The organism is Halorubrum ejinorense (assembly GCF_039522565.1).
Lineage (GTDB): Archaea > Halobacteriota > Halobacteria > Halobacteriales > Haloferacaceae > Halorubrum > Halorubrum ejinorense.
In genome coordinates this window covers 222,285-277,275 of sequence record NZ_BAAADQ010000016.1, presented here as the reverse complement: position 1 = coordinate 277,275, position 54,991 = coordinate 222,285, and the positions used below count along the sequence as shown (strand labels likewise).

Below are 54,991 nucleotides of genomic sequence, written 5' to 3'. Positions count from 1 at the left end.
GATCGACTGGCTCCACGTCCACCCCGACCACCGGGAGTCCGGCATCGGCTCCGCGCTCTTGGAGCGGGTCGAGTCCGCCCTCCGCTCGGCCGAGGTGGACCGGATCGAGGCGCGCGTCCTCGCGGACAACGAGGCGGGCACGGAGTTCTACGAGCGAGAGGGGTACGAGGTCGTCGGCGAGCGCGACATCAACATCGGCGGCGAGACGTTCGCGGAGCGGGAGTACCGGAAGCAGGTGGGTCGCCTCACGGGCATTTCCGACGCGACCTACGAGACGGACGACGGCGAGACGGTCCACGTCGCCTTCGACGAGAGCGAGCGCGGGTCGCGAGCCCCGTTCTACGTCGCGTACGCCGATCCGGGCCACGAAAGTCGGTACGGCTACCTCTGTGGCAACTGCGAGGGCACCGACATCGCGATCGACACGATGGACCGCGTGGAGTGTCTCGACTGCGGGAACCGCCGGAAGCCGACGCGGTGGGACGCGGCCTACTGACGCCGTCGCTCGCCGGTTTCGCTGCCGCCAGTCGTTCAGTTCTCAGCACCGACCGAGAGCGGCGAGATCTCGACCCCCTTTTCAGAGCGTATCCTTGACGCCGAGGACTCGCTCCTCCGCGTCGCGGCCGGGGTCCCACTCGCTCCCGTCGCGGTCCGACTCGCGGTGTTCGCGCACGGTCCGCTCCATCGCCTCGTCGACGGGCGTCGACTCCCAGCCGAGGTCGGCGAGCGCGCAGGTGTCAAGCAGGTGCGGATACTCCCGGTAGAGGACGAAGTCGTCGGGTTCGAGGCCCCCGGCCGCGAGCGCGTCGTCGCTCGCGGCGACGATTTCGCAGTCGACCTCCGCGGCGTCGGCGACCGTCTCGAGGGTCTCACGCAGCGTGAGCGCGCGTCGGTCCCCGACGTTGTACGCCGCGCCGGGCTCCCCGCGCTCTGCGACGATCCGGAGCGCGCTCGCCACGTCCTCGACGTACGCCCGGTGCCAGAGGTTCTGTCCGTCGCCGGGGATCACCACGCGGTCGTGCGTGAGCACGCGGTCGATCCAGTAGTCGAGCCGCTCAGTGTAGTCGTGCGGCCCGTAGACGATACACGGACGAACCGCGGTCGCGGCGACGCCCTCCTCGGCGGCCGCGAACACCGCGCGGTCTCCCTCGGCCTTGCGGTTGCCGTACGTCTCGTGGTCGTCGTCGGTCGCCTGTTCGGGCGAACACGGCTCCAGCGGGGTCTCGCCCTCTCGTTTCGGAATCTCCTCGGCCGCGTAGCTGGACCCCGACGAGATGTACACGTATCCGTCGACGTCGGCGAATATCTCGGTGGCGGTCTCAACGTCGGCCGGGTGGTAGGCGACGCAGTCGATCACGATGTCCGGCTCGACCGACAGCTTCGCCGCGCGGAGGGCGGTGTCGTCCTTCCGGTCGCCCTCGACGCGGGTCACGCGGTCGTCGTCAGCGAAGGGATCCTCGTGGTTGCCGCGGTTGAATATCGCGACCTCGTAGTCGTGTGCCAGCAGCTCCCCGACCGTGTGTCGGCCGATGAAACGCGTCCCACCGATAACGAGCGCGGTGTCTGTCATACCGTAGCTCGAACGAGTAGGGTGAAAAACGTGCCCGAATCGGCAGCGCGTACTGACGGCGGGAAGGCGAACAGCGTCGCCGTCCGCTCGTCTCGCCGGCGTCTACTCCTCGTCGCCGCCGGGCGGACCGTCGCCGCGCCACCGGCGGTACAGGAGGTACGCGACGCCGAGTCCGATTCCCCAGGTCGCGACGCCGAACACCGCGAACGCGGCCCCGTAGAGGAACTCACCGAGCGGCACACCGAACATACCGGAGTTCGGCGCGTCCGGCACATAAACGCTCCGAGAGAGGGATAGGTTCTCGGGCACCAAGCTCGTACGGGCGGCCATGTCGGACCGCACGCTGCGTCGACCCTGGCTCGCTGCCCTGCTCGCGCTCGTCGTCTCCGGACTCGGCCACGCGTACCTCCGCCGGTGGGCTCGCGCGTTCGGCTGGTACGTGGCCGTCACCGCGGCCGTCTTCCTGTTCGTCCCCGAGTCCGCCATCGACGGCGTCCTCGCCGGCGATCCGCCGCCGGTCCGCGATGTCGCGCCCGCCGCGGCGGTCGTCGCCGCGAGCGTGATCGACGCGTACGTCGTGGCGCACCGGAACAACCGAGAGTACGAGCGAGAACGCGACGCGAGCCGGACGAGCGCCGGCGCGACGGCCGCAGACGGAACGACTGACGACGCCGACGCGCCGTCCGCGGAAACGGTCCGCTGTCCGGAGTGCGGTCGCGAGAGCGACGCGACGGTCGACTTCTGTCAGTGGTGCGCGGAGCCCCTCGAGCGGGACGCTCCCTGACAGCGAAACCGAGAAGGAAAACCGCGGGCCGCGAACCGCCTCAGAAGAGGTAGAACAGCGGGAAGATGAACACCCAGACGATGTCCACGAAGTGCCAGTAGAGGCCGAAGTACTCGATCGGCCGTTCGTCGTCGAGGTAGTGACCCTGGTACACCCTGACGAACAGGAAGATGGCGACCACGAGGCCGAGCAGCACGTGGATGCCGTGGAGTCCGGTCGTGACGTAGTAGATCGACGCCTGGATCGGGTCACCGTGGGCGTTCGCCGAGATGGTGACGCCGCGGTCGAAGATCTCGTGGTTCCACTCCCACAGCTTGATGCTCATGAACGTGAACCCGAGCAGGATCGTCGTCCCCAGCATCGCGAGGAGCCCCTGCCGGCTCTTCCGGCGTGCCGCGACCAGTGCCAAGATCACGGTGAACGAGGACGTGATCAGCACGAAGGTGTTGATGAGCCCCGGTAGCGACTCGGTCAACGGCTCCCACGTCATCCAGCCCGCGTTGTAGCGGACGAAGATCGCCGCGGAGAGGAACGCGCCGAAGACGATCACGTCGGAAGCCAGGAAGAACCACATCCCGAGCTTCACCTTCTCGACGCCCCCGAACGGCCAGCGTTCGGCGAACTCGGTCGGCGGCGCGTAGAAGTCCTCCAAGCCCCACTTCACGCCCGTGTAGAGGAGCCCGAGCATCCCGGCCACGATGGCGGTCGGATACATCGCGTTCGAGATTACGATGTCGCTCTGCATGGCGGTCTCGCCCAGCTGGACGGTGACCGAGTCCGCGAACCCGGAGAAGCCGAAGAGCGTGACGCCGAGCGCGAGCGCGAGCGCGAACGGCCAGATGCTGGCGTGGCTGGCGTGCCGATCCCAGTAGGGGTACTCGGAGATGTGTGCCGAGTGGCTGTCACCGCCGTCCGTGGCGACGTCACCGTTGTCGTCGGTCTTCATCGCGGGACCGCCGTCCGGCACGAAGTCTTTCACGAACTCCAGTTTCCCGGAGGCGTACGACGGCCGGTTCGGCCAGTTCTCCAGCGGCGGGGGCGAGGAGACCGCCCACTCCGCGGTCCGCGAGTAGTCCCACGGGTTGTCGCCGGCCGGTTCGCCGGAGACGTAGGACTTCGCGAAGTTGTAGAACATGATGAAGAAGGACAACCCGAGCACGAACGCTCCGATGGTCCCGAACTGGTGGTAGATCTGGAACTCAGGGTTGTACTCGAACACGCGGCGGGGGGTCTCCCAGCCGAGGAACATCGAGAAGTAGACGGCGTTGAACCCGATGAAGAACGCCACGAAGTGGACCTTCCCGAGGAACTCGTCGTACATCTTCCCCGTTATTTTCGGGAACCAGTAGTAGGCCCCGCCGAACAGCGCCGTCGCCCCGCCGAACATCACGTAGTGGAAGTGCGCGACCACCCAGTAGGTGCCGCGGAACTCGTAGTCGAGCACGATGGCGCCGAGGAACACCCCCGTGATGCCACCGAGGATGAACAGCAGCAGCGCGCCGAACGCGAACAGGAACGGCGTCGTGAACTGGATCCGCCCCTTGATCAGCGTGTAGATCAGCGAGAACACGACCAGGTCGAAGGGGAGTGAGATCCCGATGGTCGTGGCCATCATCAGCGTCTTGATCTCCAGGTTGATCGTCGTCAGGAACATGTGGTGCATCCACACGAGGAACGACTGGACGGAGATCAGACAGATGGAGATGATCACCCACTTCCGTCCGACGAGCCGGCGGCCGGAGAACGTCTGGAACAGCTCCAGCATGACGCCGAGCGCCGGGAAGAAGACGATGTACACCTCGGGGTGGCCGAAGAACCAGAACAGGTGTCCCCACAGCAGGGAGCCGCCTTCGGTCGCCGAGAAGTAGACGCTCCCGAGGACCCGGTCCGCCGCCAGGATGAGTCCGACCGCGAGCAGCGCGGCGAACGCGAACAGCATCATCCACACGGTCGCGAGCATCGACCAGGTGAACATCGGCATGTCCATGATGCCCATCCCTTCCGCGCGGGAGTGATGGATGGACGTGAGGAAGTTCACCGTCGACGTCGTGGTGCCGGTGACGAACATCGCGAGCGCGAGCACCGCGCCGGTCGACCCGATGCTCGGCGTGTACATCGGCACGTTGAGCGGGGCGTATATCGTCCACCCCGCGGAGAGCGTGCCGCCCTGGAAGAAGCTGATCGCGAGCAGGACGCCCGAGAACAGGTACAGCCAGTAGGACACCGCGTTGAGCCGCGGGAACGCGAGGTCGTCAGCGCCGATCTGAAGCGGCACGAAGTAGTTCGCGAAGCCGAACGCGAACGGCGAGAGGAACCAGAACACCATGATCAACCCGTGCGCGGTGACGGCCTCGTTGTACGCGAGTCCGGAGAGGATCTGGCTCGTCGGGTCCCACAGTTGGAGGCGGATGAGAAGCGCCATCACGCCGCCGAACAGCAGGAAGAACAGCGCGGTGATCGTGTAGAGGATACCGATGTCCTTGTGGTTGGTCGTGACGAGCCACCGCTTGACGGAGGTCGTCGGCGGGAGTTCGCTCATGCGCTCACCCCGCTCGGCGTCGCGAGTCCGACCCGAGAGCTATCGATGCTCGCGCTCTCGGAGCTGTTCCCGGTCGACGCGTACCACTCTTCCCACTCGTCTTGCGGCATGACCGTGACCTGTCCCTTCATCGCCGAGTGACCCGGACCACACAGCTCGAAGCACTGGACGTCGAAGGTCGCCTCGCCGCCCTGGGCCTGGACGTCCTCGGAGCTCACTTTGAACCAGATCTCGTTGTAGTCACCGGGGATGGCGTCGGTTTTGATTCGTAAGTCTGGTGACCCGAAATTGTGCCAAACGTCCCTCGAAGTGACGTTGAGATCGATCCGCTGGTCCGCGGGCACAATGAGCTCGTCACGCTCCGTGTGACCGTTGGGATACTCGTACGCCCAGCCGTACTGATAGCCTTCGACCATGATCTCGATGTCGCCCTCGCCGCCGGCGTCCGGTCCCTCCTCCACGTAGAGGAGCAGCCCGTACGCGTACACGACGAGACTGATCACGACGATCGCGCTCAACCCGAACGAGAGGAAGAGCTTCTTCGCTTTCGGACCGCCCTGTCCCGTCGGGAGCTCGCCGACGACCGGTGCGTCGAAGTCCTCGTCCGACCGGTCGCCGTCGTCGCGGTACTTGTACACGTTCCACAGCGTGTACGCGACGACGATGGTGCCGACGAGGGTACCGAGCGCGAGGAAGACGAAGAAGATCTCGTCGAAGACCTCCGCCTGTGCGCGCCAGTCGCTCCCCTGTTGTAGGATAACTGGATCTATCATGTTCGTCTGTCTGCTCTTGTATCACCCTTGGCGATGGTACACTTATCTCTTGTGTAGCAGGGCGGGGGGACGGGGGTTCGAGGCCCGGTTTCCCTCCTCGACTCGCCCGTAACACCTCGACCGTCCTACGGGAACGGCGCTCGCGAAGGTCGAGTGAGCGCCCGGAGCGGACCCGCGCACCGGGGCGGAACGAACGCGTCGAAGGGTATTTGTACGCGCGAACGGAGGCCCTAATAACGGATATCCATGACATCACTCAGCCTCTTGAGCACGGGTCTGATGGGCCTACTCGTCGTCGCCACGTTCGTCGCAATCGCCGAGATCGGCGGAAAGCGGACCGCTCCCGGCCGCGACGAGACGGGCGGTCAGTACGAGGCCATCGTGGCGTCGCTCAGCGAGGTCGTCCGGACGCCCGTCGTGTGGGCGATCTCGTTCGTCGGCATCACCGCCCTCATCGGCGGGAGCATCCTCCTCGGCGTCGGCAGCTTCGGTATCTCCGAGGGGCTGGCCGGTACGCTGGTGACCGTGGCGTACCTCCTCGTCGGACTCCTCCTCGTCGGCTTCGTCTTCCTCGGCGCGTACTTCGCGACCCGGAGCCGCGGACTCGGGAACGCACACGGCGTCGCCGCCGGGACGCTGGCGACGGGCGCCGCGTTCCTCGTCTTGGTCACCGTCCAACTGGTCGTCGGCGTTCTCGGTTGATTCGGTCCGAAGTCGTCGCGTTTCTCGTCTCAGTGTGTGAAAACGCGCTCGTCAGTCGCTACTCCTGACGCCCGAGTCTCTGAGTCCGTCGTCGAGGCCGAGACCGACTCGATCCCCGTACCGCGCCCACACGACGACGAGCGACGGGACGAGTAGGATCGAACAGAGGTACGCGTAGAACACGCCCAGCGCGAGCAGCACGCCGAAGTCGCGCAACAGCGGGATCACCGCGAGCCACAGCACGCCGAGCCCGGAGACGGTCGTGAGCATGCTGCCGGTGAGCGCGCCGCCCGTCCCGGCGATGGTGACGTCGAGGGCCTCGTCGATCGGGAGCCCGGCCTGGTACTCGTCGACGAACCGGTGGACGAAGTGGACGGTGTAGTCGACCCCGAGCCCGATGGAGACGGAGAGGATCGGCGCGTTGATCGGCGTCAGCGGAATCGAAAACAGCCGCATCGACCCGACGAGCAGCCCGACAGTGACGAGGACCGGAACGAGGTTCAACAGGCCGTAGACGGCCTTCCCCTCGAGGTAGGCGTACGAGAGGGCCAGGAACAACGCCGTGAGGCCGAAAGCGGTGAAGAGGCTCCGGATCGCCGACTCCGTCAGCAGGTCGATCACCGCCTCGTTGACGACGAGGTCTCCGGTCGGGACGGCTTCGAGCGGCGTCCGCTCGGCCAGCTGGCGCACGTCCGCGACCGCCTCCGAGTTGTCGACGCCCGGTCGGATCGTGTAGTCGATCCGTGCGCTCCCGCGGTCGGCCGCCACGTAGCCGCGCGCGCGCTGCTCCGCGGGCGAGTCGAGGAGCGCGTCGTACACCTCGTCGACGTTCCGGTCCGGCACGCCGTTGCCGAGGCGGTCGTTCCGCTCGACCAGCGCCGCGAACTGGGGGTCGCGTTCCGCGTGGTCGTCGATCACCGTGACGATGCTCGTCGAGGCGGCCCGCCGCTGGTCGGTCGTCGCGAAGGTGTCCGGCGGGTTCCGGGTGGTCCGGTCGATCAGCTCCAAGGCGTCGTCGTCTCTCACCGACTGGTCGATGTACAGCGTCACCGACCCGACGAAGTCCTGTTCGAACTCCTCTTCGAAGATGTTCAACACGTCGAGGAACGTGTACTCCGTCGGCGCGAACGGCTCCGGAAGCTCCGAGTACGTTTCCAGCCGGTCCTGATCTGGGAAGAAGGCCTCCTCGGAGAACTCCGTGTTCACGCCGGTCCCGTAGGCGCCGCCGGCGGCGCCGCCGACGAGGAGAACGGCGACGACGGCGATCGGTGCGATCCGAGAGAGGTCGACGCCGACGTGGAGGACCCGCGCGAGCCGCGAGCCGCCGGCACCCAGGGCGGACGTCCCGAACGTCGGGATCGGGAGCCGCTCGCGCCACCGGTCGGCGAACACCTTCGCCGCGGGGAGGAAGACGCCGAAGACGATCAGCGTGAACGTGATCCCGGCGCCCGCGACGAGGCCGAAGTCGCGGTTCGGGTCGAACGGGCTCACCAGGTTCGAGGCGAGCCCGAACACCGTCGTGATAGTCACGAGCAGGAATGCGATGAGCAGTTGGTCGGTCGTCGTCCGCATCGACGTCTCGATCCCCGCGCCGGTGGCCCGCTCCTCGCGGTAGCGGTTGACGATGTGTATCCCGAAGTCGATCCCGACCGCGAGCAGGAGCGGGAAGACCGTCACCAGCGAGTCCGAGAAGGGGATTCCGGCGTATCCCATGAAGCCGAACGTCCACAGTAGCGACATCAACAGCGCGGTGATCCCGATCGCCATGTCGATCGGGTCGCGGTATGAGAAGATCAGGAACCCGACGATCAGGATCAGCGCGGCGGGGAACACGATGATCGCGGTGTCGGTCAACAGGGCGGTGATCTCCGACTGGAGGACGCCGTCGCCGAAGAGGATGACGTTCTCGCCGGCCTCGTTGCCCGGGACCGAGTCGACGACCTCGACGCTGCGAGTCTGGAGCTCCGTCACCCGCGCGGTCGTGGCCGCCTCCGGGAGGTCGTAGCTGATGCCCACGATGGCGGTTCCGGCCGCCTGTGCGGTCGGGTTGTAGTCGACGGACACCTGCGGGGCGACGACGCCCGCCGCGTCGGCGTCGGCGATGGCCCGGCGCAGTTCGGCCGGCGTCGCCTCGGCGACCGCGTCGCGTCGCTCGGCCGCGTTCGCCGCGTCGGGGTCCAGCTGTCGGGCGATCGCGTCCGCGTGGCTCGACGTCGAGGCGACCCGGAGCGTCGACCGCGACTCCAACCGGTGTTGGGTCTCTAACGTCCTGACCAGCGCGTCCCGAGAGAGCACGTTGTCGTCGGAGACGATCACCTGCGCCGACGTCGCGGAGCCGCCGATCGAGGTCTCGAACTCCTCGTTGATGTCGTCGAGCGCGCGCTGTGCGGGGATGTCCTGCGTGAACTGGCCGGCGCCCGCGCTGGTCTCGATGCCGGTCACGCCGCCGCCGAAGGCGACGGTGACGAGCAGGAACACCGCGATGACCGCCAGCGGGCGCTCGGTGACGACGCGGTCTATCTCCTCGATCAGCCGGTCGACTGCGGTCACCGGTGCCCCGCTGGCCGCCGGTCGGGATCCAGCGGGGGCGATCCGTCGCGTCGCGGGGGTCCTCTCTCGGGGGATGCGTATCCAGTCATCCGATCACCGCCGACGGTACCAGACGGCGCCGCCGACCGCGGCGACGACGAGCAGGACGCCGACGGCGATCAGGCCGACGGGCGTGCCGCCGTCGTCGGTGGCGGGGGTCACCGTCACCGGGACCTGCGTGATGTCCGAGATGCGGTCGTTGCCCCGCTCGTCGTCGTAGCGGAAGTCGAGTTCGATCGGGTGTTCCTCGACGCTCGCGCTCTGCGCGGCGGAGACCTCGAACCAGATGTTCGCGGACTCGCCCGGTTCGAGCTCCTCGACGAACGCTTCGTCGTTGACCGCCGTCAGCGGGCTGTCAGCGTAGAGGCCGGCGTTGATAGACGACAGGGTCTCCGGCCGCCGGTTGGTGATCTCGACGTCGATCCGCCGGGTCTCGCCGGCGGAGACCGTCGCGTTCTCGACCGCGAGGTCGAACTCGGGCTGCCTGGGCGCCACCTCGACGCGGCGCGTCTTCTCGACGGTGAGCGTCGCCTCGCCGCTGTCGTACTCGGTGGTGAACCTGAACTGTCGCGGCCCGGGGTCCGCGCTCCCGCTCACGTCGGCGTCGAACGAGAAGTCGGCGGACTCGCCGGCCGGGATCGTCGGGAGCGCGTATCGGCTCTCACCGAGGCTCACGCGGTTGCTCCCGGAGTCGGCCACGAGGACCGCGTTCTCCACGTCGACCGGTCCCTCGTTGGTGAGCGTGCCGGAGACCGTTCCGGAGTAACCCACTTCGAGCGTCCCGGAGACGTTACTGAGCGAGAACGACTGTTCCGGGACCGGGACGACGCCGGCGCGAGCGGGCGCCGCGGTCTCTTCGATCCCGTTCGAGTCGCGGTAGTCGACCGTCGAGGAGAGCGCGTACGCGCCGCCGCCGAACGAGGTGCCGACACTCGAGTCGAACGTCACCGTTCGGTTCTCGCCGGGCGCCCAGTCGCCGACGAAGGACTGACCGCCGCCCTCGCCGAGGCGGACGCCGGGCGCCGTCGTGGTTCCGGAGACGACCGCGTCGCGGGCGATCTCCTCGCCGACGTTCGCCAGCGTGACGGTCACGTCGCCGCTGCCGCCGACCTGCGCGTCGGTGTCCGTCTCGAGCACGGCGAACCGCGCGCCGTCGTCGACGACGATCGTGAGATCGAAGTCCTCGATCCCGCGGCGGTCCTTGTGGTCGTTGAACTCGGGGATGATCTCGAAGGTGTACCGGTAGCGGGCGGTCGCCTCCACCTCGTACCTGCCGTCCGGCACGTCGTCGGGCACGGTCACGTCGAGCGGGACGGAGACCGGGCTGGCGGCGGTCCTGACGTCGCCGACCGGGATCGGTCCGTCCTCGACGTCGATCGGCACGTCGCCGTCGTCGATCTCCAGCGTGAGTCCGCGGGCGGTGGTAACATCCGGATCGAGCTGGTTGCCGATCTCCATCTCCCCGGTGTTGACGATGTCGACCGTGACGGTTGACTCGGCGCCGGCCGGCACCGAGGCTTGCGACACGAAGAGGTCGAGCACGGGCGATCCCCGAACCTGTCTCGGAGTCGGGTCCGTCTGGGCGACGGCGCCGTCCGCGGTCGAGAGCGCGGCGTAACCGCTCCCGGACGCCCCTCCGATCGCGGGCGCCGCGGCCCCGCTGAGCGAGACGGCGACGAGCAGCGCGCTCACCGCGACGACGGCGAGCGCGGCCGTCGCGAACCGCGCCGACCGACTCATATGTTCCCTCCGGCGATTCTCTGGGCGAGTCTGGTCGCCCGCGGCGACCGGTCGGACCGCGGCGCGTCGGAACGGGTCATACGGTTCGGTTGGGCGCTTGACGCATAAGCGTGCTGAATGAACGTTCAATCAGGGGCCATATATACCGCATCCGCGTAGCGGTCCCATGGATCACCCGTTCGCGGAGCCGTCAGACACCCGACAGGCTATCTTGGGGGCGGCGTTCCGCGCGCTCTGTGAACACGGGTACGCGAACGTCACGATCAAGCGGATCGGCGACGAGTTCGACAAGAGTCCGTCGCTCGTCTATCACCACTACGACGGGAAAGACGAGCTGTTGATCGACCTTCTCGAGTTCCTCTTAGCGGAGTTCGAGGCGTCGATCGCAGGCGAGCGGCGATCGGAAGCGGGAGAGGCCGGCTCCGCGGTGGACCCGTCCGATGCCTTCAACCGGTCCGCTCGCGAGCAGCTCGACGCCTACCTGACCGCGACGACCGACCCGTCGGCGCTCGACGACGAGTACGCGCCGGGCGCGCGGTTCTTCACGGTGATGACCGAACTCAGGTCACAGGCCGCGAACAACGAGGCCTACCGCGACCACTTCGACCGCAGCGACCGCGTGTTCAGCGAGTACCTCGAAGGGATCGTCCGCGAGGCGGCGGCCGAGGTCGCCGCCGAGGACGCGGCCGACGGATCGACGGGTCCCGACCCGGAGGCCGAGACGGTCGACCCCGCGGAGGTCGCCGCGACGCTCCAGACGTTCGCGACCGGGAGCACGTTCCGGCTGACGACGACCGCGGAGGCGGAGTGGGTCGACGGCGCTCGGGCGGGGATCGACCGGTATCTCGAATCGGTGTTACCGCTCGTCGACCCGGACGCCGGACTGGAGAACGAGACGTGATGCCGGACTGCCGGAACTGCCGTCGCGGCGCGGTCAGCGGTCCGTGACGCCCTCGGAGTCCATCCGAGAGACCTCCTCTTCGAGCCACTCGCGGAGCCACTTCACGCGCTTGATGCGCTGGTGCGCGATGCTCTCCGCGCTGTCGGAGACGACGCGGTCGGTGTGATCGTGGGCCCGCTGGAGCACGCGGTCGACCATCTTCGCGGCGTCCATGTGGGTCCGCGACTCGTAGCCCATCCGTAACAGCATGAGAACGGCGCCGTTGGCGCCGACCTTATCGAGGACGTCGGCCTCGATCAGACAGCGGCTCTCTAAGGGCACGTCCGCCAGATCGCCGGTGTACGAGTGGTCGACGACCGCCCCGCACACCTCCTCGATGAACGACTCTGGGTAGTTGCCGCGGCTCTGGAGGTACTCGCGGGCCACCCGCGCGCCGGCTTCGGCGTGAACGTCCTGTTCGGCCTCCAGCTTGGCGACGTCGTGGAAGACGGCCGCCACCCGAACCACGTCGACGTCCGCGCCCTCCGCGTCGGCGATCTCGGTCGCGAGGTCGACGACGTTGAGGATGTGGTTGAACCGGTACGACGACGAGTGCCACGGGTACCAGCGCATCCGTCCGCCGTCGTCCTCGCTCTCGACGCTGGCCGCGAGGTAATCGCGGACGAACCGCTTCATCTCTTCGAAATCCTCGTCGCTCACCTCCGTTTCCTTAATTTCGACGCCCACCGGGACCACCTCGGGCGAAAAGATCGTGATTCATTACCGTCACCGAGGAGCGTTTCGGTCTTAGGCGTTACGACGGAGTCTTCGGCCGGAGACGGCGGCGACCGAGCGGGTGCCCCGACCCGGATCGAACGGCCGCCGCGACGCGAGACGCTTAACAGGGTCGCGGTCGCATCGGCGTTCATGTTGCGCCCCTGGGGGAACGACGACCGCGCCCGGTTCCAGCGGGCGGCGGCGGTCAACGTCGTCGGCAACGCGGTGAAGATCGCGGTCGTCGGGTCGACGGGGCTCGTGTTCGGCAGTGTCGCGCTCTTAGCCGACGCCGCCCACTCGGTGGCCGACCTCGTCGCCAGTGCGGTGGTGTTCGTCTGGGGGGGTTCGCGGTACGAGAGCGCGGACGAGACGCACCCGCACGGCCACCAACGGATCGAACCCCTGACGGCGCTGTTCGTCGGCGCGACGGTGGCGATCCTCGGACTGCTCCTGTTGCGCGAGTCGGTGCTCGGATTCGTCGGGCCGGTCGAGGTGCGGGCGAGCCCGCTCCTCGTCGGGGCGCTGCTGTTCGCGATGGCGGACATGTACCTGCTGTACCGGTACACGGAGCTGGTGAACGCCGACCTCGGGTCGACGGCGCTCGACGCCCTCGCGGTCGACTGCCTCAACGACATCTACACCACGATCGCCGCCTTGGTGGGCGTCTTCGGCGTGTTTCTGGACTTCCCGATCCTCGATCCGATCGCCGGGGCGTTCGTCAGCGCCCTCGTCGTGTATCAGGGGGTCGAGATCGGCCGCGAGAACGTTACCTACCTCGTCGGCGCGGCGCCACCGGCGGGCGACCGCGAACGCGTCGTCGCCGCGCTCCGCGACCACGGCGCCGTCGAGGGGGTCCACGACCTCACCGTGTTCTACGACGGAACGGACTTGGAGGTCGAGGTCCACGTCGAGGTCGACGGGACGATGACGCTCCGAGAGGCCCACGACGTCGAGACGGAACTCGTCAGGGGCCTCCGCGCGCTGGAGGACGTCGGCGACGTCCACGTCCACCTCGACCCGTCCGGCCTCGGCGAGTGGAAGGAGGCGCCGGAAACGACCGGCCCGTCCGAGGAGTGACCGCGGAACGACGCTAAACCGCCGGCGGCGTGCGGGTTATGTCGACCGAACCCCTACGTCCGATATGCCCGGTCGCCGCTGGTTGGAGATGACGTGGCGCGACGGACTGTTCGCCCACTGGCCCGTCGACCCGGAGACCGTCGCCGCGACGCTGCCCGACGACCTCTCGGTAGCGACTCACGACGGCGACGCCTACCTCGGCGTCGTCCCGTTCGTCATGGACGACATCCGTCCGCGAGGGCTGCCGGTCGGGCTGTCGTTCCCCGAACTCAACCTCCGGACCTACGTCGAGGGGCCGAACGGCCCCGGCGTCTACTTCCACAGCCTCGACGCCGACGACCGCCTCGGCGTCGCGGTCGCCCGCGGGCTGTTCCGACTCCCGTACTACCGCGCCGAGACCGACGTCCGTCGGCGCGGCGGGGACGCGAACAACGCCGGCGGCGACGACCGCTCCGTGCGGTTCAGCAGTCGCCGCGTCCACCGGGGAGTCCCGCACGCCCGCTTCGACGCGACGTACGCGCCGGCGGGCGAGGCGTTCACGCCCGACCCGGGGTCGCTGCCGGCGTTCCTCCTAGAGAACTACCGCTTCTACACCGCCGGCGAGAGCGGGCGACTGTACGTCGGCGAGATAGACCACGAGCCGTGGACGCTGCGTCCGGCGACGGCCGAGATCCGGGCGAACACGCTGTTCGCGGCGAACGGCTTTACGGCGCCGGACGGCGACCCGATACTCCACTACGGCGAGCCGCTCGCGGTCACGGCGGACCGGCTCCGGCGGGTCTAACGGCGACGGATCGGGACGGGGGGCGACCGTCGACTCACGGGAACAGCCCGCGGTACTCGTGGGCCTTCGCGGTGCGTTCCAGCGCGAGCGTGTACGCGGCGGTCCGCAGGTCGGGGAGGTCTTTCGTGTCGTACTGCTCGATGGTCTCGTCGAACGCGCCGCCGATGCGGCGCTCCAGCTCGGCGTTGACCGTCTCCAGCGGCCAGGAGAACTCTTGGGCGTTCTGGACCCATTCCAGGTAGGAGACGATGACGCCGCCGGCGTTCGCGAGGATGTCCGGCACGACCTGAACGTCGCGCTCGGTGAGGACCTCGTCGGCGGCGACCGTCGTCGGCCCGTTGGCGGCCTCGACGATCGCGGACGCGCGGAGGTCGTGGACGTTTTCGGCGGTAATCACGCCCTCGACGGCGGCCGGGATGAGCACGTCGACGTCGAGGGTCAGGAGCTGCTCGTTGGTGATCGCCCCCGGGTCGTCCCAGCGGGAGTCGCCGGACGCGGCGGCCCCGCGGAGGTCGCCCTCGACGTACTCGGAGATCAGCCCGCCGGCGTCGACGTGGGCGCCGAGCGCCGACACGTCGAGCCCGTCGGGGTCGTACGCCGCGCCCGACACGTCCGATGTCGCGACCACGTTGGCGCCGGCCTCGTCGAGGAGTCGGGCCGCGTTCGACCCGACGTTTCCGAATCCCTGGATCGCGACGGAGGCGTCGGAGAGGTCGCGGTCGAGGTACTCGAAGAGCCGCTCGGTCACGAGCGAGACGCCGCGGCCGGTCGCCTCCACGCGGCCCGGCGTCCCGCCGATCTCCAGCGGCTTGCCCGTGACGACCTGCGGTATCGAGTGGCCCTCGTACATCGAGTAGGTGTCCATCATCCACGCCATCGTCTGCGGGTTCGTGTTCATGTCCGGCGCGGGCACGTCGGTCTCGGGGCCGATCATCCGGCGGATCCCCTCGGTGTACCGCCGGGTGAGCCGCTCGAGGTCCTGCTCGGTGAGGTCCTTCGGCTCGCAGATCACGCCGCCCTTCGCGCCGCCGTAGGGGAGGTCAACGAGCGCCGTCTTCCAGGTCATCCACCCGGCGAGCGCCTCGACCTCGCGCTGGGTGACCGAGGGGTGGAACCGGACGCCGCCCTTGAACGGGCCGCGGGCGCTGTCGAACTGGCAGCGGTACCCCTCGAACACCTCGACCTCCCCGGACTCCAGCCTGACCGGGAGCGTCACCTTCAGCGTGCGTTCCGGGTGTTTGAGGCGCTCGAACACCCCGTGGTCTACGTCTGCGTACTCTTCGGCGCGGTCCATCTGGGCGAGCATGTTCTCGAACGGGTCGTCGGCCATGGCCGGCACGACTCGATCGCACGTGATATCGGTTTCGGCAAGTATCTCCTTCGTAAGTGAATCTCTCGCATGTATTTTCGCGGGAGGTCCGGTCGGGCGCTTCCGACCGGACTTATACGTCGGGGCACTCAAGCGGCGACCATGACACACGGACACGCGACGGGGGAACGCCGATGACGACACAGACGCTTCACCCCCGAATCCAGATCGTGTGGGTCCTCCGTGCGGTGCTGCTGTCGGCGCTCGTCACCGCCCCGTTCGTCGGCGGCGTGTACTTCGAGTACCTCCCGCAGTGGGTGCCGGTGGCCGTCGGCGCGGCCGTCCTGACGCTTTCCGTCACACACGCGCTACTGCGCTACCGGCGCTGGAGCTACGAGATCCGCGAGGACGCGCTCTACCTCGACCGCGGCGTGGTCACGCAGGTGCGAACGACGGTCCCGCTGGTGCGGATTCAACACGTCGACTCCCGGCGCGGCCCGGTCGAGCGGACGGTCGGCCTCGCCTCCTGCGTGGTGTACACCGCCGGATCGCGCGGTGCGGACGTTCGGATCCCCGGTCTGACGCCGGACGGCGCGAGCGACCTCCGCGAGGAGCTGAAGCGGCTGGCGATCCGCGCCGACGGGGAGGACGCGGTGTGAAACTGGCGCCGCAGTCGGTCCCGTACCGCGCGCTCCAGAAGGCGCTTGGGACCGTCGTCGCGCTGTTCGTCATCGTGAACGGAGGCGGGTTCGGACTCCCGGCGGCGATCGCCGGCGGCGCCGCGATCCTCGTCGTGGCGTTCGCCTACGAGATCGCGTACTACCGACGCTTCGAGTACGTGCTCACCGGAGACACGCTCGACATCTCTTCCGGCGTCATCTCCCGTCGCGAGCGGGAGATCCCGTACCGGCGGATCCAGAACGTCGACGTGAGCCGCAGCGTGATCCAGCGAGCGATCGGCGTCGCCGCGGTCGACCTGGAGACGGCCGGCGGCTCCAGCACGGAGGGGTCGATCCGGTTCGTCACTCCCGAGGAGGCGACCAGACTCCAGCGGGAGGTCCAGCGTCGGAAATCCCGAACGTCCGATTCCGGCGCCCGTCAGACGGGAGAGGCGACCGAGGCCGACGCGGTCGAGCGCGGGCGCGACGACGCGTTCGCCCCGGACGAAGAGGAGCTGTTCGCCATCTCGCCCGGCGAGCTCGCGCTGGTCGGCGCGCTCTCGTTCGACGGGCGCCTGATCGGCCTGCTGGCGTTCCTGAGCTCCGGGTCGTTCCCGGTGCTGTCGAGTTTCCTGCCGCAAACGTCGGCCGCGGCGGTCACCGCGACCGCGATCGTCGGGATCGCGGCGCTGTTTTTCGCGTCGTGGATCATCGGCGCCGGCCTCGCCTTCTCGAACTACTACGGGTTCCGGCTCTCGCGCGCCGGCGACGAACTGCGCTACGAGCGCGGGCTGTTCCGCCGGTACAGCGGTTCGATCCCCACGGAGAAGATACAGACGCTACGGATCACGGACAACCCGGCCAAGCGCGCGCTCGGCTACGCCAGCCTCTCTATCGAGACCGCGGGCTACGCGCCGGGGCAGGGGTCCGAATCGGGAAACCAGTCCGCCGTCCCGATAGCCACGACCGACCGCGTCTACCGGCTCGCACACGAGATCGAGTCGTTCGGCACGCCCGAGTTCAACCGGCCGCCGAAGCGGATCCGGTGGCGGTACGCCTTCCGGTACGTGGTCGTCGTCGGGGTCCTGACGGGGATCGGGTACGGCGTGAACTGGTACTTCCCGCGGTCGCTCCCGTGGTACGGCGTCGCCGCGCTGCTCGCCGTCGTGCCGCCGGCGGCGCACCTGAAGTGGAAACACCGCGGCTACTGGATGGGCGAGGACCACCTCCTCACGCGCAACGGGTTCTGGAGCCGGACGGTCGCCGTCGTGCCGTACTACCGGATCCAGAACGTGATCGACAGCCGGACCGTGTTCCAGCGCCGGTGGGGTGTCGCGACGATAGTCGCCGACACGGCCGGGAGCGGGTCGCTGACCGGGAGCGACGCGGCCGCGGTCGACTTCGAGACCGACGAGGCGGAGGCGCTGAGGGAGTCGCTCACGGAGCGTCTCGCGACCGCCGTCGCGGAGCGACGGAGCGATTCGGCCCCGTTCGAGTGGGTCGAGGGCGACGACGGTGACGAGAGCCAAACGGGAGCGGAGACCGGCGAGAACGCCGAGACCGCCGACACGGATCGGGACGGCTCGCGACCGAGGACCGCCGCCGAACAGACCGAAGTCGGAGACGAGTCCGACGACGAGACCGGTCGGGACGCGCCGGCTGACGAGGACGATCCCGTCACTGAGATCCCCACGGTCGAGGGGTCGAGCGACGACGCCGCCGGGGACGACGCGACTGCCGAGCAGTCGAGTGACGACGGCTCCGACGACGGCTTCGACATCCCCGACGACGGGGTCGTCCGCCCGGACTTCTCGCCGAGCGACCGGGACTACTCGGAGCCGGCGGAGCGGATCGACACTGGCGGGTACGCGGTCGACCGCAACCCGTCGGACGCGGACGTCGCGCACGGCCCCGGCGTCGAGGGGGAGAGCAACTCGGACGGAACGGACGGAGGAGTCGACGACGGCGAGACGAGCGACGAACCGAGTGGTGACGGGCGAGACAGCGATCAGCTGGATGGCGTCGAAACCGGAGCGGAAAACGGTACGGACAACAGCGGTAGTCCGGGCGAAGACGGCGACGAAACGGACGAAGACGGCGACGAAACGGACGAAGACGCGTCTCGGCCCTGACCGTCGCCGGCGAGTCTACTCGTCGAGCAGCTGCTGTGCGATCGTGTTCCGAAGCACCTCGCTGGTGCCCTCGTAGATCTCCGAGAGCTTCGCGTCGCGGTAGAAGCGCTCCGCGGGGAAGTCCTTCGTGTACCCGTAGCCGCCGTGGATCTGGATCCCCTCGTTGGCGACCTCGCGGGCGATCTCGGAGGCGTACAGCTTCGCCTGCGCGGCCTCCTTGATGTAGTCCTCGTCGCGCATCTTCAGGTCGGCGGCCTCGTGCATCAGCAGCTCGGCCGACCGCGCCTTCGTGTCCATGTCCGCCAGCTTGTGTTGGATCGCCTGGAAGTCCGCGATGGGGCGGTCGAACTGCTCGCGCTGCTGTGCGTACGACAGCGCCTCGTCGAGCGCGGCCCGGGCGATCCCGACCGACCGCGCGGCGATCGTGATGCGCCCGCCGTTCAGCGTCTTCAGCGCGTGGACGAACCCTTCGCCCTCCTCGCCGAGCCGGCGCTCTTCGGGAATCCACATGTCGTCGAAGCGGAGTTCGGCGGTCGGGCAGCCCTTGTCACCGAGTTTGTCCTCCGTGCCCTCGACGATGAACCCGTCGTCCTCCTCCGGGCGAACAACGAACGAGGTGATTCCCTTCCGGCCCGCGTCGGGGTCGGTCTTCGCGAACAGGGTGACCGTGTCCGCGACGGAGCCGTTCGAGATCCAGAGCTTCCCGCCGTTCACCAGGTAGCCGTCGCCGTCGCGCTCCGCGGTGGTCGACATGGCGGGCACGTCGGAGCCGGCCTCGGCCTCCGAGAGCGCGAAGGCGCCGATGTCCTCGCCGGTGTTCAAGGCGGTGAGGTACTCCCGTTTCTGTTCCTCGTCGCCGAACTCGTAGAGCATGTTCCCGGCCAGCGACGTGTGGGCGGCGACCACGGTGCCGAGTCCGCCGGAGCCGCGGGAGATCTCTTCGAGCCCGATCGCGTAGCTGTGGTAGTCGAGCCCGGCGCCCTCGTACTCGACCGGGAAGGGCATTCCCATGAGCCCGAGGTCCGCCATCTCGTCGATCAGGTCGGCGGGGAACTCGTCGGTCTCGTCGATCTCGGCCGCCCGCGGGACGACCTCCTCGTCGACGAACTTCGCGACCGTGTCGCGGATCTGGCGCTGCTCTTCGGTGAGCGTGAACTCCATAGTCGCCTCTTCGGCCGGGCGGACTTAGCCGTTTCCACACGGTTGTACACGGGCGTCCCGTTCGTCGAGTCGAGCGGAGACGCAGTCGTGCGGTTCCGGCGTCCGGACAGACGCAGGAGACCCGGCCGCCGTTCCACGAGACTTTTTATGCGTTGTGCCGTAAACACAGCTAACTGAATGAGCGGACGAGAACACGGCTCCGACGAGGCCGACCTCGCGTGGTGTCACGAGGCGGTCCAAGGGGTCTCGCGGACTTTCGCGCTGACCGTCGACGTGTTAGAGGAGCCGATGGCCTCGCAGATCTGTGTCGGGTACCTCCTCTGTCGCGTCGCCGACACGGTCGAGGACGCCGGCCACATCCCCCCGGACGCCCAGAGCGACGTGCTACGGACGTACCGGCGAGCGATCGACCCCGACGACGAGACCGACATCGCGGCGTTCCGCGAGGCGGTCGACGAGTGGCTGCCCGAGGAGCGCGACGAGGACTGGACCGTCGTCGCCGAGGCGCCGACGATCGCGGCGACGTTCTCGGAGCTCGACCCGGAGGCACAGGACGCCATCGTCCCCCCGGTGTTGGAGATGGTCGACGGGATGGCGATGTTCGTCGACCGCCACGCGACCAGAGGCGGACTCCGAATCGACGACCGCGACGAGTTAGAGCAGTACTGCTACTACGCGGCCGGGACGGTCGGCAACCTCATCACGAACCTCCTCACCCGAGGCGACATCTCCGAGGAGCGCGCGAATCGGCTGCGGGAGACGGCCGAGGAGTTCGGTCTCCTCCTCCAGCTGGTGAACGTCTCGAAGGACGTGTACGACGACTACACAGAGGAGAACAACGTCTACCTTCCCGCGGAGTGGCTCGAAGCGGAGGGCGTCGACCAAGAGCGCGTCGTCGACCCCGAGAACCGCGAGTCGTCCGCGCGGGTCGTCGGCCGCACCGCCGAGTACGCCCGGTCGTTCCTCGACGACGCGCAGGCGTACCTGGAGACGATGCCGCTCTCGAACGGGAACACGATGGAGGCGTGGACCGTTCCGTACCTGCTCGCCGTCGGCACCCTCCGCGAGCTGGGCGCCCGCCCCGAGGACGCGCTCACCGAGACCGGCGTGAAGGTGTCCAGACAAGAGGTGTTCGCGGTGATGTCCGCCGCCAGCGACGTCGGCCGCGACTCGCTCGCCGAGCTCCGGCAGACGATCGCGCGGACCCCCTTCCACCGTGCGGTCGGGTCGGCCGACTGACCGCCGTTTTTCGGAAGCCGATCGTCGACTGCTCTCGGCGCCTCACAGCCGCGACCGCGCCCGCGACACCGCCGGGACGCGCACACCCGTCGTCTCGCCGAGCGCCTCGGCCGCGCTCAACAGCCACTCCGCGCGCTCGACGCGGGAGTCGAGGTCACCGGGGCCGATCCGGTAGCGCTCGACGAGCTCCTCGACGGTCGCGCCGCCGATCCACTCGTTCAGGATGCGCGCCGTCTTCACCGACTCCAGCCACCCCTCGAAGTCGTCCGGCTCGGTCATGTCCGTGGTCAGGTGGGCAGCGTTGTTCCGGGCGAACCGGTAGATGTCGGCGCGTTCGGCGTTCCCGAGGTAGGTGTCTTGCATGTCCGGCGTGTCGCAGATCACCTCGAAGGCGGTGAGCGTCGTCGCGTCCGGCAGGTCGGCCGCGGCCCGGAGTCCGGCGACGATCCGCTCGCCTGTCTCGGGGCGGACGTACTGCTTGGAGGTCGTCGCACCGACGGGCGTCGCGACGAGCCGGTAGGACTCGACGCCGCCCGTCTCCCGCTCGACCATCCCGGCCGCGACCAGGTCGTCGACCGCGACCGCGACCGCGTCGGCGAGTCCGCCGGCGCCCGTCTCTCGCGCGTAGAACGTCCCCTCGAAGACGTCTAAGATCTCGCTTTCGGTCGCCGCAAACCCCGTCGCGACCGCCGCGAGGACGTGCGTCCGGAGCGCGCCGGGATCGGCGAGCTGCGACTCGACGGCCTCGGGCTCGCCCTCGACGTACCGCTCGTGCACCTCGGCTCGCGTGTCGGCGTCGGCCACGAGAACGGCCTCGCCGTGCGGATCGAGTCCGGGGCGACCGGCGCGGCCGCACATCTGGTGGACTTCGAGGGTCGGGATCCACGACATGCCGCCCTCCGAGTACCGGCGCTGATCGCGGACGACGACGCGGCGCGCGGGGACGTTGACGCCGGCCGCCAGCGTGGGCGTGGCGCAGATACAGGCGACGTTCCGCTCGCGGAACGCCGACTCGACGACCGCTCGGTGGCCCGACCGGAGCCCGGCGTGGTGGAACGCGACGCCGGCCCGCAGGCAGTCCGCGAGCTGCTGGCCCGGGAGCGTTCCGTCCACGTCGGTGGCGTCGTCCGCCGCCGCAGCGGCCGCGTCCTCGATGCCGAGCGCGTCGGCGAGCCCGGCGTCCGCGAGCCGTTCGGCGAGGTCGACCGCCTCGCGACGGGAGCGGACGAAGGCGAGACACTGACCGCCGTCCGCGACCGCGTCGGCCACCAGCGCGGCCGTGACGTCCGTCGAGTCGGGACCCGACTCGTCTCCCGCTCCGCCGTCGCCCACCTCGCCGTCGCTCACCTCGCCGTCGCCCACCTCGCCGTCGGAGTCGGTCACGGCGGCGACGTCAACCGCGTGTGTCGTGCCGTCGTCGAAGGAGACCTCGCCGCCGACCGCGACGCCGGTCCGGAGGTCGACCGGTCGCCACTCGGACTCGACGAGGGCGGCGTCGAGCCAGTCCGCGATAGCCTCGGGGTTGTCCACGGTTGCGGACAGCGCCACCGTCTGGAGGTCGGGGTTCCGGCGCCGGAGCGTCGCGAGCGTCACTTCGAGGGTCGGCCCGCGCCGCTTCGCGCCGAGGAGGTGGACCTCGTCGACGACGACGCAGGCGAGTTCGTCGACCCACGAGGCGCCGTTTCGGATCGCCGAGTCGACCTTCTCGCTCGTGGCGACGACGACGTCGTTGCCCGCGAGCGCCTCACCGGTCGCGTCGAAGTCGCCCGTGGAAATGCCAACGTCGACGCCGGGCAGCGCCGCGAACGTCTCGTACTTCTCGCGCGCGAGCGCGCGGAGCGGACAGACGTACAGCCCGGGGCCGTCCGCGGTCAGCAGCGCGAGCTGCGCGACGAGCGTCTTCCCCGACGCGGTCGGCACCGCCGCGACGACGTCGGCCCCGTCGCAGACGCCCGCGTCGACCGCCGCGCGCTGTGGCGGGTACAGCTCGCGCACGCCGCGCTCGGCGAAGTGGTCGACGACGGACTGGGAGAGCGGTAGGTCCCGGACGCGCATGTGACTTCACTTCGGCCGGATCGGGCATAAAGAGTCGGCGGCGATCCCCCGCACCCAGCGGACGACGGTCGTCGGGTTGGTCGTGTGGTCCAGACCGCACGAGCGACGCGGCTACTCCTCGGTGTCGAAGTCCTGAAAGAGCTTCTCGTAGTCTTCCTCGTCGTCTGCGACCGCGTCGCGCGACTCGTCCGCCTGCTCGCGGAGGGTCTCGATCCGGTCGGTGAGTCGCTGATACTCCTCGTTGTCTGCGAGGTCGGTGGCGCTTTTCTCCGACTCCAGCATCGCCTTCTTCGAGGTCAGCGAGAACAGGTCTTGAACCTCCGAGTCGTACTCACTGCGCCGCAACAGCCCCTCCACGGTCTCTCTGAGGGTGTCGCTGGTGACCGGTTTGACGAGATAGTCGTCGAACCCCATCTCGAGGATGTCGAAGTCGGGCTCGACGGCCGTTACCATCGCGACCCGGCAGTCGATCCCGCGGTCGCGTACGGCGGTGAGGACCTCGTCGCCGGAGAGGCCGGGCATCCGTCGGTCAAGCAGGATCGCGTCGACTTCGTCGTCGACCTCGTCGAGCTGATCGAGGGCCTCGTGGCCGCCGTACGCGGTTCGAACGCGGTACTCGTCGCCGAGCCAAGCGGCGTACAGATCGGCCAGGTCGGGTTCGTCCTCGACCACGAGGACCAGCGGCGGTTGCTCACTCATGGATGACGGGAGCGAGGGGGTGTTCGCTCACACGTTTCGTCTCTCCGCTGGCTATATTAAAATACCTCTTCGACGCGCCGCCCGGACGGCCCGTCCGTCGCCGCGTTCGGGCGACACTCGGACGGCCTCACTCGTTCGGGCTGTAGTTGGGCGCCTCGTCCGTGATCATCACGTCGTGCGGGTGGCTCTCGCTCTGGCCCGCGGTGGAGACGCGGACGAACTCCGCGCGCTCGTGGATATCGGGGACCGTCTCCGCGCCCACGTAGCCCATCCCAGAGCGCATCCCGCCCGTGAGCTGGTGGAGCTCGGAGGCGAGGCTCCCCTTGTAGGGGGTCGCAGCCTCGACGCCCTCGGGGACGAACTCCTCGTCTTCGCTCTCCTCTTTGAGGTAGCGGTCGCCGCCGCCGGACTTCATCGCGCCGACCGAGCCCATCCCGCGGTACTGCTTGTACTTTTTCCCCTGCATCGTGATGACGCGGCCCGGCGCCTCGTCGGTCCCGGCGAAGTACGAGCCGAGCATCACGGCGTCGGCGCCCGCCGCGAGCGCCTTGATGGCGTCGCCGGAGTAGCGGATGCCGCCGTCGGCGATGACGGGCACGTCGTGCTCGGCGGCGACGTCCGCGACCTCCGCGACCGCGGTCATCTGAGGCATCCCGGCGCCGCTGACGACGCGCGTGGTACAGATCGAGCCCGGCCCGATGCCGACCTTCAGCCCGTCGGCGAAGTCGACCGCGGCCTCGGCCGCCTCCCGGGTCCCGACGTTGCCGACGACGACGTCGGCGTCGACGGTCGCTTTGATCGCCTCCGCGGAGTCCAAGACGTTGAGATTGTGCGCGTGTGCGCAGTCGATGAAAATGACGTCGACGCCGGCCTCGTCGGCCGCGACCGCGCGTTCCTCCTCGAAGGGGCCGACGGCGACCCCGGCCAGCAGGCGCCCGTCCTCGTCGCGGGCGGCCTCCTCGTGTTCGCGACGCTGCAGGACGCCCTGCATGGTGACGAGCCCGACGAGGCGGTCGTCGTCGACGATGGGGACTCGCTCTATCTTGTGGTCGTACATCAGTTCGAGCGCCTCGCGCGCGTCGACCTCCTCCGGGGCCGTGATGACCTCGTCGGTCATCGCCTCGCGGACCGCGTCGTCCTCGCCGACCTCCAGGTACGGACGGATGTCGGTACCGGAGATGATTCCCAGGACGGTGTCGTCGTCGGCCACGACCGGCGCGCCGGAGACGCCCTCGCGCTCCATCAGCGCGTCGGCCTCACGGACGGTGTCGTCCGGCGAGACGGTGACGACGTTCTCGCGGCGGATGACGAGTTCGTGCGCGCGCTTGACGCGCTCGACCTCTGCGGCCGTCTCCTCGACGGTCATGTTGCGGTGGAGGACGCCGAGGCCGCCCTCGCGGGACATCGCGATGGCGAGGTCGCTCTCGGTGACGGTGTCCATCGCGGCCGACAACACGGGGACGGTGAGTTCGACGTTCTTCGACACGCGGGTGCTCAGGTCGGCGTCGTCGGGCTCGACCCGACTCTCCTTCGGACGGAGCAACACGTCGTCGAACGTCAGCGCTTCCGGAACCTCGAGTTTCTCTGAGAATCGGCCAGAATCTGTCGCCATATAAGTCGTCATGAACGCCCGATAAAAAGCGTTGCGAGACGGCACAGACGTGGAGTTTGATTACAATCGAATCGTCGTTGTGTACACGATAGTGGGCATTTATCGGGGCGAAACGCGATCGGGACGGAAGCGGTCGGTCGGGGACCGGCGGGGGCGGCCGGCCGACCGAGACGAGGGGGGACGCCGAGAGATGATCGAAGAAGAGCGGAGCGAGTTGACGTATCGTCGTTCGAACGTCCGTTTTTCCGTTGATCCTTCGTGTCGTGCGGACACGTCTCACACAACCTTTAACGCGACCGAAACACGTATATCTGGTATGGACTCCGACAGTCCCGTGAACGCGGGTATCGCCGGCCAGTCGAACGCCGACCTCGGCGTCCGCTTTACAGCCGGCAATTCGCGCAAACGCTTTACATGGGCTCGTCGGACCCGCGGCGTGGACTCCGCGTGCTGGTCCCTCAGTCATCGCGAGTCGCACGCGTCCCACCGTCTCCCCGCTGGTCAGGGCTATCGCCCCTAAATGAGCGTTTCACGCCATCCGGTTGCCCTCCGATTAGAAGAGCAGGTCGGGAGCGCGACGAAGCTGCTCGCGACCGTCATGGTGCTGCCGCTCGTCGACGGCATCTTCCCCGCGTTAGTCGTGGCCGGCGTACTCGGATCGGCGTCGGGGGTCGTCGAGACCGGGATCCTGATCTTCGGCGGGTCGGCGACCGCCGCGGTGATCCTCGCGGAGATGGACGGCTCGCGCCGGGAGATGGTCGCCTCCGTGTTGATCATCGGCGCGGTCATCATCCCCCTCGCCGCCGTCGAGGCCGCGCTCGCGCCCACGCTGGAAAGCGTCCTCGATCTGCCCGTCTTCGAGCGGTTCGCCGGACTGGTCATCCTGACTATCGCCGCCAAGACCGCCAGCTCGGAGATCGGCGAGCACCTGCCGAGTCCGGGCGTGATCATCGGGCTCGGGTTCGTCGCGAGCTTCAAGCCGTCCGGTTTCATGCTGGAGACGTCGACGGAGTACGTGGTCAACGGCACCGCGGCCGCCGCGGTCGGCGTGGCGTTCGCGCTGTCGATCGCGCTGCTCTCGCCGCACCTCCGCGGCCGCGTCGACATCGATCGGTTCCGGTTCGGCTCGGCGGTCGCCCTGGGCGTGCTGGCGCTGCCGATCCTGCTCGGCCCGTTCAACCTCATGCAGACCGAGGCGCCGATCGCGCTCGCGGTCCTCGCGGTGACGACCCTGTTCGCGTACGACCCGAACGCGGGCGGGACGGAGTCGGCAGGCGAAGACGACGCGCCGGACGACGGCGACGACGACGAGCCGGCGGCCGAATCTGGCGATTCGGCCGGCGGAGCGTCGGACGGCAGCGACGACGGTTCCGTCGAGGAGTCGCCGAGCGATCCCCCGCTCGACGCTCCGCCCGAGGGACCGACTCCCATCGTCGACGACGACGTGGCCGTCTTGGCCAACGGCGGCGAGGAACGCGGGACCGACGACGAGGGGTCGGATCCCTTCACGGACGACGACTCCCGGGCGCCGTGGCTGTGAGCTGGGGCCGTGAGCGGTAGGTCGGTCCTCGTGTACAGTTCCGACCCCTCGTCGGTCGCGGTGCGTCTCGTCCGTCTCGTTTCGCCGGCCGCGCGTGTCGCCGGGGTTTAGGTACTCGACGCCGAACGACGTGTATGTCGAACCGCGTCGTTCAGGGGCGGATGGTGACGCCCGAGAAGCTCGCAGAGCTGGTCGAGGGCGACTCCGTGCTCGAGGCCGAATCGATCGCCGACGCCGACCGCGACTGCCCGGAGTGCGGCGGCGACGTCATCTCCGTCGGCTACATGCCGAGCGTGACGGAGTTCGTCACCGGTTACAAGTGTCAAGAGTGCGATTGGAGCGCCGACGACCGGGAGTGATCACGTCGTCGGCGTCTCGATGAGGGGCAGAGGCGCTCGCTTTCGGCGTCACGGGGAGCGTGCCGCCGTCTCCCGATCGCGTTCGATCGAAACCCCTTTATCCGCGTTTCGGCAACCGTTGAATGCGAGATCACGCGGGGCTGTGGCCAAGCCAGGCATGGCGACTGACTCCAGAGGCCACGCCCGGGACGACACTCCAGACTGATATACCGAGCGGCCGACTGATCATCGGTCGTGTTGACGACCCTCTGGAGTTCCGAGGCGTACCGGAGATATCAGTCGATCGGGGGTTCAAATCCCTCCGGCCCCATTTTCTGCCACGGCGAACGACACCTAGAGCGGCGGCGTCGCGTCGAGAATTGACTCGGATCAGAGCGCGTTATCGACGCGAGACGATCCGTGCGGCCAGAACGCCGACGGCGGCGATCATCCCCGCCATGGCGAGGTACAGCGCGAGTCCGATCGTCTCGCCGTTGGCGGCGTTAAGCCCTGCTAAGTACAGGAACACCACGGCGACGGCGGTGTGGAGCGCGAACACGGCGGACGGGGCGTTCGCCCCGAGGTCGAATCCGATGTTCATGTAGGTGGCTTCGGCCACGATCGGAAAAAGTGGTCCGGTCGGACCGCAAGAGGGCGCCAGCGGTCGACCCGGTCGCCACACTAAAGCGACCGGCCGCGAGGCGAGTGGAAAAGCGTCCGGGCTGCTCGCACGCTTACGGAGAATCGAGGAGAAAGCCTCGCGCTTTAGCGCGGGGATGAATCCGACACTACCCTTCACAGTCCACCGTTCGATGGCACGGCTGGATATTCCACGCTGAGCAAATACACAGCTTCAAGTAAGTTAGTCTACATAGATTACGTATGGCGAAACAGGTCGTTACCCGCACCTATACTGCTTCCATACGGGACCAGTCTCGGGTGCAAGACGACCTTGATTCGCTCGGGTTCGCAGCCAGTAAGCTCTGGAACGTCGGACGGTGGACGTGTAGTCGGATCTGGGATAAAATCGATCACATCCCGAACCACAACGAACTCACCACGTACCTCAAAACCCACGAACGCTATGATGACCTGCATTCGCAGTCAAGTCAGCGAGTCCTTCAAGAACTCGCTGAGGCGTTCAACGGCTGGTACGGCAAACGACGTAACGGAGACACGAGAGCGAACCCGCCCGGCTACCGTAAACGCGGCGACGAACACCCGCGTTCCACAGTCACGTTCAAAGCCGCTGGCTTCAAACTCGACACCCAGTACAACCGCGTCCGACTCTCAAAAGGATCGAACTTGAAAGAGTACTGGTCGGATTTTGTCCTGTGTAAGTACCGGACTCGCCCCGACGTTGACCTCTCCGCCGTGGAGAACGTCCAACAAGCCAAGATTGTCTGGACAGGCAACGAGTGGGAACTACATTTCGTCTGTAAGGTCAAGATCGACGTGGGTGATGGCCCCGGTGAGAAGACGGTGGGTGTTGATCTCGGTATTAACAACTTTGCCGCGCTCGCGTATGAAGACGGTCACAGCGAGCTGTACCCGCTGAACTGCTTGAAACAGGACGACTACTACTTCAGCAAGCGAATCGCTCGGTGCGACGACTCGAATTCCGAGCAGGCCACCCGGCTGAACCAGAAGAAGTCGGCTCGCCGTACCCACTACTTCCACACACTCTCGAAACATATCGTCCAGCGGTGTGTTGACGAGGAGGTTGGAACTATCGTGGTGGGAGATCTCTCCGGCATCCGTGAGGATGAGGAGAACGACAGGTCGAAGGACTGGGGCAAGCACGGAAATCTTGATCTACACTCGTGGGCGTTCGACCGTTTCACAGACCTTCTCGAATACAAAGCCGAAATGGAAGGTATCACGGTTGAACAAGTGTCTGAGCAGGATACCTCGAAGTCGTGTTCGTGCTGTGGTCGGAAGCGTGAAGCCAACCGTGTTGAACGCGGACTGTATGTCTGCGATGAGTGCGGGACAGTAGCGAACGCAGATGTGAACGGGGCTGAGAACATTCGGCAGAAAGTATCTCCAAGTCCCGCCACGGATGGCGGTGATAGGAGTAACGGCTGGTTGGCACAGCCATCGACGTTCTTGTTTGACAAGGAAACTGGTGCGTTCGCACCTCAAGAACAGATCACGTCGTAAACCACAATATCCCAACCCAGCGGTGCGGTGCCGTGGGAATCCTCGCGCTTCAGCGCGGGGAGGGTGTCAAAGCACGTCGCCGATCCGGACCGGCTCGCCGTCCAACTCCGGGTCCTCGGCGACGATGGTCAGGACTTCGTGGTCGGTGACGTCGCGGTACGACTTCCCGGTCGCCTCCTCTATCAGCGTCTTCTCTAGTTCGAACTCGGTTCCCCGATAAACGACGTCGACGCCGCGGTCGGTGAACGTCAGGTCGGTGCTCATGGTTCCGAGTAGTTTACACGAGGTGATAAGGAACACGCACTGTCGGGGGCGGCCGCCGGGTGTCGGACTCCGGTGCCGGCCCTGTCCCGCGCGCCGAGGGCCTCAGGTCGCGTCGCAGGCGGCGTCGTAGCCGGACTCGCAGAGTCGTTCGAGCATCTCGCAGGCCTGTCCGTTCCCGCTCGCGCAGAGCCGGCGCGCGAGCGCGACCGTCGCGGCGGAGGCGTCCTCGCCGCGGTCGTCTGCCGCGGCGTCATCGGTTCTGTCGAATCGACCACCGGGGCGTCCGCGGCTCCGACGACGGGAGCGCGTTCGACGGCCGGATCGAGGGGTTCGGTTGCGTTTCCGTGCCATACAGTATCAAAGCGGGTGGCGGAAAATAAATCCGAACCGAGTGTGCGACCGATACGCACACCCACGGTCAGTTAGCGTTGTCCGTGTTCCGGCTTTTTGAGCGCGTTAGCGGCCGCAAGCGGACGTTTCAGTCGTCGTCGCCGTCGCGCATCTCGGAGAGGCGGCCGACGAGGTCGTCGGTGTCGGCGTCGCCCTCGATCGACACCTCGCCGTCGTGGTCGTTCTCGTGGACGTTCACCGCGTCGTCCTCGTCGGTGTCGACGTCTTGGTCTTTCTGTTCGCTCTCGTCGTACGATCCAAATCCCATACGCGTCTCTTCGGGGGCGCACTGAAAAGCGCAGCGGCATCCGGGGCGTGCGGGAGTCGTTGACGACCGAACCCGGACGCGTCCGACGCTCGTCCGACGCCCCGTACCGTTTATACCCGCGGGGCGACTGCTCCCCGGTGTGTCGCTGCGAGGAGACGGACCGATAGACGAGCTCGCGATCCCTTCGGGGACGACCGTCGAGGAGCACGACCTCGTCGTCGACGGCGACGTGCTCGTGGGCGGGCAGTCGACGGTCGAGCTCGGCGTTCGCGGCCGCAACGTCGCGATCGGCGAGCGCGTGAGCGTCGCCAACGACATCGAGGCCGAGGGCGACTGCCGGCTCGACACTTGGTGTTCCGTCGACGGGAACGTGTTGGTCGGCGAGGACGCCTACCTCGGCGAACGCGTCACCGTCACCGGTCGTCTGATGGTCTCTGGCGACTTGGACATCGGCGACGACGTGACGATCGAGGAGGGGTTCGAGGCCAACGGCTGGATCGTCATCCGGAACCCCGTACCGACCATCGTCTTCTACTTCATCGTCCTCTCGCAGCTGCTGCGCGTCGGCGAGACCGACGCCGCCGGCGAACTGGCGGAGGCGCTCGCGGACGGCGACGACGTCCGCGACCCACTGTTGGTCCCGCGGAGCGCCGAGATATCCGACGACGCCTGGCGCGTGTCGACCCCGGCGACGGTCGGCGACGACTGCCGGCTCCACGGCAACCTCCGCGCGGAGTCGATCCGCGTCGGCGAGCGCAACGAGGTGTTCGGTTCGCTGCGCGCCCGTGACGACGTTACCGTCGGCGCGGGCACCGTGATCCACGGCGACGTGACCACCCGCGGCGGGACCGTGACCGTCGAGGCCGGCGCGCGCGTACTCGGCGACGTGTCCGCCGGCGACCTCGTGGTGTACGACGGCGCGGAGATTCAGGGTACCCTCCGGGCGCGCGGGGAAATGAAACTAGTCCAGGAGACGGCCGACGAGGACGACCAGTCGGGCGACGCCGAGGCCGAGGACGCGGACGACACCGAGAGTGCCGAGTCAGGGAGCTCCGAGGCCAACGAGGCGGCCGATACCGAGGCAGACGACGTCGAATCCGTAGATTCCGACGACGGTGAGGCGGGCGACGAGACCGCGGACGCGTCGGCGGACGAGACCGCGACGGTGAAGCCCGACGCCGGAGCGGACGCGGCCGGGACCGCCGCGGACGAGTCCTGACCCGGACGGACGGCGAGGCCGGGTACGTCGTCGGCAGCGGCGGCGTCGTTCAGGAGCTGACGCCCGACGAACGGTTCGTCCTCGAAACGCCGACCGGCGAGAACCTCAACGCGGTCGACGGAGACGCCGCCGTCGTCGGGTCCAGCGGAATCGTTCGAAGCCGGTAGCGACGCTCCGCCGCGCGGTCCGTCGCCGCCTCAGCTTTCGGGTCCATCGGGGCCGGCGACGAACACCTCGTCGTCGAGCGCCTCGCAGACGGCGTCCGCGAGCGCTCGGAGGTTGACCGCGTCCTCGCGGTTGTACGAGACGAGCGTCGACAGGGCGTCCTCGTCGCCGCGCTCGTACTCCCGCCAGAGCCGGACCGCGTCGCGCCCGGAGATGTCGGGACGGTCGCGGTCGATGCCGAGCTCCTTCTCGATCGGTTTCAGTCCGCCCGAGAGGCCGACTCGCTTCGCGGGGTACATCAGGTCGAGGTGCGGCGTGTCGACGTCGAGGTCGAAGGAGGTCTCCAGGAACGGCACGTCGAAGCGCGCGCCGTTGAACGTCGCGAGCAGACTGGCGTCCGCGAACTGCTCGCGGAGCCGCCGCGCGGTGAGGTCGTCGCCCGCGACGAGCGTCGTCGTCTCGCCGCCCTGATGAAAGCTCACCGTGGTGACCCGGTCGCGCCGCTCGTCGAGGCCGGTCGTCTCGATGTCGAAGAAGCAGGTCTCCTCGCGGAAGTTCTCGTAGAGCCGCCAGCGCTCCCCCGAGGGGAACTCTCGGTCGAAGTAAGCGGCGTCGCCGTCGTCGAGGCGCGCGAGCGCCTCCGCGATGAACGACTCGATCCGGTCCGCGGTCGTCGAGCCGAGTCCGGGCACGTCGACGCCGGAGTCGAACGCGTCCCACGTCGTGACCCCTCGCTCCCAGAGGCGTCGTTCGGTCGTCTCGCCCACCCCCTCGACGGGGATGAAGCTGTTCTCGATGCGCATGTCCGTTCCGGAGCGACGCGCGGTGAAAAAGTCGACGGGAGCGTCGGCGCGGTCACCGACGGGAAAGGCTAACACGGTCCAAGCCCGAGACGAAGCGTGACCGATGGGGACCGAGAGATGAGCGAGGACGTGACCGACGGGGACCGAGGGATGAGCGAGGACGACCGGACGGGGCGCGGCGCGGACGGCGTGGCGCTGATCGGCCACCGCGGCTGCGCCGCCCAGTACCCGGAGAACACGGTGGCGGCGATAGCGCGCGCGTCGCCGCACGTCGACGCCGTCGAGGTCGACGTCCGGCGCTGCGGGAGCGGCGAACTCGTCGTCTGCCACGACGCCGAACTCGACCGGCTGACCGGGGTCACCGGTCGCGTCGCCGACACCGACTGGGACGAACTCCGCGAGCTGACGGTCCTCGACTCGGACGAACCGATCCCGCGGCTCGGCGAGGCGCTGGCCGCCGTGCCGGACGGGACCGCGGTCAACGTCGAACTCAAGGAGGCGGCGGTCGCCGCCGACGCGCTCGAAGTCGCTCGCGGCGCGGACGCGGCGGTGTGGTTCTCGTCGTTTCTCTCGGGGGCACTGGAGTCGCTTCGGGAGCGCGCTCCGGAGACCGACCGGGCGCTGCTCGTCGCCGACAGCGGTCCGGAGCGCGCGGTCGGTCGCGCGGTCGACCTCGGCTGCGTCGCGGTTCACCCCGCCATCGACCTCGCGACCGAGCCGGGCTACGTCGAGGCGGCACACGAGGCCGGACTGGCGGTGAACGCGTGGACCGCGGTCGACGGCGCGGACGCGGCGCGGCTCCTCCGGGCCGGCGTCGACGGGGTTATCGCCGACCGGTGGGACGTGTTCGGGGACCGAGACTGAGGCGGCCGGCGGTCGGTCGCCCCGTCAGAGGGGCAGGTGAGTCGCCTGCGAGGCGACCACGAGCCACGTCACGAGCAGGGCGTTGAGGACGGCCCCCACCCACGCGCGGCCGGTCCGGTGGAAACTGTACGTCGAGACCGCGCCCACGCCGACCAGCACGCCGACGAACTGGAAGGCGATGATGGTCTGGAGCGCGGTGAGCGGCACCGGGAGGGCGCCGGTCGCGAACAGGTACCCGTACTGGACGCCGAGGAAGGCGACGAAGGGACCGGCGAGTAGCGCGACGTTCTCGGCGAGCGCCCGCCGGAGCGACTCGGTCGTCGCCGCGGTCCGGAGTCGGCCGTGGAGCAGGACCTCCAGCGCCACGAAAAAGGCGAGGAACGCCGGGAAGTAGCCGAGACCGACTCGCAGGTGGAGCGCGCTCGGGAGCTTCAACGCGAGGAGCCACGCCCGGAAGTCGAGCCGGAAGACCGCGTCGAACGCGAAAAGCAGCGCGAGCAGCGCGAGCGCGACGCCGCCGGCGATCGCGGCCGACCTGGCCAGCGTCCCGACGCCGTCGCCGGTGTCGAGCCCGTATCGGGCTCGCGCGTCGGCGAGCGTCCGGTCGCTACGGAGGTGCCAGACGCCGACGAGGGCGGCGATGATCGCCGCGTTCCCCAGCATCCACACGGCGATCCCGTTCGTCTCGTTTTGCGGCGTCAGCGCGGTCACCGGGAGCCCCTGTCTCCCGAGGAGCATCAGCGGGTAGTAGGTCACCACCGGGAGGAGCGCGGTCAGGGCGACCGAGAGCCCCCAGCCGCGATCACGCTCCGCGACCGGTTCCGGGAGGGGCCGCGTCGCCGACGCGAGGGGCCCCGTTCCGGACAGCGTCCCGATCACCGGGAAGAGGAACAGGAAGCCGCCGAAGAGCGAGACGGCGGTGCCGAGTTCCTTCCAGTGCCATATCTGGTCGTCCGGGTCGAGCGTCGTGTCACCGCCCGTGGTCCGCTGGATCCACTCCACGACGTGGGCGACGGCGGTGGGCGAGTGGTGCGTTCCGGGGTGGGTCGTCGAGGGCTGGTAGAGGGCCCTGGCGGTCCCCGCCTCGAAGTCGCCGTAGATCCGGCCGGTCTCGATCCGCTCGTCCGTGCCGAAGACGTTCTGAAGCTTCTCGCTTCCCGGCGTGGCCGGCGCGGACTCGGTTCCCCACATCAGTCGGTGGAACTCGTCGTACTCGGCGTACACCACGCCGAGGTTCCGCGGGAAGGTCGCGTTACCGGTCGGCGCGCCGGACGACCCGGTAGCGGACCCGGCGAGAACCATCGACTCGTACGAGTCCGGATGCGCGGCGGCCGCCGCGACCGACGCCCACCCGCCCATCGAGTGGCCTTCGATCGCGATCCGGTCGGGGTCGACGAGTTCGTGTTCCGAGAGGTACTCGAGCGCGGGCGGACCGCCCCAGCCCTGCGAGAACGCCGGCGGGTCGGAGTAGCCGTGCCCCGTCTGGTCGATGGCCAACACGACGTGACCTCGTCTGGCCAGTTCGATCGCGAACGGGGCCTGCGTCTCCTTGCTGTTGATGTACCCGTGGATCGCGAGCACTCCCGGGGCCAGGTCGTCCGCCGCGGCCTCGGGCGGGACGTAGAGGTACCCGTCGATCGTTCCCTGTTCCGTCTCGATCTGTGTCTCTTGGATCGTCACGTCGCCGCCGGCGGTGTGACCCCACCACCCCACGACGCCGCCGACGAGAACCAACCCGATCGCTGCGCCAAACAGTACGAGCGTTCTCTTGTTCATCTTTATCGACAACCGTAGGTTAATCATGAATATTAATTATATAAAAAGGTGGGCGAAACGGACGCTCCCCGGATTAACCGACCCGAGAGGGCCGCCGTACCGCGACAGAGGCAATGAAGGCGAAGGGCCTCGGTCCCGACTCACTCCGGCTCACTGAGAGGCCGAGTCACACGCGGCAGAACGGGCGACCCGCCTGGCGGTGACCGGCCGCGAAAGCGTCGTGCCGCGTCACGAATTTAACTGTCCGCCGCCCTACCGTCGTCTCATGTGTGGCCGCTACACCCTCTTCACCCCCGCCGCCGACCTCGCGGCGCGGTTCGACGCCGACTTCGGCGCCCGCGAGCCGAGCTACAACTGCGCGCCGGGACAGTCGCTTCCCGTGATCACCGACGAGGACCCGGACGAGGCGTCGCGGATGACGTGGGGGCTGACCCCGTCGTGGGCCGACGAGTCGTTCGACCTCATCAACGCCCGCGCCGAGACGGTCCGCGAGAAGCGGAGCTTCGCCGACGCCTTCGAGCGGCGGCGCTGTCTCGTCCCGGCCGACGGGTTCTACGAGTGGGTCGGCGGGGACCGCGGCTCGGGAAAGACGCCCTACCGCGTCGCCTTCGACGACGACCGGCCGTTCGCGATGGCCGGTCTCTACGAGCGGTGGGAGCCGCCGACGCCGGAGACGACCCAGACCGGACTCGACGCCTTCGGCGGCGGGAGCGAGGGCGACGAGGACACCGACGACCCGGAGGTCGTCGAGTCGTTCGCGATCGTGACCACCGAGCCGAACGACCTCGTCGCCGACCTCCATCACCGCATGGCGGTGATCCTCGATCCCGACGCGGGCGAGGAGGCGGCGTGGCTCCGAGGTGACGCGGACGAAGCGGCCGCCCTCCTCGACCCGTACCCGAGCGACGACCTCACGGCGCACCCGGTGTCGACGCGAGTGAACTCGCCGAGCGTCGACGGGCCCGAGCTGATCGAACAGCCCTGAGAACGCGGCGGTGTCGGTCACGGCCGCCTCGTGGACGCGGTGGCCGAGTCCGGCGCGGTCGGTTTGAAAGGGGCTCAGGCGGCCAGCGAGATGTCCAGGTACAGCATGATGATGACGCCTGCCATGAGCCCGAGCGTCGACGTGCGCTCGAACCCGCTCCTGTGCGTCTCGGGGATGATTTCGTCCGAGATCACGAACAACATCGCCCCCGCGGCGAACCCCATTGCGTACGGGAGCAGCGGTTCGATCGTCGCGACGGCGACGGCCCCGAGGACCGCTAACGGTATCTCGACGACGCCCGCCCGAATCCCGGCGACGGCGGCGTACAGCCGACGGTCGAGGCCGGCGTTTATCGCGGCCACGGAGACGGCCAACCCCTCGGGGACGTTCTGGAAGCCGATCGCGAGCATCAACGACAGCGCGCTCCCGAGCTGCGCCGGATCCCCCGCGGCCGCGCCGAACCCGACGCCGACGGCTAACCCCTCGGGCATGTTGTGTAGCGTGATAGCCAAGATGAACAGGACCACTCCGGCCACCCGCTGGTCGGAGACCGGAAGCGTCTCGCTCGGCTTCGCCGCGTCCGTTCGACGGGCCCCGGTCAACAGATAGTGTGCGTGGGGGACGAGTGCGTCCGCCCGGTCGAGAAACAGCGCGCCGATGCCCACGCCGACAAGCGTTGGAATGGGGTTTCCGCCGGAGTACTCCTCGATACCGGGGATTATGAGGCTGGTGAAGGCCGCCGCGAGCATCACGCCGGCCGCGAACCCGAGCAACCCGTTGAGGGCCCGTTCGGACGGGTCCCGCCAGACGAGGATAAGCGACGCGCCGAAGAGGTTCAAGAAAGCGATGACGATACCGCCGGCGAGCGCCTGCACCACTGGTGATGTCCCGACGACACGGACGAACGTCTCGGTGAGTCCAAACGCCATTACACGCCGTTTATCCATGAGGTGCTTATACCTATGCGCGTCGTTCGGACGAGGTTGGCACCGACGCTGACGGTGCGAACAGATCTAGCATCGCGGTGGGCGCCGAGAACGTCACGTTATTCGGCAATTCGGGGCGGTGAAGCTGTGAGAGACGCGTTCCGCAACCGAGCGCCGCGGCCGGTTCAGGACGCGACCAGATCGACGACCGTCTCGTCGTCGACGACGACGTTGTACGCGCCCTCGTCCTCGTTCCAGAGGACGAGCCCGTTCTCGACGAAGACGACCGCGCCGTAGCCGGCCTCCCGTAGGTCGCGGTTCAGCGCGGTCTCCCGCGTACAGACGAGGTAGTGGTCGGTCGCCTGCGAGCCGTCGCCGACGCGGTAGAGCGCGTTGTCGCCCTCGCTCAGGTCGTGACTCAGCTTCACCGCGAGCAGGTTCACCCGGTCGGTGACGTGGCGCTCCGACTCGGCCATGCGCGCGCATCGCTCCGCGCTCGCCTCGATGTCCACCCGACGTTTCCCGTCGGGGCGGAGGATCGAGTAGGCGAACTGGACGTCGACGTTGACGAACTCACCCGGCTCGTCGGTCGTGCCGCGGGCAGCGGCCTCGTCGAGCCGCCGCTGGAACGGCGGGACCGCGAGGTCTGGCGCGATGTCGAACGACCAGCCCGGGTCGCTCGGTATCGCGTCCGGCCACAGCCGCAAGGTCGGGGAGTAGATCTCGGCGTCGCGTCCCGGATCGCCGCCGGAGGCGACGACTTCGCGCTCGATCTGACGGAGCCCGATGGCGGTGTTGCGGTCGGCGGGCGCGAAGGCGACGAGACTCCCGTCGGACGCGAGCGCGTCGAGCGCCGCGTCCGCGACCGCGACCGCGTCGTCGAGCTCGGAGAGCACGTTCCCGAAGAACACGAGATCGAAGGGCTCCTCCGTCGCGGAGTCGGCCGCGTCGCCCTTCTCCGTCCCGAGGAACGCCTCGGCGGTCGTCTCGTGGACCGTCGCGCGGAAGTTGGGGCCAGTCTCCTCCAGCAGTCGGTCGAGGACGCCCGTCGCGTCGCTCGGCTCGACGGCGTGGTACTCGACGGCGGCGTCGTCCGGGAGGTAGTCGTGGAGGCCGAGGGCGGGGCCGCCGACGCCCGCGCCGACGTCGAGGACGCGGAGCGTCCGGTCGAGCAGCCCGTTCTCGGCGAGGTCGTCGAGGACGTATCCGACGGTCGCGTAGTAGGCCGGGAGGTGGTAGATGGCGTAGCCGAGCGCCGCGACCCGGTCGTACTCCACGTCGTTCTCGTAGAGGTAGTCGGCCTTCAGCTGGCGGACGCGCTCGCGGAGCGCCTCGCCGGAGTCCCCGCGGTGCCAGTTGGCGCCGTACTCCGCGACGAGGAGGTCCTCGAGCGCGAACGAATACCGCTCCGGGAGCGCTTCGGGCTCCCAGTTCGGCGGGTCGATCGGCCCCGCTTCGATCGGGACGAACCGCCCGTCCTCGCGCTCGCGGAGCCGGAGGTCGAACGCCTCCTCGCGGAGGGTCTCGCGGACGACCGCCGGGTGCGGCGTCCCCTCGATGTACTCGGCGATCTCCTCGGGGTCGATCGGTCTGACGTTTCGCAGGTAGTTCGCGTTGTTCCGGACCGCTGTTCTGTCGATCATGGGTTACTCGTGTCGGTCTCGCGCGTCGCCGTCGCCGCGGGCGCGCTCGTAGAGGGCGGTGAACGCCGCCTCGTCCGCCGCGGCGATCTCGGCCGCGGCGTCGGCCAGCTCGTCGGCGCCGTCGAAGGCGCGCTGTATCTCGGCGTACACCGCGGGCGACCCCTCGGTGACGGTGTCGGCGACGTCGTCGAGCGCGGCCGACACGGGCGTGTGGAACTCCTCGCGGACCTCGCTCCCGGCGAGTCGCCACGCCAGCACCGCGGCGTGTGCCCCCGCCTGAACCGTCTCCATCGCCTCGTCGTGTTCGGTCGCGGTCGTCTCGAAGACCTCGTTGCCGCCGGCCTCGATCGACTCGGTGATCGCCTCGACCGCGGGGCCGCCGGCGTCGACGACGACCGCGACGTTCCCCGGAACGCGCGGCGGCGCGAACAGCGGGTGGTAGCTCGCGCGTTCGAGCCCGGGGGCGTGTGCTCCCATCGCGTCGATCGCGTCGGTCATCTCGCCGGAGACGTCGACGATCGCCCGCTCCGCGCGGGGCGCGTACGCCTCGACCGCGGCCGGGACCGCCGACATCGGCACCGCGAGACAGACGACGTCGTGGACGGTGTCCCCGTCGGCGGCAACCGTTCGCGCGTCGCGTCCGTCGGCGGCGTCGGCCGCGACGGCCGTGTCGCGGTCGGCGAACGCGACGCTCACGTCGGCGGGCGCGGCGTCGGCCGAGACGGTGTCGGCGACCCAGCGCCCGATCTCACCGGCGCCGACGACGAGGAGGTCCATCGGTTACGCGAACGCAGGTGACGCGCCCGGTAAAAGGACTCGCCTCGGCGCGGACGGGAACGGCGACGGGATCGCACGCGCGGCGCGCTCAGCTCTCCGCGCCGAGTCGGCCGAGGACGCCGGGGCCGGGAGAGAGAGACCGGACCGCCGGGAGCAGCGCGAGCGCGATCCCGAACTCCAGCCCCCCGACGGCGAGGAACGCCGGCGTGTAGCCGAACGCGTCGGTCGCGCTCCCGCCGATGAGGAAACCGGTCAGGAAGCCGAGCGAGCCGAACACGTTGAACAGGCCCATCGCCGCGCCCCGGACCTCGGGGGCGACGAGGTCGGTGACGAGCGCCATCGTGGCCGGGGCCATCAGCGCGCCGCAGACCCCGACGAGCACCATCAGCCCCGCGGCGATCGGATAGACGGGCGCCACACCGACGCCGACGGTGACGACGCCGTACGCGAGCGACCCGGCCACCACGGGGAGGAAGCGCCCGATCCGGTCCGAGAGCGCGCCGAACGGCGACTGAAGCAGCGCGAAGGGGACGAAAAAGAGCGCGAGCGTCGCGCCCGCGCCGGCCGCCGACAGGCCGAACGTCGCCGGGTCCTGGAAGTAGTACACGCCGACCAAGGCGAAGAAGCCGGCCGTGAGGCGGTCGACGAAGCCGAACGCGAGCGGAACGAGGAGGCCGGGGGTCGTCCGCACGCGGGCGAGCACGTCGCGGAAGCCTGCCGTCTCCGCGGCGCCGCTGGCGCTCGTCGCGTCGGCCGACGCGGGCCGCCGGTCGTCGACGGTCGCGGCGAGCAGCCCCGCCGCGGCCAGCACGACCGCGCCGGCGTACACCGGGTACAGCGGACCCAGATCGGCGAGAAACCCGCCGACGACCGACCCGACCGCCGCGCCGAGCCCGATCGCGAGCCCGGCGGCGCCCATGTTCCGGCCGTTGCCGCCGCGCAGGTCCATCAGCAGCGTGATCGACAGCGAGAACGCGGCGATGGTGAGCGCGCCGCCGACCGCTCGGACGAGGAGCGCGGCCTCGAAGCCGAGCCCGAGCCCGGGCAGCGAGGCGAGCGCGACGTACGAGGCCGCGCCGCCGAACGCGCCCACGACGATCAGGGGGACCCGCTCTCCGAGCGCGTCCGAGAGCGCGCCCCAGACGACGGCGAACGTCACGAACGCGCCGAACTCGGCGACGAGAAACCACATCCCGGCGTCGATGCCGGCGGGCGCGCCGAGCGCGACGACGAGGTCCGGCACGCCCGGGTAGAGGAGGACCTGCGAGATCAGCACCGCGAGGACGACCGCGCCGAGTCGCCGGCGGTCCGCGGCGTCGGCCGCGGCTCCGTCGGCGGACGGGTCGGCGTGCCGGTCGTCGCTCATCGGCTTATAAAAGGCGGCGAACGGGCAAAAGATCGACGCTCCGAGGCGTGCGTTTCCGACGCCGACTCGGACGCACTCGAAAGCCGGCCCGCGTTCAGAGCTCGGACTCGATCGCTTCCGCGATCGTCTCGGACCCGTACCCCCCCTGGACCACGTTCCCGTTCACGAAGACGGCCGGAGTTCCCGAGACCCCCATCGACCTGCCCTCGGAGCGGTCGCTCTGGGTGGCCTCCTCGTACGTCGCGAACTTCGCGTCGGTCATCGCCGCGCAGGGGTCGACGCCCGCCGCTTCGGCCGCCGCGCCGAGCGCCTCGCCGCTGTAGTTCCCCTGCGACTCGTAGGCCGCGCCGGCGAACTCGAAGAAGGCCTCGTCGCCGTTTCGAGCGCCCACGCCGCGGGCCGCGCTGGCCACCGGGACCGCCCACGTCTCGTTGACCGGGATCGGGAAGTCCCAGTGCTGGTAGTGGACATCGCCGGTGTCGACGTACTCCTCGCGGATCGTCGGGAAGTGGTTGAGGGTGTAGCTCGCGCAGTGGCCGCAGGTGAAGTCCTCGAACACCTGTACGGTCACGTCGGCGTCGGGATCCCCGAGCGTCGGCCGGTAGTCGAGGTCGGGATCGGCCGGATCGGAGAGTGAACAGTCGTACGATCCCGTATCGAGGCTGAGATCGGTTTCGGCGTCACCGCCGTCGCCGCCGTCGCTACCACCGTCAACGCCGCCACCACCGTCACCGCCGTCACCACCGCCGAGACAGCCGGCGGCGCCGACGACGCCGATCGTCGCACCAGCCGCGAGCAGTGACCGCCGCGTGCGTTCCATAGTCTCGATCGGTCGGGAACGCACTTAACCACACCGTGACTGCCGCGCGGGCACCCGTCGAGGGCAGCGATATCCTCGCACGGCGGTCGCCCGGCTCCCGAACGCTTTTGCCGTCGCCTGTCGACCCCCACGTATGAGCGACTGGGACCTCGACCTGCGGGACGCCGAGGGCCGGATGGACGAGGCGTTCGCTGGCGCCGGCGACGTCGTCCTCGGCGTCTTGGACGGCACGACCGACCCGGAGGAGTGGGTCCGTAGCGTCGACTACGGCAACACGCTCGTCTTGTCGATCGACGGCGACCTCAACGAGCTCGCCGCGGGCTTCGCGCGCGACGTGAAGGACATGGACGGCGACCTGATGCACTTCCGCGGCTTCCTCGTCGTGACGCCGCCCGGCGTGAACATCGACACCGATCGGCTGAGCGGCTCTCGCGGTGACGCGAACGGTCCCGGCGGAGACGGGGGAGACGCCGGCGAGACCGACGGTGAGGAGACCGACGGTGAGGAGGCCGACGGCAACGGCGTCGAAAACGGTGAATCAGGGGGCGACGAGACGGCGAACGACGGGGACGACAGCGCGGACACCGGCGAGAACTGAGCGGCCGCCTCGGCGGCTCGATACGGCTCACCGCGCGGTCGGCTCCGGTTACCCCTCGCCGACCATCCGGTCTTCCTCCTCCCACTCGCGTTCTCGCAGTTCGTACTTCTGGATCTTGCCGGTCGCGGTCGTCGGCAGCTCCTCGACGAACTCCACCTCGCCGGGGGTCTTGTAGTCGGCGACGCGGTCGCGGACGAACGACCTGAGATCCTCGGGCGTCGCGCCCGCGTCGTCGGGGTCGCCGCTCTCCGGGACGACGAACGCCTTCGGGGTCTCGCCCCACCGCTCGTCGGGCGCGGGGATGACGGCGACGTCGGAGACCACGTCGTGTTCGAAGAGGGTGTCCTCCAGTTCGATCGAGGAGATGTTCTCCCCGCCGGAGATGATGATGTCCTTCTTGCGGTCCTGGATCGAGACGAAGCCGTTCTCGTCGACGACGGCCAGATCGCCCATGTGGTAGTACCCCTCCAGCCGCTCCGAGAAGGCGGCCTCGGTGGCCTCGGGCTTGTTCCAGTAGCGGTCCATCACCTGGTTGCCGCGGACGACGATCTCGCCGATCGTCTCGCCGTCGCGGGCCACGTCCTCGCCGTTCTCGTCGACGACGCGCACGTTGGTGCCGAGGTAGCCGATCCCCTGCGTCTTCTTGACCGAGAACCGGTCGGCGGCGTCGTCCTCGTAGTAGCGCTTCGCGTCAGAGGTCGTCACGAGCGGCCCCGTCTCGGTCGCGCCGTACACGTGTTTGAGGTCCCAGCCGAACTCCTCCTCGACGGTCCGGATCGTCGCTTCCGGCGGGGCGGCGCCCGCGGTGGCGACCCGCACGTCGTTGGCGCCGGTCGTCGCGCCGCCGCGGTCGGCGTAGTGGTCGCCGAGCATGTTGAGCACGGTCGGCGCCGCACAGAAGTACGAGACGTCCTCGGTCCGGACCCGGTCGAAGACGCTCTCGACGTCGACGCCGCGGGTACAGACGTGGCGGGCGCCCATGCCCGTGATCGCGTAGATGTGTCCCCAGCCGTTGACGTGGAACATCGGGAGCGTCCAGAGGTACACGTCGTCGTCGGTGATCTCCTGATGGATCGCGATGAGGTACGCGTGGAGCGTCTCGGCGCGGTGCGTGCGACAGACGCCTTTCGGGTCGCCCGTCGTCCCAGAGGTGTAGTTGATCGTTATCACCTCGTCTTCGTCCATCTCCGGACGCTCGTACGCGTCCGGGTCGGCGTCGTCGAGCGCCGCGTCGAACGACTCCCAGTCGCCGTCGACGGCGTCGGCGTCGTTCGTGAGGAACGTCTCGGTCGGCACCTCGTCGCGGACCGCCTCGACGTTCGCGGCGTACTCGGCGTCGGCGTAAATGGCGTCGACGCCGGCGTCCGAGAGCATGTACGCGAAGTCGTCCGGCGTGAGCCGGTAGTTCAGCGGCGTGTGGATCGCCCCGACCTGCATGGCGCCGTAGGCGGCCTCCAAGTGGTAGTGGGTGTTCGGGTCCAACACCGCGACGCGGTCGCCCTTCTCGATACCGCGTTCCTGGAGCGCGGCCGAGAATCGATCGGCGCGTTCGCCGAGTTCCGCGTAGGTGTATCGCGTCCCGTCGACCGCGAGGACGGCTTCCTCGTCGCCGTAGTGTCGACGCGCCCGGTCCAAGAAGTCCGTCGTCAGCAGCGGCTTGTGCATCGTCTATCACTATCGATGATGTGTGAAATCGTTTGCGGCCGGCGCAAGGGACCGGGCAGGCGCGGGACCCTTTTACCGTCGCCCGTCGATCGTGAGAGGATGAGCGACGAGTCCGGCGGGTCGGCGGTCACCGAGGGGTACGTGGTCCCGATCGCGGGACTCGTGGCGTTCATGTTCGCGCTGATGGCGGGGTTGACCGCGGGGCGCGCGCTCTCGGGAGACCCGGCCGACGTCGCCGTCCCCGTGGGCTTCGGCGCCATCTCCCTCCTCGCGCTGCGGATCCGTACCAAGGCCGTGGCGGCGCGGGAAGCGAACGGGTCCGACGACGCGGGCGAGGAGTGACCGGCTGACGCGCTCGGGAACGCGGACGCTCGTGAACGAAGCGGCCGTGAAGCGGAGGTCCGGAGGATTCGTGCCCCGGCGCGGGTGGCCGACCGTCGCGAACGCGTGGACGAATCGCATACCGGCGTCGGGATCAGAACCCTTAACAGTCGCACGCAATTGTGCTACGATAGCGGGATGGGATAGCCAGGAGATTCCGCCGGGCTCATAACCCGGAGATCGGTAGTTCAAATCTACCTCCCGCTACTTCTCTCCGACACCGCCGTCGTCGTCGGCCGCGATGTACTCTCGGCTTAAAGAGTCAGTCCGAGACGACGAGCACGGCGAAAGCGATCCGGAGCCGGGCGGTATGGCCCGGACGGGGTTTCAGGACCCCGCCCGACAGGTGACCGAGATCGTTCGATTCCCCGTGCCGCCGAAGACGACCGCCTCGACGTCGTTCCCCCGGACCTCGACCGTCACGGACAACTGCTCGGCCTCGAAGGCGTCCTCGCACCCGGCTTCTGCCACGATCGCTTCGGATCTCGATTCGCCCGGTGAGATGCCCGACGGTAAGGTCCGGACGGTGACGTTGAGACCGTCTGGCTTCCGATCGATCTCGATACCGGTGACGTCGATGTCGACGCCGAACCGATTCGTCAAGGTGACGAGCGTCACGGTCTCGCTCTCGTTTGCTACGCTTCCGTTAGTCGCGTCGCCGCCGGCGTCGATCACGATCTCGTCGGGCGAGTCGTAGCCGACGTACGCGCGCTCGTCGGGAGCGGTCGCGACCGTCAGTTCGCGGTCCGTCGTCGCCGAGGAGAACCCGGCGGTGCCGGCGAGGGCGAGCACTAGCCCGCCCGCGAGCAGCCCGGTAGCGAGCGCTCGGAGAACGCCGGTCATGACGTCGAACGGCGGCTGCTCGGCCGCCGGCTCATCGTTCGACCTCCAAGTCCGATCCCAGCTCGTTCCGCTTCGTGTGAACCGTGTGGACCACGGCCGAGATGCCGAACGCCGAGACGAGGACCGTCCCGAATCCGACGGTCGTCAGGTCACTGAACGGGTACACGCCGAACCACACGAGGCCGACGACGCCCCCCAGAACGGCCGCCAGTCCGAGGTAGTGATAACACCACGGGATGTCGTTCGCCGGGACGTACTCCAAGTGCATCTGGACCTCTCTGACTCCCTCGGCGAGCCCGATCGTGCCTCGGTCTCGGTCGTACTCGATCAGTCCGCAGTCGCTCAGCTTCGGGAGGTGCGTCTGGCGCAGCGAGGAGTACACCCGCTTCCGCTGCTTGTAGTCCACCTGCCCGACTGTGGTGTCGTTCTCGCGGGCGGCGATGTAGTCCACGAGGTCGGAGAGCTCGATCGTCTCCCCCTCGTCGTGGCCTTTGAGATACTCGATCGCGTATCGCCGCCGCCCGTTGCTCAGTACGTCGAAGATATCGTCGCGGTCGAGTTCGGTTCCCTGCGCTGTTCCACTCGTCGTGTCCCGATCAGGTGTCGTATCGGGGTCGTCCGGTTGTTGGCTCCGTCTCTCCTGACTCACGTCGTCTCCCCCTCCCCTCCGTCACTGATCCAGATCGCTGTTTCGACCGGTAGGATTCGTCGGCGACAAACCGTCTCGTCGTCGCATCGATTGTACCGAGTCGTCCTATTCAGGAGGGTGTCTATACTGGGTGTATATTGTTATGTCACCCGTTTAATTAATAAGCTGAAATTTGTTTGAGATAGCTTTAGCTTATATCTTGACAACTTGGGCTTGCGGGATAAGGCCGCAACAGGTTATTCCGGATATTAGAACATATGTGGTATTACTCGCCGGAATAAACATCTGATGTGTTCAAGCCAAATTATACGAACACTCATATATATGAGGCCGCCTGCGCCGGTGGTGTTCAGATAAGAATTGAAAGGTGAGGCGGTGCGTTTTCAAAGTGGTTCATGCCCAAAAACGACCGCCTCAGCGGCTGTTTAGACGAGATCAACTTAGAGTTTGTGGAGCGAGAAGCAACACCGAAGCTGTTGATGAAGCTCAGTATTCAGCTTCATCTTGCTGGATTATCGCTTTCGAATACTGTTTCGTTTCTTGAGATATTCGGTGTTGATCGGGTTCGATCTACCGTTCATAACTGGGGTGATAAAGCCGATTTACAGCCAGAAACAGTCGGAGCCCTAATCACGTTGCGGTTGATGAGATTGTGATTCAGCTTGACGGTGAACAGTATTGGCTGTACGCTGCCGTCGATCCAAAGTCGAACGATCTACTACACACAAAGCTTGAATCCACGAGAAATAATGCTTTTGCAGATCTATCTTTTGCTGAACTCTGTGAAAAACACGACGTAGATGACGCAGTTTTTCTCGTTGATGGCGCATCTTCACTTCAGCGAGCTTGTCGCAAACACGATCTGGATTTCAGATACGAACGACATGGAAATCGGAATAGTGTCGAACGTGTCTTTCGTGAGGTAAAGCGTAGAACTATCTGTTTCTCAAATTGTTTCAGCAACGCTCAAGCAGAAACTGCTGACGAGTGGCTGAGATCGTTCGCTTTCGCATGGAATCAGCTTATCTGAACACGAGGGTCAGGACTGCCCGTCGCACGTGGCCGAAATAGATGTATTCGTTTCGTCTCCGGCGATAAGGGCAAACTCTTTATCTTCCGGTGGTACATGCGCCTCGTCGAGGCGGTTCTCGACACGTGACCCCTCAAGGGGTTTCCTTCGGCTATCCCGACGACAACTGTGAGAAGGAGGTTGCCATCGACGACCTCGTACCGGTAGGTATCTGATAATAACCGGTCGATCATGCGGGAGAACGAGCTGATTCTCTGCGACAATCTATTGCCCGAGACGGGACCGATGGAGAACATCACGTTGTCGGAGATATTGGATTCCGTATGGGTTCGGATGAGGCTGCCGACTGCGGAGTACAAGTCCGAAATTGAGGTGTAATCCCGCTGAAGATGGTCAGAATTAGTCACTCTTAATTGTGGATCCAAGTACACGGCTCGTGCATTATTGGCCGGGATAGAAGGCAAACCACCACACCAGCTTGAATCGATGCTTAGTGATATTTCACAGGACTCGGCGGCCGACTGGATCAGCGTAATATATTACTAATACGATAGAAATAAATATAATAACACATGAATTATTCAATCTTCCTATAGATCTAATTGAGCAGTGTCGAAATTCTGGCAAAGAGGCGTGAGAGATTGGTAATCATAATCCGATTGGAATATATCAGATTGTGCTTTACGACTGCCACAGAGTTATCAACATATTTAATTATCAGATTTGGTTTTAAATGAACATTCTGAATAGGAATTTCTCGGTTAGAAAATATAGTCAAATACCGATAAATTGTAAATCGGAGTATTAGTACTTATGTGGTTTCATCTCGACTAGAACCGGGTTGAACAGCAACAATAGGCATCTGAGCAGAGAAATTACCCAACTGATTATTAGTGATAAATGTAAAGTCAACGTATATACCTTCACCTGGGCTCAGACGAATTGCATCAAAGACATTCCCTCGTGATTTAAGAATTGGTCTTCCTCCAGAGTCAATATTAATGACACCAGTTCCTCCACCAGACGCTGAAAGTCCCGACCCTCCGGTTCCGGGCCCGGTTTCTGGTTCATTATAAATATACGCGGTGTCGATCCCGTTTATATCAGCAATTAGATTTGGAGCGCTACTTGGATCTTCATACGCAGAATCTGATTTGACAATACCAATAACAACATCATCATCACCCTGATTTTCTATAGAGAAAACATTCAAGAATGCCGTCCTTGCATTAGGATTTAATCCGGAAGATCCATTATTTGAACTTGAAAAATCAAGTTCTAATTCTCCATTGCTAGCCTGAGAGGCACGTGTGTCCTGCGATTCCAAGCTAAGATATGCTTGTGCGTCTCCCGTAACAGTAACTGCGACACTACGCGAAGCAGTAACGCTGCTAAACGCACCACTTCCTAGTGCAGCCGCCCCACCGGCGGCGAGCGATCCAAGTCCGGCCAATATCTTGCGTCGTTGCATAGTGTTGTCACCTGTCTGGTGCGCGGGGGCGACACGCGGATCGATATCCGAACCGTCGATCCACCGCGTCGGCCCCGAGCACTCACGAAACACGAGGGAAGGGACCGTTACTAGTCTGAGCAGCCTGTTGCGCCACCAGTCCGAGGCTGTTTCTCGTCCGGGTCAGCGTACGAAACGGTAAGCGAGGATTCCGACCCCAGAAACGCCAGACGGATTTCCCGTAAGCCGATCGTAATCGTCCGTCCGACAGGACGGCCGACATACTCGCTCTCGTTCGAGGACAGAGTGCGAAACGAGCCGTTCGAGACAAACGCGTAAGAGTCGGTAATACCGGCTTAGGCCGACGTACATCCGAATATAACTAAGCGTCGCGGGCGGGACTACATGATCGTGATCGACGAAAACACGGACGACGACGCGAGTCACACCTCCGCGAGTCGTCCGGTCCCGCTCGGCTCACTCGCGAGGCGCGTTCCCGGGGCGGCCGCGAACGCTCCCAAGCGGAACGTCCTCGTCGCCCTCGCGTACCTCTTCGCCTGTTTCTTCGCCGCAGGACTGCTCTGGGCGGCCCTGTGAGCGCGGGCGACGAGGGCGGACGAAGCCGCTCTCCGAAACCCGGAAGCGATTTCCGTCGGCCTGTCGTTCCTCCTCGTATGGATTACGAATCGAGCCTCGACCGCGCGATGGAGGAGGTACCGGATCTGGGCGGTTCCGACGAGCGACTGTCAGTGCCCGACCCCGAATGGCAGAAGGACGGGGCGTTCACCCGCCTGACGAACCTCTCCGGGATCGCCGACGCGTTGAGCCGCGACCCCGAACACGTCCACTCGAAGATCCAACAGGAGCTCGGCACGGCCGGACAGTACGAGGACGGGCGCGCCCGCTACAGCGGGAACTTCCGCGAGCGCGACTTCCAGGCCGCGATCGACTCGTACATCGAGTCGTTCGTCACCTGTTCGGAGTGTGGCCTCCCCGACACCCGACTGGAGACCGAAAACCGGACCCCGATGCTCCGCTGTGAGGCCTGCGGCGCGTTCCGGCCGGTCGCGAAACAGAACACCTCCAACACTCAGCGACAGGAGGACGCCGTCGAGTCCGGGAACACGTACGAACTCGAGATCGTCGGCACCGGCCGCAAGGGCGACGGCGTCGCCGAGCGCGGCGAGTACACCATCTTCGTCCCCGGCGCACAGGAGGGCGAGACCGTGACCGCCTACATCAAGAACGTCTCCGGCAACCTCGCGTTCGCCCGCCGAGAGAACTGAGCGGACGCCGCCGTCGCGCCGTTCGTTTCGCGACGACGACCGCCGGGCCCCGGTGACCGGCGTTCCGCTACCCGACCGTTTATGCGGCCGTTCGCGTATCGTCATCCATGGCCACGCGACTCCCCGAGTCGGCCTTCGAGGACCGGCTCGCCGCGGTCCGAGACCGGCTCGCCGAGACGGACGCCGACGCCGCGACGTGGGTCGGCGCGACGGCGATCGAGTACCTCACCGGCTTCCATCACATCCAGACGGAGCGCCCGGTCGTCCTCGCGGTCACCGACGACCGGGTGGAGATAACCGTCCCGCGGCTGGAGGTCGAGCGCGTCTCGCCGAACCCGCGGATCGACGCCGTCCACGACTACTTCGACTACCCCGGCGGCGCCCCCGTCGAGGTCGCCGTCGAGATGCTGAACGGCCTCGGCGTCGACGCCGTCGCCGCCGACGCGGACGGACCGCTGGGCGTGATGGGGTACGAAGGGCCCGCGTTCTCCGACTCGGTCGACGTCGAGTCGCAGTCGTGGGTCGACCGGATGCGCTGGGCGAAGTCCGACGGCGAGGTCGACCTGATCCGCGAGTCGGCGAAGTGGGCGAACCTCGGGCACCGCTACCTCGCCGACTACTCCGAGCCGGGCGCGCACCCCGCGACCGTCTCGCAGCGCGCGTCGACCGACGCGTCCCGCGCCATGCTCGACACGCTCGGTGACGACTACAGCGTCCGCGTCCGCGGCGACGGCCCGGTCCACGCCGGCTACATCTCGGGAGAGGAGACCGCGCTCCCGCACGGTCACACCCCGAACGAGCGGCTCTCCGAGGGCGACGTGCTCGTCACGGGCGCGACCGCGAACGTCGACGGCTACCGCTCGGAGCTCGAACGGACGATGTTCGTCGGCGACTACTCCGACGAACAGGAACACTACTTCGAACTCATGCTGGAGGCGCAGACGCTCGCCATCGACGCGCTCGGCCCGGGCGTCCCCGTGGCCGAAGTCGACCAAGTCGTGTGGGACTACTTCGACGAGCAGGGCGTGACGAGGCTGGCGCAACACCACGTCGGCCACAACATCGGGCTTGGCGGCCACGAGCCGCCGTACATCGACCGCGGCTGGGACGACCGGTACGACGGCGACGACGCCGTGATGCGACCCGGGCACGTGTACACCATCGAGCCCGGACTCTACACCGACGAGTACGGCTACCGCCACTCCGACACGGTGGCGATCACCGAATCGGGAACGGAGCAGCTCACCAACTTCCCGCGGGACATCGATTCGAACGTCGTCTGAAGCGCGGCCGCCGCTGCCCGCCCGCTACGCGACCCGGCTGGTGACTACCTTATGACCGGTTTCAACGGCGTGGTCGCGTCTGAGCGCGTCCGCGTCGCTGGCGGCGTCCAGCAGGCATTCGAAGGCGCACTCACGACAGACGAGGTGGTGTAGCTCGCTCGGGGCGGATGTGCTCATACCTCATTCACCGCTTTCGATGGCATAGTTACGAGCCACCTACGGACGGGTAATCAAGCCGTACCGGCGGTCGAGTCCGCTCGTCACTCGCTCGCGCCCGGGAGCCGCGATTCGAACCGGTCGAGCGCGACCTCCACCATGTCCGGACTCACCGGCTGGAACTCCTCGCGCTCGTGGTCAGGGAGGTACTCTCGGACCCCGTTCCACGAGTCGCGAGCGTACCGGGCGTCGAGCAGCACGCGGACGCCGCGCTCGTCGGGGCCGCGGATGACGCGCCCGACCGCCTGTCGGGCCTTCCGGACGGCGGGAACGGTGAGCGCCGTCTCGAAGCCGGACTCGAACCGGCGGTCGTAGGCGGCGATCACCGCCCGCGTCCGCGGTTGGGCGGTGTTGATTATCGGGACGCCGCAGACGACGGCGGCGGCGAGCCGGTCACCGCGGTAGTCGACACCCTCGGTGAGCGTCCCGCGGAGACTCGTCACCAGCACCTTGCCCTCGCCGGCGAAGAAGTCGTCCTTCAGCGACTCCGTCTCGCGGTCGCCGGAGGACTCGTCTAAGAGGACCGGCTTCTCGAGCCGGTCGGCGAGCGCCTCGGCCATCCACGTCGCCTCCGCGTAGTTCGGGGTGCCGACCAGCACGTTCCCCCCGCGGCGCGCGACGGCGGCCGTCGCGTCGACGTGCGCGAGCCGGGTCGGGTTCTCCTCGCCGGGGGCGCCTCGGTTCTGGTGGGTGAACTTCGGCGCGTCGACCGCGAGGCTCGTACGGTTCTCTTCGGGGAAGGAGAGCCCGTAGGTCCGCTCGACGACCGGGCGGCCGCGCTCCTCCAAGTGGTCGAGCCCGGTGACCTCGCGGAACAGGTCCATCGGCTCCAGCGTCGCGCTCATGAGGACGCCGCCGCCGAACGACGCCAGCCGGTCGCCGATCGGCTCGCTCGGCAGGCAGTTGTGGAGCGCGAGCCGCGCGTTGTACGCGCGTCGCCACGAGTCCGGCGGCTCGGCCTCGTCGAACGTGCGTTCGAGTTCGATCGCGCGGAAGAAGTCGGTGTGGCCCTCGCGGTACCACGCGTTGAGGGTGCGACCGACGCCGGGCGCGGCCCGCTGTTTGTCCTCGTCTTCGAGCGAGTCGAGGACGCGCTTGACGACCGCACCCACCTGCTCTGCGCGCGCCCAGACGCGCTCGTCGTGTCCCCCGCGGTCCGCCCACGCCGTGATCTCGTCTTCGCCCGGTTCCTCGGGGTCGCGGAGCGGTATCTCGCCGTCGTCGAGGTCGCGCATCGACGCCCGCCAGTCCGGCCGCTCGCGGTCGAGGTACGCGGTCACGCGCCGGTCGAGTTCGCCGCGGAGGTCCGCGTAGAACGCCCGGACGGCCTCTATCTCCTCGACGGTCACGTCGGCGTCGTCCAGCTCGCCGCGGACGAGTGCGGCGTCGTCCGACTCCGCGCCCGCGCTCTCGAACGACAGCGGCTGGACGACGCGAGTGAGCTCGTTCTCCGCGTCGCGCAGGCTCGCGTCCGCGACCGCGTCGCTCACGAGGTCGCGCACGCGCGGCTCCAGCATGTGCGCCTCGTCGCAGACGACGAACGTCGAGTCGTCGAGGAGCGCGCCGGTGAACGTCCCGGTCGTCACCGGGTCGAAGGCGTGATAGTAGTTGCCGATGACGACCTCGACCTCGGGCACGAGCGCGCCCATGACCGAGTGGGGACACGAACCGTGACCGGCCGCGAGCCGGACGAGTTCGTCGGCGTCGACGTGGCCGAGTTCGGTCACGTCGAACGGGACCGCCTCGGCCGGGTCGCCGTCGTCGGGGAGGTCATCGAGGAACCCGGCGTAAAAGGGGCAGAACTCGGTCCCGTCGTACTCCTCGGTGTCGGGGCGGTACGGCGTCGGCTCGCCGTCGACGGAGAGGTAGTCCGCGTCGGGCGCACCGCTCCCGTCGGACGCTTCGCTCGGACCGGACGCTTCGCTCGGACCGGACGCGCCGCTCGCGGCGGAGCCGGAGTCCAGCAGGCCGACCTGCCGGCTCCGCGCCTCGCTCACGAGGTTCGACGTCGTCGTCGCGCCGCCGTCGCCGACGAGGTTCCGGGTGCGCTCGCGGAGCCCCTCGCAGCGCTCGTACACGTTCTCGCGGTCGATGCCGCCGCGGTTCTCCCGGGCGTACGGACAGACGTCCGCCTTGCCGACCAGCGTGAGTCCCGAGACGGGGTCGTAGTCGCTCGGGAGGTTCTCGTTTATCGTCCGGAGATCCGTCTCGAACTGGCGCAGTTGCTGTTTGACGCTCGTGAGGACGAAAATGCGCTCGAAGTCGGAGCCGGGGTCGCGGACGCGGTCGAGCCCGGCGGTGAGCGCGAGCATCGTCTTCCCCGTCCCGCAGGCGCCCTCCAGCGCGAGGAAGCCGCCGTCCGCGGCGGCGTCGACGGCGGCGTCGATGCCGTCCGCCTGTTCAGGGTAGGGTTCGGGGTGGCCGAAGAAGTCGGCCCACGGGGGCGAATCGGTCACGGACGCGAGTTACGCGCCATCCGATTTAAACGCTTCATCGGCGGGCGACAGACGCGTCTGCGAGGTCGCGCGGCTCCGCGACCGCGGCTGCGCCACGCGGACCGCCCCGCCCCGGTCACTCCACGATGTCGTGGAGGTCGGCCAGGTCGTCGATCTCCCAGGTCGGCCAGACGTTCAGCTCCCAGTCTCGGCGGTGGGGGCGGCGGATGAACGCCGAGTCGATGCCGGCGTTCTCGGCCGCGCGAACGTCGGACTCGTTGTCCCCGACGAACAGGGCGTTGCCCGCGTCGAGGTCGCCGAGCGCCTGCTCGATGTAGTGCGGGTTCGGCTTGCGTAGCTGAAGCGAGTGGATCGTCGGCTCGCGGCCGTACGCGGCGCCCATCCGCTCGAAGCCGTCGAAGTGATCGACGAGGAAGTCGACGGTCGCCTGCTGGTTCGACGAGACGATCCCCATCTCGACGTCGAGGTCCTGTAGCTCGTCGAGGTCGTCGTACGGGGTCTTGCGCCCCTCGCGGGCCTCCTGTTGTTGGGCCCGCGACACCACGTCGTCACGCGTGCGCCAGAACGACCCCGGATCGAGGTCGTACGTCTGACAGACGGTGCCGACGCTGCCGGGGGTGGCGCCGATGGTCATTCGCTCTACGTCGTCCGGATCGGGCTCCTCGACGCCGCACTCCTCGAACGCGTTCCGGGTCGCATCCCGGAGCACGTCGAAGCGCGTGCGGCCCACGAGGACACCGTCGTTGTCGAACACGACGGTATCGTACGTCATAGCCCCCATTCACGGCCGGCAGGGATAAGCGTTTCAGTGGCCTTCTCGGCGACGAGAATCGCCGCGAACCCGCGCTGGCGCCGATGAGGGGGCCAGCAGTCGCCTTTACCACCCGGCGGGGCGTGGTCGGCTCATGCGAGTGAGTGTCATCGGCGGGAGTTCGATCGGTCCGGAGACGGCGCGGGTCGCCGAAGCGCTCGGCGGGCGGCTCGCGGAGCGCGGACACGTCGTCGTCTGCGGTGGTCTCGGCGGCGTCATGGAGGCGGTCTGTCGCGGCGCTCGCGACGCGGGCGGCGAGACGATCGGCATCCTCCCGACCGACCGGCTCGCGGACGCGAACCCGCACGTCACGACGCCGATCGCGACCGGGCTGGGTCACGCGCGCAACGCGCTCGTCGTGATGAACGGCGACGCCGCGGTCGCCGTCGACGGGGGCAGCGGGACGCTCTCTGAGATCGGGCTCGCGCTGGCGCAGGGACGCGCGGTGGCGGGACTCGACACGCACGAGGTCGACGGCGTCGAGGCCGTCGACACGCCCGCGGCGGCGGTCGAGTTCGTCGAGAACGCGGTCGCGAACGGATCATAAAGTGATTCGGTCGCTCGCGCCGACACCGCGTCCGTCGACGCCGTCTTCTAGCACCCGCGGGACGGGGCGCGACGGCGACCTCGGACGGGACGCGAAACGGACCGGTGAAAACGAGTACTCCGTCTCCTTCGCGGCGGACTACCAGGTGTCGTGGAAGGTGTCGAACTCGATCGAGTCGAGCGGTTTCTCGCCGATGGCGGCCTCGTACTCGCCCGGCGTCAGCATGGGCTTGTGGAAGCGCGGCCCGTCGTCGGTCGTGATCCGCGGGCAGCCCGTGTTGACGAACGCGTCCATGTCGAAGTTCCGCAGGCGGTCGGGCGTCACCTCGTCCATCGTGATCAGGTAGGCGTTCTCGTTGTTGTCGACGATCTCTTGGGCCTTCTCCCAG

General features: G+C 67.6%; 52 protein-coding genes, 2 tRNA genes and 2 pseudogenes (2 of these 56 only partly in view). 25 read left to right on the top strand and 31 right to left on the bottom strand.

Annotation, left to right across the window (positions count from 1 at the left end; genetic code table 11):
• Positions 1–496 carry the 3' portion of a GNAT family N-acetyltransferase gene (locus tag ABDZ89_RS16815; RefSeq protein WP_343780927.1) on the top strand. It extends 254 nt beyond the left edge of the window, so 496 of the gene's 750 nt are visible here — the last part of the coding sequence; its start codon lies beyond the left edge, outside the window; the stop codon is at positions 494–496.
• 81 nt (positions 497–577) lie between these two features.
• Here ABDZ89_RS16815 and ABDZ89_RS16810 read toward each other — a convergent pair whose 3' ends face one another.
• Positions 578–1,570: an NAD-dependent epimerase/dehydratase family protein gene (locus ABDZ89_RS16810; protein WP_343780924.1), complete on the bottom strand. Its 993-nt coding sequence runs from the start codon at positions 1,568–1,570 to the stop codon at positions 578–580.
• Positions 1,571–1,672: 102 nt separating this feature from the next.
• A complete protein-coding gene (locus tag ABDZ89_RS16805) occupies positions 1,673–1,819 on the bottom strand; it encodes a hypothetical protein (RefSeq protein WP_343780922.1) in 147 nt (48 codons plus the stop codon).
• Positions 1,820–1,898: 79 nt separating this feature from the next.
• Between ABDZ89_RS16805 and ABDZ89_RS16800 the strand changes: the two genes are divergently transcribed.
• Complete coding sequence (locus tag ABDZ89_RS16800; RefSeq protein WP_343780920.1) at positions 1,899–2,354, top strand: DUF7575 domain-containing protein; 456 nt, start codon at positions 1,899–1,901, stop codon at positions 2,352–2,354.
• Positions 2,355–2,394: 40 nt separating this feature from the next.
• On the opposite strand, the gene ABDZ89_RS16795 is transcribed toward ABDZ89_RS16800, so the two are convergent.
• Both ABDZ89_RS16795 and coxB read right to left on the bottom strand, forming a co-directional pair.
• Complete coding sequence (locus ABDZ89_RS16795) at positions 2,395–4,893, bottom strand: cbb3-type cytochrome c oxidase subunit I (protein WP_343780918.1); 2,499 nt, start codon at positions 4,891–4,893, stop codon at positions 2,395–2,397.
• On the bottom strand, positions 4,890–5,666 hold the full coding sequence (gene coxB, locus ABDZ89_RS16790) for a cytochrome c oxidase subunit II (RefSeq protein ID WP_343780914.1): 777 nt from the start codon (positions 5,664–5,666) through the stop codon (positions 4,890–4,892). Before coxB ends, ABDZ89_RS16795 begins: the two co-directional genes overlap by 4 nt.
• Positions 5,667–5,945: 279 nt before the next feature.
• Between coxB and ABDZ89_RS16785 the strand changes: the two genes are divergently transcribed.
• Entirely contained in the window at positions 5,946–6,368 is a 423-nt protein-coding gene (locus ABDZ89_RS16785; RefSeq protein ID WP_343781004.1) for a hypothetical protein, read from the top strand.
• A gap of 51 nt (positions 6,369–6,419) precedes the next feature.
• On the opposite strand, the gene ABDZ89_RS16780 is transcribed toward ABDZ89_RS16785, so the two are convergent.
• Complete coding sequence (locus ABDZ89_RS16780; protein WP_343780911.1) at positions 6,420–8,918, bottom strand: efflux RND transporter permease subunit; 2,499 nt, start codon at positions 8,916–8,918, stop codon at positions 6,420–6,422.
• Positions 8,919–9,011: 93 nt separating this feature from the next.
• Entirely contained in the window at positions 9,012–10,697 is a 1,686-nt protein-coding gene (locus tag ABDZ89_RS16775; RefSeq protein WP_343780909.1) for a COG1361 S-layer family protein, read from the bottom strand.
• Between the two features lie 166 nt (positions 10,698–10,863).
• On the opposite strand from ABDZ89_RS16775, the gene ABDZ89_RS16770 reads away from it, so the two are divergent.
• Positions 10,864–11,598 (top strand): TetR/AcrR family transcriptional regulator, encoded by a 735-nt coding sequence (locus ABDZ89_RS16770; protein WP_343780906.1) that lies wholly within the window; start codon positions 10,864–10,866, stop codon positions 11,596–11,598.
• Between the two features lie 33 nt (positions 11,599–11,631).
• Here the strand turns inward: ABDZ89_RS16770 and ABDZ89_RS16765 are convergent, their stop codons facing one another.
• A complete protein-coding gene (locus tag ABDZ89_RS16765) occupies positions 11,632–12,333 on the bottom strand; it encodes an HD domain-containing protein (RefSeq protein WP_343780904.1) in 702 nt (233 codons plus the stop codon).
• A gap of 171 nt (positions 12,334–12,504) precedes the next feature.
• On the opposite strand from ABDZ89_RS16765, the gene ABDZ89_RS16760 reads away from it, so the two are divergent.
• Together ABDZ89_RS16760 and ABDZ89_RS16755 are read left to right on the top strand one after the other, a co-directional pair.
• A complete protein-coding gene (locus ABDZ89_RS16760) occupies positions 12,505–13,431 on the top strand; it encodes a cation diffusion facilitator family transporter (RefSeq protein WP_343780902.1) in 927 nt (308 codons plus the stop codon).
• A 64-nt stretch (positions 13,432–13,495) separates the two neighbouring features.
• Positions 13,496–14,215, top strand: coding sequence for a YqjF family protein (locus ABDZ89_RS16755; RefSeq protein WP_343780900.1), 720 nt, complete (start codon positions 13,496–13,498; stop codon positions 14,213–14,215).
• Between the two features lie 34 nt (positions 14,216–14,249).
• Here the strand turns inward: ABDZ89_RS16755 and ABDZ89_RS16750 are convergent, their stop codons facing one another.
• Positions 14,250–15,545, bottom strand: coding sequence for a Glu/Leu/Phe/Val family dehydrogenase (locus ABDZ89_RS16750; protein ID WP_343780898.1), 1,296 nt, complete (start codon positions 15,543–15,545; stop codon positions 14,250–14,252).
• Positions 15,546–15,718: 173 nt separating this feature from the next.
• Here ABDZ89_RS16750 and ABDZ89_RS16745 point away from each other — a divergent pair, with 173 nt between their 5' ends.
• Together ABDZ89_RS16745 and ABDZ89_RS16740 are read left to right on the top strand one after the other, a co-directional pair.
• On the top strand, positions 15,719–16,183 hold the full coding sequence (locus ABDZ89_RS16745; RefSeq protein WP_343780895.1) for a PH domain-containing protein: 465 nt from the start codon (positions 15,719–15,721) through the stop codon (positions 16,181–16,183).
• Positions 16,180–18,315: a PH domain-containing protein gene (locus ABDZ89_RS16740; RefSeq protein ID WP_343780892.1), complete on the top strand. Its 2,136-nt coding sequence runs from the start codon at positions 16,180–16,182 to the stop codon at positions 18,313–18,315. Before ABDZ89_RS16745 ends, ABDZ89_RS16740 begins: the two co-directional genes overlap by 4 nt.
• A 15-nt stretch (positions 18,316–18,330) precedes the next feature.
• Here ABDZ89_RS16740 and ABDZ89_RS16735 read toward each other — a convergent pair whose 3' ends face one another.
• The gene (locus ABDZ89_RS16735) at positions 18,331–19,476 is read right to left on the bottom strand and encodes an acyl-CoA dehydrogenase family protein (RefSeq protein ID WP_343780890.1); all 1,146 of its coding nucleotides are present in this window, start codon (positions 19,474–19,476) and stop codon (positions 18,331–18,333) included.
• Positions 19,477–19,653: 177 nt separating this feature from the next.
• Between ABDZ89_RS16735 and ABDZ89_RS16730 the strand changes: the two genes are divergently transcribed.
• Positions 19,654–20,715 (top strand): phytoene/squalene synthase family protein, encoded by a 1,062-nt coding sequence (locus ABDZ89_RS16730; protein ID WP_343780887.1) that lies wholly within the window; start codon positions 19,654–19,656, stop codon positions 20,713–20,715.
• 42 nt (positions 20,716–20,757) lie between these two features.
• Here ABDZ89_RS16730 and ABDZ89_RS16725 read toward each other — a convergent pair whose 3' ends face one another.
• From ABDZ89_RS16725 to guaB, 3 genes are all read right to left on the bottom strand, one after another.
• Positions 20,758–22,770: a DEAD/DEAH box helicase gene (locus ABDZ89_RS16725; RefSeq protein WP_343780884.1), complete on the bottom strand. Its 2,013-nt coding sequence runs from the start codon at positions 22,768–22,770 to the stop codon at positions 20,758–20,760.
• A gap of 111 nt (positions 22,771–22,881) precedes the next feature.
• Positions 22,882–23,469 (bottom strand): HalX domain-containing protein, encoded by a 588-nt coding sequence (locus tag ABDZ89_RS16720; protein ID WP_343780882.1) that lies wholly within the window; start codon positions 23,467–23,469, stop codon positions 22,882–22,884.
• 127 nt (positions 23,470–23,596) lie between these two features.
• Positions 23,597–25,081, bottom strand: a complete 1,485-nt coding sequence (gene guaB / locus ABDZ89_RS16715) for an IMP dehydrogenase (RefSeq protein ID WP_343780881.1) — start codon at positions 25,079–25,081, stop codon at positions 23,597–23,599.
• Between the two features lie 190 nt (positions 25,082–25,271).
• Between guaB and ABDZ89_RS17190 the strand changes: the two genes are divergently transcribed.
• From ABDZ89_RS17190 to ABDZ89_RS16700, 4 genes are all read left to right on the top strand, one after another.
• Positions 25,272–25,601 carry a DUF8099 family protein gene (locus tag ABDZ89_RS17190; protein WP_486293911.1) on the top strand — a complete coding sequence of 110 codons (330 nt, stop codon included), beginning with the start codon at positions 25,272–25,274 and terminating at the stop codon, positions 25,599–25,601.
• Positions 25,602–26,621: a DUF5794 domain-containing protein gene (locus ABDZ89_RS16710; RefSeq protein ID WP_343780879.1), complete on the top strand. Its 1,020-nt coding sequence runs from the start codon at positions 25,602–25,604 to the stop codon at positions 26,619–26,621. It begins immediately after the preceding gene.
• Between the two features lie 134 nt (positions 26,622–26,755).
• Positions 26,756–26,980 carry a DUF5795 family protein gene (locus ABDZ89_RS16705; protein ID WP_343780877.1) on the top strand — a complete coding sequence of 75 codons (225 nt, stop codon included), beginning with the start codon at positions 26,756–26,758 and terminating at the stop codon, positions 26,978–26,980.
• A gap of 136 nt (positions 26,981–27,116) precedes the next feature.
• A tRNA-Trp gene (locus ABDZ89_RS16700) sits at positions 27,117–27,290 on the top strand.
• 69 nt (positions 27,291–27,359) lie between these two features.
• Here ABDZ89_RS16700 and ABDZ89_RS16695 read toward each other — a convergent pair.
• On the bottom strand, positions 27,360–27,560 hold the full coding sequence (locus ABDZ89_RS16695; protein ID WP_343780874.1) for a hypothetical protein: 201 nt from the start codon (positions 27,558–27,560) through the stop codon (positions 27,360–27,362).
• A gap of 281 nt (positions 27,561–27,841) precedes the next feature.
• On the opposite strand from ABDZ89_RS16695, the gene ABDZ89_RS16690 reads away from it, so the two are divergent.
• A complete protein-coding gene (locus ABDZ89_RS16690; protein WP_343780872.1) occupies positions 27,842–29,122 on the top strand; it encodes an RNA-guided endonuclease InsQ/TnpB family protein in 1,281 nt (426 codons plus the stop codon).
• 66 nt (positions 29,123–29,188) lie between these two features.
• On the opposite strand, the gene ABDZ89_RS16685 is transcribed toward ABDZ89_RS16690, so the two are convergent.
• The 3 genes from ABDZ89_RS16685 to ABDZ89_RS16675 form a co-directional block, all read right to left on the bottom strand.
• The gene (locus ABDZ89_RS16685; protein ID WP_343780870.1) at positions 29,189–29,386 is read right to left on the bottom strand and encodes a DUF5800 family protein; all 198 of its coding nucleotides are present in this window, start codon (positions 29,384–29,386) and stop codon (positions 29,189–29,191) included.
• Positions 29,387–29,488: 102 nt separating this feature from the next.
• Positions 29,489–29,737: a hypothetical protein gene (locus ABDZ89_RS16680; protein ID WP_343780867.1), complete on the bottom strand. Its 249-nt coding sequence runs from the start codon at positions 29,735–29,737 to the stop codon at positions 29,489–29,491.
• Positions 29,738–29,864: 127 nt separating this feature from the next.
• Positions 29,865–30,044 (bottom strand): DUF5786 family protein, encoded by a 180-nt coding sequence (locus ABDZ89_RS16675; RefSeq protein ID WP_343780865.1) that lies wholly within the window; start codon positions 30,042–30,044, stop codon positions 29,865–29,867.
• Between the two features lie 139 nt (positions 30,045–30,183).
• On the opposite strand from ABDZ89_RS16675, the gene ABDZ89_RS16670 reads away from it, so the two are divergent.
• The gene (locus tag ABDZ89_RS16670; RefSeq protein WP_343780863.1) at positions 30,184–31,263 is read left to right on the top strand and encodes a polymer-forming cytoskeletal protein; all 1,080 of its coding nucleotides are present in this window, start codon (positions 30,184–30,186) and stop codon (positions 31,261–31,263) included.
• A gap of 197 nt (positions 31,264–31,460) precedes the next feature.
• Here ABDZ89_RS16670 and ABDZ89_RS16665 read toward each other — a convergent pair whose 3' ends face one another.
• Positions 31,461–32,231, bottom strand: coding sequence for a ribonuclease H-like domain-containing protein (locus ABDZ89_RS16665; protein ID WP_343780861.1), 771 nt, complete (start codon positions 32,229–32,231; stop codon positions 31,461–31,463).
• A 150-nt stretch (positions 32,232–32,381) separates the two neighbouring features.
• Here ABDZ89_RS16665 and ABDZ89_RS16660 point away from each other — a divergent pair, with 150 nt between their 5' ends.
• On the top strand, positions 32,382–33,095 hold the full coding sequence (locus ABDZ89_RS16660; RefSeq protein ID WP_343781001.1) for a glycerophosphodiester phosphodiesterase: 714 nt from the start codon (positions 32,382–32,384) through the stop codon (positions 33,093–33,095).
• A gap of 24 nt (positions 33,096–33,119) precedes the next feature.
• On the opposite strand, the gene ABDZ89_RS16655 is transcribed toward ABDZ89_RS16660, so the two are convergent.
• The gene (locus ABDZ89_RS16655) at positions 33,120–34,871 is read right to left on the bottom strand and encodes an alpha/beta hydrolase family protein (protein WP_343780859.1); all 1,752 of its coding nucleotides are present in this window, start codon (positions 34,869–34,871) and stop codon (positions 33,120–33,122) included.
• A 265-nt stretch (positions 34,872–35,136) separates the two neighbouring features.
• On the opposite strand from ABDZ89_RS16655, the gene ABDZ89_RS16650 reads away from it, so the two are divergent.
• Positions 35,137–35,856 carry an SOS response-associated peptidase gene (locus ABDZ89_RS16650; protein WP_343780856.1) on the top strand — a complete coding sequence of 240 codons (720 nt, stop codon included), beginning with the start codon at positions 35,137–35,139 and terminating at the stop codon, positions 35,854–35,856.
• 74 nt (positions 35,857–35,930) lie between these two features.
• Here the strand turns inward: ABDZ89_RS16650 and ABDZ89_RS16645 are convergent, their stop codons facing one another.
• The 5 genes from ABDZ89_RS16645 to ABDZ89_RS16625 form a co-directional block, all read right to left on the bottom strand.
• A complete protein-coding gene (locus ABDZ89_RS16645; protein ID WP_343780854.1) occupies positions 35,931–36,785 on the bottom strand; it encodes a ZIP family metal transporter in 855 nt (284 codons plus the stop codon).
• A 182-nt stretch (positions 36,786–36,967) separates the two neighbouring features.
• Positions 36,968–38,425 (bottom strand): small ribosomal subunit Rsm22 family protein, encoded by a 1,458-nt coding sequence (locus ABDZ89_RS16640; RefSeq protein ID WP_343780852.1) that lies wholly within the window; start codon positions 38,423–38,425, stop codon positions 36,968–36,970.
• 3 nt (positions 38,426–38,428) lie between these two features.
• Entirely contained in the window at positions 38,429–39,202 is a 774-nt protein-coding gene (locus ABDZ89_RS16635; RefSeq protein WP_343780850.1) for a prephenate dehydrogenase, read from the bottom strand.
• An 88-nt stretch (positions 39,203–39,290) separates the two neighbouring features.
• A complete protein-coding gene (locus ABDZ89_RS16630) occupies positions 39,291–40,568 on the bottom strand; it encodes an MFS transporter (RefSeq protein WP_343780848.1) in 1,278 nt (425 codons plus the stop codon).
• 94 nt (positions 40,569–40,662) lie between these two features.
• Positions 40,663–41,388: a DsbA family protein gene (locus ABDZ89_RS16625; protein ID WP_343780846.1), complete on the bottom strand. Its 726-nt coding sequence runs from the start codon at positions 41,386–41,388 to the stop codon at positions 40,663–40,665.
• A 133-nt stretch (positions 41,389–41,521) separates the two neighbouring features.
• Here ABDZ89_RS16625 and ABDZ89_RS16620 point away from each other — a divergent pair.
• Positions 41,522–41,899: pseudogene (locus ABDZ89_RS16620) on the top strand (DUF5779 family protein); the annotation flags it as partial.
• A gap of 135 nt (positions 41,900–42,034) precedes the next feature.
• Here the strand turns inward: ABDZ89_RS16620 and ABDZ89_RS16615 are convergent.
• The gene (locus ABDZ89_RS16615; protein ID WP_343780841.1) at positions 42,035–43,651 is read right to left on the bottom strand and encodes a long-chain-fatty-acid--CoA ligase; all 1,617 of its coding nucleotides are present in this window, start codon (positions 43,649–43,651) and stop codon (positions 42,035–42,037) included.
• Between the two features lie 99 nt (positions 43,652–43,750).
• Here ABDZ89_RS16615 and ABDZ89_RS16610 point away from each other — a divergent pair, with 99 nt between their 5' ends.
• Positions 43,751–43,993: a hypothetical protein gene (locus ABDZ89_RS16610; protein WP_343780838.1), complete on the top strand. Its 243-nt coding sequence runs from the start codon at positions 43,751–43,753 to the stop codon at positions 43,991–43,993.
• Positions 43,994–44,164: 171 nt separating this feature from the next.
• Positions 44,165–44,239, top strand: a tRNA-Met gene (locus tag ABDZ89_RS16605).
• A gap of 120 nt (positions 44,240–44,359) precedes the next feature.
• Here the strand turns inward: ABDZ89_RS16605 and ABDZ89_RS16600 are convergent.
• Positions 44,360–44,875, bottom strand: a complete 516-nt coding sequence (locus tag ABDZ89_RS16600; protein WP_343780836.1) for a hypothetical protein — start codon at positions 44,873–44,875, stop codon at positions 44,360–44,362.
• A 31-nt stretch (positions 44,876–44,906) separates the two neighbouring features.
• A complete protein-coding gene (locus tag ABDZ89_RS16595; protein WP_343780834.1) occupies positions 44,907–45,524 on the bottom strand; it encodes a DUF7344 domain-containing protein in 618 nt (205 codons plus the stop codon).
• A 395-nt stretch (positions 45,525–45,919) separates the two neighbouring features.
• On the opposite strand from ABDZ89_RS16595, the pseudogene ABDZ89_RS16590 reads away from it, so the two are divergent.
• Positions 45,920–46,554, top strand: a pseudogene (locus ABDZ89_RS16590) (IS6 family transposase).
• A gap of 811 nt (positions 46,555–47,365) precedes the next feature.
• Here ABDZ89_RS16590 and ABDZ89_RS16585 read toward each other — a convergent pair.
• The gene (locus tag ABDZ89_RS16585) at positions 47,366–48,025 is read right to left on the bottom strand and encodes a hypothetical protein (RefSeq protein ID WP_343780832.1); all 660 of its coding nucleotides are present in this window, start codon (positions 48,023–48,025) and stop codon (positions 47,366–47,368) included.
• Between the two features lie 384 nt (positions 48,026–48,409).
• On the opposite strand from ABDZ89_RS16585, the gene ABDZ89_RS16580 reads away from it, so the two are divergent.
• From ABDZ89_RS16580 to ABDZ89_RS16570, 3 genes are all read left to right on the top strand, one after another.
• Positions 48,410–48,601, top strand: a complete 192-nt coding sequence (locus ABDZ89_RS16580) for a hypothetical protein (RefSeq protein ID WP_343780830.1) — start codon at positions 48,410–48,412, stop codon at positions 48,599–48,601.
• A 77-nt stretch (positions 48,602–48,678) separates the two neighbouring features.
• Positions 48,679–49,290 carry a translation initiation factor IF-2 subunit beta gene (locus ABDZ89_RS16575; RefSeq protein WP_343780826.1) on the top strand — a complete coding sequence of 204 codons (612 nt, stop codon included), beginning with the start codon at positions 48,679–48,681 and terminating at the stop codon, positions 49,288–49,290.
• A gap of 107 nt (positions 49,291–49,397) precedes the next feature.
• Positions 49,398–50,573, top strand: a complete 1,176-nt coding sequence (locus ABDZ89_RS16570; RefSeq protein ID WP_343780823.1) for a M24 family metallopeptidase — start codon at positions 49,398–49,400, stop codon at positions 50,571–50,573.
• 24 nt (positions 50,574–50,597) lie between these two features.
• Here the strand turns inward: ABDZ89_RS16570 and ABDZ89_RS16565 are convergent, their stop codons facing one another.
• From ABDZ89_RS16565 to ABDZ89_RS16555, 3 genes are all read right to left on the bottom strand, one after another.
• Positions 50,598–50,750, bottom strand: coding sequence for a hypothetical protein (locus ABDZ89_RS16565; RefSeq protein WP_343780821.1), 153 nt, complete (start codon positions 50,748–50,750; stop codon positions 50,598–50,600).
• An 83-nt stretch (positions 50,751–50,833) separates the two neighbouring features.
• Positions 50,834–53,245, bottom strand: coding sequence for an ATP-dependent DNA helicase (locus ABDZ89_RS16560; protein WP_343780819.1), 2,412 nt, complete (start codon positions 53,243–53,245; stop codon positions 50,834–50,836).
• Between the two features lie 115 nt (positions 53,246–53,360).
• Positions 53,361–54,017 carry an HAD family hydrolase gene (locus ABDZ89_RS16555; protein WP_343780817.1) on the bottom strand — a complete coding sequence of 219 codons (657 nt, stop codon included), beginning with the start codon at positions 54,015–54,017 and terminating at the stop codon, positions 53,361–53,363.
• Between the two features lie 133 nt (positions 54,018–54,150).
• On the opposite strand from ABDZ89_RS16555, the gene ABDZ89_RS16550 reads away from it, so the two are divergent.
• Entirely contained in the window at positions 54,151–54,603 is a 453-nt protein-coding gene (locus ABDZ89_RS16550; protein WP_343780815.1) for a TIGR00725 family protein, read from the top strand.
• A gap of 138 nt (positions 54,604–54,741) precedes the next feature.
• Here ABDZ89_RS16550 and dph2 read toward each other — a convergent pair whose 3' ends face one another.
• On the bottom strand, positions 54,742–54,991 hold the 3' portion of the coding sequence (dph2, locus tag ABDZ89_RS16545; RefSeq protein ID WP_343780813.1) for a diphthamide biosynthesis enzyme Dph2. It continues 794 nt past the right edge of the window; only the last 250 of its 1,044 coding nucleotides appear in the window; its start codon lies off the right edge, out of view; it ends in the stop codon at positions 54,742–54,744.

Bases quoted from the DNA above. Each gene is read 5' to 3' on its own strand.
- ABDZ89_RS16810 (WP_343780924.1), bottom strand. From the start codon at position 1,570: ATGACAGACACCGCGCTCGTTATCGGTGGGACGCGTTTCATCGGCCGA.
- ABDZ89_RS16805 (WP_343780922.1), bottom strand. From the start codon at position 1,819: ATGTTCGGTGTGCCGCTCGGTGAGTTCCTCTACGGGGCCGCGTTCGCG.
- ABDZ89_RS16800 (WP_343780920.1), top strand. From the start codon at position 1,899: ATGTCGGACCGCACGCTGCGTCGACCCTGGCTCGCTGCCCTGCTCGCG.
- ABDZ89_RS16795 (WP_343780918.1), bottom strand. From the start codon at position 4,893: ATGAGCGAACTCCCGCCGACGACCTCCGTCAAGCGGTGGCTCGTCACG.
- coxB (WP_343780914.1), bottom strand. From the start codon at position 5,666: ATGATAGATCCAGTTATCCTACAACAGGGGAGCGACTGGCGCGCACAG.
- ABDZ89_RS16785 (WP_343781004.1), top strand. From the start codon at position 5,946: ATGGGCCTACTCGTCGTCGCCACGTTCGTCGCAATCGCCGAGATCGGC.
- ABDZ89_RS16775 (WP_343780909.1), bottom strand. From the start codon at position 10,697: ATGAGTCGGTCGGCGCGGTTCGCGACGGCCGCGCTCGCCGTCGTCGCG.
- ABDZ89_RS16770 (WP_343780906.1), top strand. From the start codon at position 10,864: ATGGATCACCCGTTCGCGGAGCCGTCAGACACCCGACAGGCTATCTTG.
- ABDZ89_RS16760 (WP_343780902.1), top strand. From the start codon at position 12,505: ATGTTGCGCCCCTGGGGGAACGACGACCGCGCCCGGTTCCAGCGGGCG.
- ABDZ89_RS16755 (WP_343780900.1), top strand. From the start codon at position 13,496: ATGCCCGGTCGCCGCTGGTTGGAGATGACGTGGCGCGACGGACTGTTC.
- ABDZ89_RS16750 (WP_343780898.1), bottom strand. From the start codon at position 15,545: ATGGCCGACGACCCGTTCGAGAACATGCTCGCCCAGATGGACCGCGCC.
- ABDZ89_RS16745 (WP_343780895.1), top strand. From the start codon at position 15,719: ATGACGACACAGACGCTTCACCCCCGAATCCAGATCGTGTGGGTCCTC.
- ABDZ89_RS16735 (WP_343780890.1), bottom strand. From the start codon at position 19,476: ATGGAGTTCACGCTCACCGAAGAGCAGCGCCAGATCCGCGACACGGTC.
- ABDZ89_RS16730 (WP_343780887.1), top strand. From the start codon at position 19,654: ATGAGCGGACGAGAACACGGCTCCGACGAGGCCGACCTCGCGTGGTGT.
- ABDZ89_RS16725 (WP_343780884.1), bottom strand. From the start codon at position 22,770: ATGCGCGTCCGGGACCTACCGCTCTCCCAGTCCGTCGTCGACCACTTC.
- ABDZ89_RS16720 (WP_343780882.1), bottom strand. From the start codon at position 23,469: ATGAGTGAGCAACCGCCGCTGGTCCTCGTGGTCGAGGACGAACCCGAC.
- guaB (WP_343780881.1), bottom strand. From the start codon at position 25,081: ATGGCGACAGATTCTGGCCGATTCTCAGAGAAACTCGAGGTTCCGGAA.
- ABDZ89_RS17190 (WP_486293911.1), top strand. From the start codon at position 25,272: ATGATCGAAGAAGAGCGGAGCGAGTTGACGTATCGTCGTTCGAACGTC.
- ABDZ89_RS16710 (WP_343780879.1), top strand. From the start codon at position 25,602: ATGAGCGTTTCACGCCATCCGGTTGCCCTCCGATTAGAAGAGCAGGTC.
- ABDZ89_RS16705 (WP_343780877.1), top strand. From the start codon at position 26,756: ATGTCGAACCGCGTCGTTCAGGGGCGGATGGTGACGCCCGAGAAGCTC.
- ABDZ89_RS16695 (WP_343780874.1), bottom strand. From the start codon at position 27,560: ATGAACATCGGATTCGACCTCGGGGCGAACGCCCCGTCCGCCGTGTTC.
- ABDZ89_RS16690 (WP_343780872.1), top strand. From the start codon at position 27,842: ATGGCGAAACAGGTCGTTACCCGCACCTATACTGCTTCCATACGGGAC.
- ABDZ89_RS16685 (WP_343780870.1), bottom strand. From the start codon at position 29,386: ATGAGCACCGACCTGACGTTCACCGACCGCGGCGTCGACGTCGTTTAT.
- ABDZ89_RS16680 (WP_343780867.1), bottom strand. From the start codon at position 29,737: ATGGCACGGAAACGCAACCGAACCCCTCGATCCGGCCGTCGAACGCGC.
- ABDZ89_RS16675 (WP_343780865.1), bottom strand. From the start codon at position 30,044: ATGGGATTTGGATCGTACGACGAGAGCGAACAGAAAGACCAAGACGTC.
- ABDZ89_RS16665 (WP_343780861.1), bottom strand. From the start codon at position 32,231: ATGCGCATCGAGAACAGCTTCATCCCCGTCGAGGGGGTGGGCGAGACG.
- ABDZ89_RS16660 (WP_343781001.1), top strand. From the start codon at position 32,382: ATGAGCGAGGACGACCGGACGGGGCGCGGCGCGGACGGCGTGGCGCTG.
- ABDZ89_RS16655 (WP_343780859.1), bottom strand. From the start codon at position 34,871: ATGAACAAGAGAACGCTCGTACTGTTTGGCGCAGCGATCGGGTTGGTT.
- ABDZ89_RS16650 (WP_343780856.1), top strand. From the start codon at position 35,137: ATGTGTGGCCGCTACACCCTCTTCACCCCCGCCGCCGACCTCGCGGCG.
- ABDZ89_RS16645 (WP_343780854.1), bottom strand. From the start codon at position 36,785: ATGGCGTTTGGACTCACCGAGACGTTCGTCCGTGTCGTCGGGACATCA.
- ABDZ89_RS16640 (WP_343780852.1), bottom strand. From the start codon at position 38,425: ATGATCGACAGAACAGCGGTCCGGAACAACGCGAACTACCTGCGAAAC.
- ABDZ89_RS16635 (WP_343780850.1), bottom strand. From the start codon at position 39,202: ATGGACCTCCTCGTCGTCGGCGCCGGTGAGATCGGGCGCTGGGTCGCC.
- ABDZ89_RS16630 (WP_343780848.1), bottom strand. From the start codon at position 40,568: ATGAGCGACGACCGGCACGCCGACCCGTCCGCCGACGGAGCCGCGGCC.
- ABDZ89_RS16625 (WP_343780846.1), bottom strand. From the start codon at position 41,388: ATGGAACGCACGCGGCGGTCACTGCTCGCGGCTGGTGCGACGATCGGC.
- ABDZ89_RS16615 (WP_343780841.1), bottom strand. From the start codon at position 43,651: ATGCACAAGCCGCTGCTGACGACGGACTTCTTGGACCGGGCGCGTCGA.
- ABDZ89_RS16610 (WP_343780838.1), top strand. From the start codon at position 43,751: ATGAGCGACGAGTCCGGCGGGTCGGCGGTCACCGAGGGGTACGTGGTC.
- ABDZ89_RS16600 (WP_343780836.1), bottom strand. From the start codon at position 44,875: ATGACCGGCGTTCTCCGAGCGCTCGCTACCGGGCTGCTCGCGGGCGGG.
- ABDZ89_RS16585 (WP_343780832.1), bottom strand. From the start codon at position 48,025: ATGCAACGACGCAAGATATTGGCCGGACTTGGATCGCTCGCCGCCGGT.
- ABDZ89_RS16580 (WP_343780830.1), top strand. From the start codon at position 48,410: ATGATCGTGATCGACGAAAACACGGACGACGACGCGAGTCACACCTCC.
- ABDZ89_RS16575 (WP_343780826.1), top strand. From the start codon at position 48,679: ATGGATTACGAATCGAGCCTCGACCGCGCGATGGAGGAGGTACCGGAT.
- ABDZ89_RS16570 (WP_343780823.1), top strand. From the start codon at position 49,398: ATGGCCACGCGACTCCCCGAGTCGGCCTTCGAGGACCGGCTCGCCGCG.
- ABDZ89_RS16565 (WP_343780821.1), bottom strand. From the start codon at position 50,750: ATGAGCACATCCGCCCCGAGCGAGCTACACCACCTCGTCTGTCGTGAG.
- ABDZ89_RS16555 (WP_343780817.1), bottom strand. From the start codon at position 54,017: ATGACGTACGATACCGTCGTGTTCGACAACGACGGTGTCCTCGTGGGC.
- ABDZ89_RS16550 (WP_343780815.1), top strand. From the start codon at position 54,151: ATGCGAGTGAGTGTCATCGGCGGGAGTTCGATCGGTCCGGAGACGGCG.